The 56583-nt window shown below is 60.8% G+C and carries 45 protein-coding genes and 5 pseudogenes; 21 read left to right on the top strand and 29 right to left on the bottom strand.

Translation table 11 applies throughout. From position 1 onward, the window contains the following. Nucleotides 1–788: 788 nt before the first annotated feature. The gene (locus NKJ90_RS24055) at nt 789–1376 is read left to right on the top strand and encodes an NADPH-dependent FMN reductase (RefSeq protein WP_352487003.1); all 588 of its coding nucleotides are present in this window, start codon (nt 789–791) and stop codon (nt 1374–1376) included. Between the two features lie 143 nt (nt 1377–1519). On the opposite strand, the gene NKJ90_RS24060 is transcribed toward NKJ90_RS24055, so the two are convergent. Together NKJ90_RS24060 and NKJ90_RS24065 are read right to left on the bottom strand one after the other, a co-directional pair. Then, nucleotides 1520–1876 (bottom strand): hypothetical protein, encoded by a 357-nt coding sequence (locus tag NKJ90_RS24060; protein ID WP_352487004.1) that lies wholly within the window; start codon nt 1874–1876, stop codon nt 1520–1522. 109 nt (nt 1877–1985) lie between these two features. Next, entirely contained in the window at nt 1986–2375 is a 390-nt protein-coding gene (locus tag NKJ90_RS24065; protein WP_352487005.1) for a hypothetical protein, read from the bottom strand. 434 nt (nt 2376–2809) lie between these two features. Between NKJ90_RS24065 and NKJ90_RS24070 the strand changes: the two genes are divergently transcribed. Next, nucleotides 2810–3016 (top strand): helix-turn-helix domain-containing protein, encoded by a 207-nt coding sequence (locus tag NKJ90_RS24070; protein ID WP_031260989.1) that lies wholly within the window; start codon nt 2810–2812, stop codon nt 3014–3016. Nucleotides 3017–3323: 307 nt separating this feature from the next. Further along, nucleotides 3324–3563 (top strand): hypothetical protein, encoded by a 240-nt coding sequence (locus NKJ90_RS24075; RefSeq protein ID WP_352487006.1) that lies wholly within the window; start codon nt 3324–3326, stop codon nt 3561–3563. 1565 nt (nt 3564–5128) lie between these two features. Here NKJ90_RS24075 and NKJ90_RS24080 read toward each other — a convergent pair. Genes NKJ90_RS24080 through NKJ90_RS24105 form a run of 6 tightly spaced genes read right to left on the bottom strand, consistent with a single transcriptional unit; the run spans nt 5129 to nt 9957 of the window. Continuing rightward, complete coding sequence (locus tag NKJ90_RS24080) at nt 5129–6310, bottom strand: arabinose transporter (protein ID WP_352487007.1); 1182 nt, start codon at nt 6308–6310, stop codon at nt 5129–5131. 40 nt (nt 6311–6350) lie between these two features. Next, nucleotides 6351–6785 carry a lipocalin-like domain-containing protein gene (locus tag NKJ90_RS24085; RefSeq protein WP_352487009.1) on the bottom strand — a complete coding sequence of 145 codons (435 nt, stop codon included), beginning with the start codon at nt 6783–6785 and terminating at the stop codon, nt 6351–6353. A gap of 57 nt (nt 6786–6842) precedes the next feature. Beyond that, the gene (locus NKJ90_RS24090) at nt 6843–7859 is read right to left on the bottom strand and encodes a zinc-dependent alcohol dehydrogenase family protein (RefSeq protein WP_352487010.1); all 1017 of its coding nucleotides are present in this window, start codon (nt 7857–7859) and stop codon (nt 6843–6845) included. A 25-nt stretch (nt 7860–7884) separates the two neighbouring features. Further along, nucleotides 7885–8280, bottom strand: a complete 396-nt coding sequence (locus NKJ90_RS24095; RefSeq protein ID WP_352487011.1) for a (R)-mandelonitrile lyase — start codon at nt 8278–8280, stop codon at nt 7885–7887. Between the two features lie 19 nt (nt 8281–8299). Continuing rightward, the gene (locus tag NKJ90_RS24100; RefSeq protein ID WP_352487012.1) at nt 8300–8770 is read right to left on the bottom strand and encodes a cyclophilin-like fold protein; all 471 of its coding nucleotides are present in this window, start codon (nt 8768–8770) and stop codon (nt 8300–8302) included. Next, nucleotides 8767–9957, bottom strand: coding sequence for an MFS transporter (locus NKJ90_RS24105; RefSeq protein ID WP_352487013.1), 1191 nt, complete (start codon nt 9955–9957; stop codon nt 8767–8769). Before NKJ90_RS24105 ends, NKJ90_RS24100 begins: the two co-directional genes overlap by 4 nt. Before the next feature lie 151 nt (nt 9958–10108). On the opposite strand from NKJ90_RS24105, the gene NKJ90_RS24110 reads away from it, so the two are divergent. Further along, nucleotides 10109–11002, top strand: coding sequence for a LysR family transcriptional regulator (locus NKJ90_RS24110; protein WP_352487014.1), 894 nt, complete (start codon nt 10109–10111; stop codon nt 11000–11002). A 106-nt stretch (nt 11003–11108) separates the two neighbouring features. On the opposite strand, the pseudogene NKJ90_RS24115 reads toward NKJ90_RS24110, so the two are convergent. From NKJ90_RS24115 to NKJ90_RS24140, 6 genes and pseudogenes are all read right to left on the bottom strand, one after another. Then, nucleotides 11109–11459: pseudogene (locus NKJ90_RS24115) on the bottom strand (Rossmann-fold NAD(P)-binding domain-containing protein); the annotation flags it as partial. Between the two features lie 112 nt (nt 11460–11571). Next, nucleotides 11572–12273: a hypothetical protein gene (locus tag NKJ90_RS24120; protein ID WP_352487015.1), complete on the bottom strand. Its 702-nt coding sequence runs from the start codon at nt 12271–12273 to the stop codon at nt 11572–11574. Nucleotides 12274–12297: 24 nt separating this feature from the next. Continuing rightward, complete coding sequence (locus tag NKJ90_RS24125) at nt 12298–12603, bottom strand: UBP-type zinc finger domain-containing protein (protein WP_352487016.1); 306 nt, start codon at nt 12601–12603, stop codon at nt 12298–12300. Nucleotides 12604–12667: 64 nt separating this feature from the next. Further along, nucleotides 12668–13489, bottom strand: coding sequence for an alpha/beta fold hydrolase (locus NKJ90_RS24130; RefSeq protein ID WP_352487017.1), 822 nt, complete (start codon nt 13487–13489; stop codon nt 12668–12670). Nucleotides 13490–13660: 171 nt separating this feature from the next. Next, nucleotides 13661–14477, bottom strand: a pseudogene (gene istB / locus NKJ90_RS24135) (IS21-like element helper ATPase IstB). Next, nucleotides 14467–14643 (bottom strand): annotated as a pseudogene (locus tag NKJ90_RS24140) (IS21 family transposase); the annotation flags it as partial. The pseudogenes NKJ90_RS24140 and istB, both read right to left, overlap by 11 nt. Between NKJ90_RS24140 and NKJ90_RS24145 the strand changes: the two are divergent. The 3 genes and pseudogenes from NKJ90_RS24145 to NKJ90_RS24155 form a co-directional block, all read left to right on the top strand. Then, nucleotides 14634–14774: pseudogene (locus NKJ90_RS24145) on the top strand (aminoglycoside phosphotransferase); the annotation flags it as partial. The pseudogenes NKJ90_RS24140 and NKJ90_RS24145 sit on opposite strands and share 10 nt — an antisense overlap. Before the next feature lie 193 nt (nt 14775–14967). Continuing rightward, nucleotides 14968–15534, top strand: a complete 567-nt coding sequence (locus NKJ90_RS24150) for a hypothetical protein (RefSeq protein WP_352487056.1) — start codon at nt 14968–14970, stop codon at nt 15532–15534. A gap of 23 nt (nt 15535–15557) precedes the next feature. Further along, nucleotides 15558–16238 (top strand): hypothetical protein, encoded by a 681-nt coding sequence (locus NKJ90_RS24155; RefSeq protein ID WP_352487018.1) that lies wholly within the window; start codon nt 15558–15560, stop codon nt 16236–16238. A 43-nt stretch (nt 16239–16281) separates the two neighbouring features. On the opposite strand, the gene NKJ90_RS24160 is transcribed toward NKJ90_RS24155, so the two are convergent. From NKJ90_RS24160 to NKJ90_RS24175, 4 genes are all read right to left on the bottom strand, one after another. Then, on the bottom strand, nt 16282–17034 hold the full coding sequence (locus NKJ90_RS24160; protein WP_352487019.1) for an AAA family ATPase: 753 nt from the start codon (nt 17032–17034) through the stop codon (nt 16282–16284). Next, complete coding sequence (locus tag NKJ90_RS24165) at nt 17031–18815, bottom strand: hypothetical protein (protein ID WP_352487020.1); 1785 nt, start codon at nt 18813–18815, stop codon at nt 17031–17033. The genes NKJ90_RS24160 and NKJ90_RS24165 overlap by 4 nt, the downstream gene beginning before the upstream one ends. A 586-nt stretch (nt 18816–19401) precedes the next feature. Further along, nucleotides 19402–22872, bottom strand: coding sequence for an ATP-binding protein (locus tag NKJ90_RS24170; protein WP_352487021.1), 3471 nt, complete (start codon nt 22870–22872; stop codon nt 19402–19404). After that, nucleotides 22869–24128, bottom strand: a complete 1260-nt coding sequence (locus NKJ90_RS24175) for a metallophosphoesterase family protein (RefSeq protein WP_352487022.1) — start codon at nt 24126–24128, stop codon at nt 22869–22871. The genes NKJ90_RS24170 and NKJ90_RS24175 overlap by 4 nt, the downstream gene beginning before the upstream one ends. 352 nt (nt 24129–24480) lie before the next feature. Between NKJ90_RS24175 and proA the strand changes: the two genes are divergently transcribed. The 7 genes from proA to NKJ90_RS24210 all read left to right on the top strand — a co-directional run bounded on the left by proA (nt 24481) and on the right by NKJ90_RS24210 (nt 43502). Then, nucleotides 24481–30474: an anti-phage protein ProA gene (proA, locus tag NKJ90_RS24180; RefSeq protein ID WP_352487023.1), complete on the top strand. Its 5994-nt coding sequence runs from the start codon at nt 24481–24483 to the stop codon at nt 30472–30474. 529 nt (nt 30475–31003) lie between these two features. After that, entirely contained in the window at nt 31004–34933 is a 3930-nt protein-coding gene (locus NKJ90_RS24185; RefSeq protein WP_352487024.1) for an AAA family ATPase, read from the top strand. A gap of 274 nt (nt 34934–35207) precedes the next feature. After that, nucleotides 35208–36173: an aminotransferase gene (locus NKJ90_RS24190; RefSeq protein WP_352487025.1), complete on the top strand. Its 966-nt coding sequence runs from the start codon at nt 35208–35210 to the stop codon at nt 36171–36173. Further along, complete coding sequence (locus NKJ90_RS24195) at nt 36166–37875, top strand: DEAD/DEAH box helicase (protein WP_352487026.1); 1710 nt, start codon at nt 36166–36168, stop codon at nt 37873–37875. The genes NKJ90_RS24190 and NKJ90_RS24195 overlap by 8 nt, the downstream gene beginning before the upstream one ends. Nucleotides 37876–37904: 29 nt before the next feature. Then, complete coding sequence (locus NKJ90_RS24200) at nt 37905–39773, top strand: hypothetical protein (RefSeq protein WP_352487027.1); 1869 nt, start codon at nt 37905–37907, stop codon at nt 39771–39773. Between the two features lie 206 nt (nt 39774–39979). Continuing rightward, nucleotides 39980–41116, top strand: a complete 1137-nt coding sequence (locus NKJ90_RS24205; RefSeq protein WP_352487029.1) for a PIN domain-containing protein — start codon at nt 39980–39982, stop codon at nt 41114–41116. A gap of 85 nt (nt 41117–41201) precedes the next feature. Next, a complete protein-coding gene (locus NKJ90_RS24210) occupies nt 41202–43502 on the top strand; it encodes a GmrSD restriction endonuclease domain-containing protein (RefSeq protein WP_352487031.1) in 2301 nt (766 codons plus the stop codon). A 228-nt stretch (nt 43503–43730) separates the two neighbouring features. On the opposite strand, the gene NKJ90_RS24215 is transcribed toward NKJ90_RS24210, so the two are convergent. Next, nucleotides 43731–44879 (bottom strand): helix-turn-helix domain-containing protein, encoded by a 1149-nt coding sequence (locus NKJ90_RS24215; protein WP_352487033.1) that lies wholly within the window; start codon nt 44877–44879, stop codon nt 43731–43733. 1 nt (nt 44880) lies between these two features. Beyond that, entirely contained in the window at nt 44881–45150 is a 270-nt protein-coding gene (locus tag NKJ90_RS24220; RefSeq protein ID WP_352487035.1) for a hypothetical protein, read from the bottom strand. Nucleotides 45151–45359: 209 nt separating this feature from the next. Here NKJ90_RS24220 and NKJ90_RS24225 point away from each other — a divergent pair, with 209 nt between their 5' ends. Genes NKJ90_RS24225 through NKJ90_RS24240 form a run of 4 tightly spaced genes read left to right on the top strand, consistent with a single transcriptional unit; the run spans nt 45360 to nt 48192 of the window. Beyond that, the gene (locus NKJ90_RS24225; RefSeq protein WP_352487037.1) at nt 45360–45863 is read left to right on the top strand and encodes a hypothetical protein; all 504 of its coding nucleotides are present in this window, start codon (nt 45360–45362) and stop codon (nt 45861–45863) included. Next, nucleotides 45856–46356, top strand: coding sequence for a DUF7665 family protein (locus NKJ90_RS24230; protein ID WP_023697864.1), 501 nt, complete (start codon nt 45856–45858; stop codon nt 46354–46356). Before NKJ90_RS24225 ends, NKJ90_RS24230 begins: the two co-directional genes overlap by 8 nt. Nucleotides 46357–46387: 31 nt before the next feature. Next, nucleotides 46388–46834 carry a hypothetical protein gene (locus NKJ90_RS24235; RefSeq protein ID WP_156940789.1) on the top strand — a complete coding sequence of 149 codons (447 nt, stop codon included), beginning with the start codon at nt 46388–46390 and terminating at the stop codon, nt 46832–46834. Further along, entirely contained in the window at nt 46831–48192 is a 1362-nt protein-coding gene (locus NKJ90_RS24240) for a BilD N-terminal domain-containing protein (protein WP_352487039.1), read from the top strand. Before NKJ90_RS24235 ends, NKJ90_RS24240 begins: the two co-directional genes overlap by 4 nt. A gap of 184 nt (nt 48193–48376) precedes the next feature. Here the strand turns inward: NKJ90_RS24240 and NKJ90_RS24245 are convergent, their stop codons facing one another. The 3 genes from NKJ90_RS24245 to NKJ90_RS24255 form a co-directional block, all read right to left on the bottom strand. Then, the gene (locus NKJ90_RS24245) at nt 48377–48985 is read right to left on the bottom strand and encodes an RES family NAD+ phosphorylase (RefSeq protein WP_352487040.1); all 609 of its coding nucleotides are present in this window, start codon (nt 48983–48985) and stop codon (nt 48377–48379) included. After that, complete coding sequence (locus NKJ90_RS24250) at nt 48986–49663, bottom strand: XRE family transcriptional regulator (RefSeq protein WP_352487041.1); 678 nt, start codon at nt 49661–49663, stop codon at nt 48986–48988. Nucleotides 49664–49757: 94 nt separating this feature from the next. Next, complete coding sequence (locus NKJ90_RS24255; RefSeq protein WP_352487043.1) at nt 49758–50888, bottom strand: RHE_PE00001 family protein; 1131 nt, start codon at nt 50886–50888, stop codon at nt 49758–49760. Between the two features lie 229 nt (nt 50889–51117). Between NKJ90_RS24255 and NKJ90_RS24260 the strand changes: the two genes are divergently transcribed. From NKJ90_RS24260 to NKJ90_RS24270, 3 genes are read left to right on the top strand one after another with little or no spacing between them, the layout of a single operon-like run. Beyond that, complete coding sequence (locus NKJ90_RS24260) at nt 51118–51360, top strand: type II toxin-antitoxin system Phd/YefM family antitoxin (RefSeq protein WP_023762657.1); 243 nt, start codon at nt 51118–51120, stop codon at nt 51358–51360. Continuing rightward, the gene (locus NKJ90_RS24265; protein ID WP_502904942.1) at nt 51357–51773 is read left to right on the top strand and encodes a type II toxin-antitoxin system VapC family toxin; all 417 of its coding nucleotides are present in this window, start codon (nt 51357–51359) and stop codon (nt 51771–51773) included. The genes NKJ90_RS24260 and NKJ90_RS24265 overlap by 4 nt, the downstream gene beginning before the upstream one ends. Next, nucleotides 51766–52947, top strand: a complete 1182-nt coding sequence (locus tag NKJ90_RS24270; RefSeq protein WP_352487047.1) for a tyrosine-type recombinase/integrase — start codon at nt 51766–51768, stop codon at nt 52945–52947. Before NKJ90_RS24265 ends, NKJ90_RS24270 begins: the two co-directional genes overlap by 8 nt. A 481-nt stretch (nt 52948–53428) precedes the next feature. On the opposite strand, the pseudogene NKJ90_RS33590 reads toward NKJ90_RS24270, so the two are convergent. The 6 genes and pseudogenes from NKJ90_RS33590 to NKJ90_RS24295 form a co-directional block, all read right to left on the bottom strand. Next, nucleotides 53429–53599 (bottom strand): annotated as a pseudogene (locus tag NKJ90_RS33590) (RES family NAD+ phosphorylase); the annotation flags it as partial. A gap of 239 nt (nt 53600–53838) precedes the next feature. After that, nucleotides 53839–54270 (bottom strand): plasmid maintenance toxin (PemK-like), encoded by a 432-nt coding sequence (locus tag NKJ90_RS24275; protein ID WP_352487049.1) that lies wholly within the window; start codon nt 54268–54270, stop codon nt 53839–53841. After that, complete coding sequence (locus NKJ90_RS24280; RefSeq protein ID WP_023762664.1) at nt 54257–54550, bottom strand: type II toxin-antitoxin system Phd/YefM family antitoxin; 294 nt, start codon at nt 54548–54550, stop codon at nt 54257–54259. The genes NKJ90_RS24275 and NKJ90_RS24280 overlap by 14 nt, the downstream gene beginning before the upstream one ends. A gap of 316 nt (nt 54551–54866) precedes the next feature. Then, the gene (locus NKJ90_RS24285) at nt 54867–55385 is read right to left on the bottom strand and encodes an RES family NAD+ phosphorylase (RefSeq protein WP_352487051.1); all 519 of its coding nucleotides are present in this window, start codon (nt 55383–55385) and stop codon (nt 54867–54869) included. After that, complete coding sequence (locus NKJ90_RS24290) at nt 55382–55771, bottom strand: antitoxin Xre/MbcA/ParS toxin-binding domain-containing protein (RefSeq protein ID WP_352487053.1); 390 nt, start codon at nt 55769–55771, stop codon at nt 55382–55384. Before NKJ90_RS24290 ends, NKJ90_RS24285 begins: the two co-directional genes overlap by 4 nt. Before the next feature lie 242 nt (nt 55772–56013). Further along, nucleotides 56014–56256: a hypothetical protein gene (locus tag NKJ90_RS24295; RefSeq protein ID WP_352487055.1), complete on the bottom strand. Its 243-nt coding sequence runs from the start codon at nt 56254–56256 to the stop codon at nt 56014–56016. Nucleotides 56257–56583 lie beyond the last annotated feature (327 nt).

The raw sequence follows: 56583 nt of genomic DNA on the forward strand, positions 1-56583 counted from the left end.
GACCTGTCGTGGGCGACACGAAGAGGCATTGACTTGTTTGGAGGCAGCCTATCGCCTCAATCCACTGCGCTCTCGCTGGTCCCGTCCTTTGTCCGGCATCGCCCTTTTTTCCCTTCGGCGCTTTGAAGAGGCCCACCCATGCGTTCAAACTGACGCCGGTGCCAACCCCATGGTCGGTCGCGCGGCTCGCGGCGTGCTACGCCCAGCTTGGTCGGACAGCAAAGGCACAGGCAGCCATGGCGGAGGTCCTGCGGCTGCAGCCCAATTTCTCGACGGTCGAATACACGCGCAAGAGCGTTTTCCTTGAACACGCCGACGACCGAGAGCTTCTCCGCGAACCCGTCAGGCCGTCATTTCGCTGCCCTGAGGTCGGTCGATGAAACTGAAGGATATGGCACCAAGAAGCAACGTCAAACCGGGCTTGGCCTGATCGAGACGTAGCCCGACCCCAACGACAAGCGCAATCAGTTGGCCCGCCTGTCCGGAAGGGGTGAAGGGGTCCTCAACTCAATCGTTCATTTCATTGAGGAGGATCAGACCTTCGGACAGCAATACCCTGAGGTCGGTGCCTCCCATCCCGGAATGATCTGGCGGGATGGCGCCAAGCGCAATCGACGCTTGGGGATTGTGCCCGCTAATCCCATTAGTCCCCACCGCTAAAAGGCCGCCACAAGCGGCAGCGCCCATAGGGCTGCAAACATTCGGGAACCGATGTCTGGTGCGTGCGTTCGAGCATGGGGACTGCGCTGTCAGCCGCATACTGGCAGTCTCCCGAGGAGGTATCCCCTATGACCGCGTACAAAGTCGGTTATCTCATTGGCAGCCTTGCCAAGGGCTCACTCAATCGGAAGCTGGCCAAGGCGCTGGTGAATTTAGCGCCGGCCGAGCTCTCGATGACTGAAATCCCATTCAAGGACCTACCGCTCTACAGCTACGACTACGACGCAAATTTTCCTCCGCCGGCAAGGGCCTTCAAGGATGCACTCGCCGGGGTCGAAGCCGTGTTGTTCGTCACACCGGAGTACAACCGCTCTATCCCAGGCGGATTGAAAAACGCGATCGACTGGGCGAGCCGTCCCTACGGTCAGAACTCGTTCACCCGTAAGCCGTCGGCTGTCATCGGCACTTCGCCGGGTTCGATCGGCACCGCGCTGGCGCAGCAAAGCCTTCGCGGCGTTCTTGGCTTCTGCAACTCCCCACAGATGAACTCGATCGAGGCCTACATCCAGTTTAAACCCAGCCTGATCACCGACGAAGGTGAGGTCACCGACCCTACGACCGAGGAGTTCCTGCGCGACTACATGCTGCAATTCCACGGCTTCATTGCAAGGGTCTATACCGCCCTTCCCAGACCGGACCTAACGCCTGTCGAATAGGGGCTTGGCGTCCACAAGTCCCCGACACATGCCGTAGAACCCCGCCACCGTGAGGCAGCGGGCTCGTCGCGCCCCCGCGATTGGAATTCGTTTGGTTGCCGGTTCTTCGACTTTGTTTGGGCACATCCAGCGCAGCCTGATGATCACTTATAGAACCAGCGATCCTGATTAGGCCCAGTAGCGTTGAGGATGAGACCCAATAGCAGACCTAATGCGGCGCCGAGAATGAAGGCGCTCGACACCGTACCCGGATTGTCTTCGACGGCACCGGAAACAGATTGAGCCCCAGTCCGGAGCACCTGGGCTGTACGGCCAGCGCGATCGGCAGCGCGGTCATACCAGCCTGTGGCTTCCTCGATGGCCTCTTCGGCGCGCTCTGCCAGCGTTCGATTGATCTTGTTGATTTCCCGCTTCAGCTGAGCGACCTGCTTCTCCAAGGCTTCCTGAGCTTCGCGCTGGGTCGGTCTCGGTGTCGCGGCTTCGTTTTGGTCGGCGGCCATTTTCAACCTCCCTTGATTGTCATGCTCAACGGCTGGCCGCTGCGTAAGGTTCCTGTCAGCGAAAAAAGCCCGCCACCGTGAGGCAGCGGGCCACCAGTTGCCTTCGCGCTCAACTCAGGCGAGCTGCAAGGCGCCTGATATCTGTGGCGATCGACAGGAACGCCGCGTTCGGATCGCCAAAATCCTCGAGTCCCAATATGTCGCTCACGCGAAGCTTTACCGTCATGCCTTCAAGGGTATGGGCAGGGACCGCGCAAATGCGCTTGCCTATTTCCCATTCCTCGTCGCAAATCGCGTTGAATGCTTCTTCGGCAGCGTCAACCCCGTCTTCGCGGTTGATCTCTTCCCATTTGGCGGTGCGCGCATCCTGCAAGGCCTTGTTCTCAGCTTTCTGTTCTTCGATCTGCTTGGACCATGCGGCGTAGATGGCCGGCCTCTTGTTGTGCGCCATGTCTGCAATCGTCATGGCGTTGAACGCAGTCCTCACGTCTTCCGGCATGTCTCCTTCCACGCCGAAGGTCTCGGCGGGTAGAGCTTTTCGCATCGTCTACCAACCTTCCTGCATACCTTCGCCGCTCTTTCCCGCCGGGTGCGGGCTTGTTCCAGTTCCTTTTCGAGCCGGAACAGCTCGGTGTCTGCGCTTTCGAAGTGCGAATGATTGATCATGTTCATCGGATATTCCTTCTCTCCAGGAAACCCGCCGCTTCTGTCAGTCCAGATGATTCGGCTTTACGTGAGGTTACCGCTGCGATGGAGGCGGCACCGATACCGGCCAGGATGGTGCGGCGGGAAAATCTCCCGATGGCAGCGGGCATAGCTTCGCGGGCCGCCGGAACCTAGGTGAACGGCATTTGGAATTCCCCTTCAGTTGTGATACTTACACTTGTGAAAATAGCACAAGAGCGAAGAGTTGTGAAGCCTGCACAAGTGAGGATGGCTAGAGCCGCTTTGAATTGGTCGTTGGCCGACCTGTCAAAGGCCGCCGGAGTTCATCGCAACACCATCTCAAATTTCGAGACAGGCAAGTATGGCGGTTCGGAGGATGCCTTGGCTGCAATCGAGCGCGCCCTCGAATCTGCCGGCATCGAGTTCATCGCCGAGAATGGCGGCGGCGCCGGGGTGAGGCTGCAGAAGCCCTGAGATCCCGAGGGGAGCCGGCTTGCGCGTGCGCGCCAGTTGCGCGATTGTCCATCGCAGAGATAGGAGGGCTTTTGGCTTTTGATGGCCTCAACGCTGCTATCGCGGCAGTTGCGACGTTCTTTGTGCTTAACAGTGACTACAACCCGTTCGCATCGCCAATGAGCCGAGCTTGCGAAGCAGTCCTAAAGAAACGACTTCACGCGCCAGCCGGCTATAAGCGGGTAGAGACTTCGGAAAGTTCCGAACCCATACCTTTGGAAGACTATTTAAAGGACCGCGACGCCACCACCGAATCAGATCGGGTTCTATGGACCAGGATGTACAGCGACGACTCCGGTCGCAAAAATCCGCCGACAAAGTTCACGCTCTTCATCGCTATGACGGCCCCAACGCCTATGGAACGCCGGTTCGTGGCCTTTCAATGTGCGAACACCGATCCCTCTCAGCCAGCAAAGCCGGCGCAGCATGGTATTCGGTGATTGTCGATAACTTCACGCAGACTGGTTGGTTAAGAGAGCAAATACTCAAGGGCAACGTGCAGAAGTGATTCCGCTCTACATCGCCGCAATCGGTGTCGTGATGCTCGCTGGCGCGGTCTGGCGCTATAGGCAGCGCGACATGCTAGGGATGTCCGTCTGCCTCCTGATGGCAGCGTTCGCGGTTTTGTTGCTGGTGCTTCCGGCGAGGCCCTAACGTCGCTTCGGCTTCGGCGTGATCTCTTCCACCCGGGCGTTCACGCCGTCCTGCACCATTGCCTGCTCAAGCGCGTCCGCTTCGGCCTTGTCCTTGGTCGTCAAGATGGTGCGCCAACGGGGCTCGTCGAACACGCTGACGATATAGGTCGTGGCCCGGCTTGTCGTGACCTATCGGAGCCCGAAGAAGCTCAATATCGCCAACACGATGACAATCGCTCCAACGATCCAAATGATATTGTTCATGATCACTCTCCGGTTTAGGAAGCCCGCGCCTCTCCGAGGCCTGATCTTTGGCAGGCGATGGGGGCACCACTGACGCAAGCTTCAACTTTTAGAAGCCGCTAATGTCCCTTCGATCGAAAGTCGGTTTCCAGGCGCGGTTTCGCTCCCGCTGCAGACCTTCCAGCCCGCCTCGGAGCACCTTTTGTCCGGTGGGACGAGACGGGCTGCGGAAGCTCGAAGGGGGCTTCCCGCTTCAAACTTCAGAAGCCGCCAATTGTTCCATTAGTCTGCCCTAAAATGCCCGCCACCCCGCTACGCCTCAGTCCGCCAATTTAGCTTTCGCTAATAGCTGGTGCGATGACGCCATCTCGTGGGGATTCACAGCCTCCGGGTTTCAATGTATGTTGCTCGGCATGGAACGGGCATTCGATGACATCGCTGCCGCCCTCAGAGAGCCCCGCCAGGACTTGTGGCGCCCTGTCCGCGCCATCGCCATTGATCTTGCCGGCAAGCTGCTGATGGGCGTTGCAATCGGCCTTGGCGTAGGACTTGTGATGGCGATAGCGGGTTAGGATGGCGGCGGCGCCGGTGTGAGGCTCCGGAAATGAAAGCGCCTTTAGAAGGTTGCGCAAAGGCGCGCGTGCATGCGGTATCCGTCGTACTTGATTTCGTGAAGCCAGTTCGGGCCGTCGGGCGCTTCGTCGACGAGACGCGTGAGCTGGGGCTTGATCCATTTCGGCGGATGCGTTTTGTTCGGCTTTGTGGATTCACCGTCTTGCGCGCCAATAGAGATAAAGCGTCGTCATGCGGGCGAGACTACCACATGATAACCGCTGCAGCTTTATCGGAAATCCCGCGTCTTCACCTTTATGCGGTCGATGTGCTCGTAGGGATCTTATCCCGAGTCGGAGACTATGCCGATCAAGCTGTCTAAACCACGGGACTTTCGGTAAAAACGCCGCCGCGGCTCGGCATAGTCAAGGTGTCCGGCGTCGCGAATTTCTCAGTGTGGTCGTATCCCACCCGACGGCCTCTGGGCAGCTAAGCTGGAATAGCGGCCGTTCAGGTGCCCGCCGCACTTCGACGGCAATGGGCCCAATGTCGGCCGTAGAAGTCGATCTTGCCATTGCCCGGAAGCAGACGTCGCCCGGAGCGGGAGCGATCGTGGTTGCGCGACATCTCGAGCACAGACTATCTATCGTGGAGCGTTACGGCGACCCAGCAGCAGGGCGATGCCCAACGCCGGAAGCGTCGCCGTCGCGACGGCGAAGAAGACGAATTTCCGCCCGGCCGATGCCGCGACCCAGCCGAGCGCCGGGCTGCCGAAGCCGAGCGCCACGTCGAGGAAGACAGTGTAAAGTCCCATGGCCAAGCCGCGGCTGCGTGGCGGAAGATGGCTTACGGCCTCGGCACCGAAACCGGGGTAGACCAGCGAGTAGCCAAGGCCAGTCAGGCCCGCTCCGATGGCGGCGAGAACGGGCCCGGGCGCAAGCCAGATCAGCATCAGCCCTGCCGCCTCGACCGCCACGAAGATCACGGCGACGCGCGCGCCCCCCAACCTGTCAGGCAGGTGGCCGAAGCACAGCCTTGCCGCGATCAGCGCCGCGGCATAAGCGGTGAAGGGAAGCCAGACAGGCTGCCAGCCGCGTTCGGCAAAGAGCAGCGCGCCAAAGGACAGGATCGCGCCATAGCCAAGGCTGCTGAAAGCAGCTCCGACGCCGGGAAGCCAGACCGCTTGCGCCACGCTCGTCCATGACTGTCGCGCGGCGCTCGCGGCGAGACTGGTGCCACGCATAGGCAGGATGGCAAGCAGCGTCGCAAGCGGCAGGCCGACCGTCGCGAGTGCGATCGCGGCGAAGCCGCTCGCCACGTAAAGCGCAGATCCGATCGGCGCGCCTAGCGCGAGCGCCGCGAACATCGCCGTGCCCACCAAGGCTATGACCTTTCCGGAGTTCTGTCCGCCCGCAAGGGAAAGGCCCCAGGCGACGCCGCCGGTGATGATGAAGCTCTCAGACGCGCCCAGTACCGCCCGGCCGGCGAAGAGCGCCGATGCGGACGCTACCGGTCGGTCGAGCAATGCCAGCGAGCCGAGGTAAATGAACCCCGCAAGGGCAGCGGCAATGAGGCCGACGATGACGGCCCGCTTGCCGCCGCGCCCATCGGCATAATTTCCGGCTCCAATGCGCGACAGCATCGAGGCGACGAACTGGCTGCCCGTCACCAGCCCGACTGCGAAGGGGCCGAAGCCGAGTTGCTGGTGAAGATGCAGCGGCAGGACGGGTAGCGCCAAGCCGATCAGGAGGAAGCCGGCGAAGACAGCCGCCATGATTGGCACCAGTTCCGCTATCGCGCCATTTCGGTCTGAAGTCCGCGCCATTTGTGGCCACCGATAACACTTTGACAGCCGGCTGTTCCGATCAGTAACGCTCGTAGGTCACGCGCCAGCCCTCGGCCGGATTGTCCGGCGTGAGGACCAGTTTGTTGTCCGAGACTTCGAATTTGCGTTTCATGCTCTTCCCGACAAGGTTGCGGACCAGGGAGGACTCGACCGTGATGACGAAGGTCTTGTCCTGGTCGTTGATGGCGACCGGCCCGTAATAGGCTTCGTAGCCATTCGCCGTGTAAGGCGTGTCCGGCGCCTCAGCGTCGGGGTTCTGGGCCTGCACCGAGAGGGTGCCGGACTCGGTGAAGATGACCTGGCCGGAATATGGCACGGGCTTGAGGTTTCCATCGGCGCCGGCCTCGAGCGACCTCATGCGCCATGCGCCGATGATCGGGGACTCTTGGGAGAAAGCCGGCGTGGCAACCGAAAGCGCAAGCGCCAGGGCGGCTATCTTCAATCTCATCGTCATATGCGTTGTTCCTTTTCTGATTTGTGGGCGCGAACAGGCCGTCCGCCCAATCTTCGCTCACACGGAAAGCATGACCTTGATGGCGCGCCGCTCGTCCATGGCGCGGTAGCCTTCAGCGACCTCGGCCAACGGCAGCTTGAGGTCGAAGACCTTGCCGGGCTTGATCACGCCCTCGAGCACACGGTCCATAAGGTCGGGCAGGAAGCGGCGCACCGGCGCCGGGCCGCCCAACATACGCTTCTGGCCGAAGAATAGTTTTTGGCCGTCGAAGCTCACGCCGTGCGGCACGCCGACATAGCCGATGGTGCCGCCGGGGCGGGAGCAGGCCAGCGCCTGGTCGAAGGATTCCGCCGTGCCGACGCATTCCAGCACGGAGTCCGCGCCAACGCCCTTGGTGAGTTCCTTTATGCGCGCGACGCCTTCCTCGCCACGCTGGGCCACGATATCAGTGGCGCCGAATTCGCGGGCGAGCTTTTGGCGGCTGGCGTGCCGGCTCATGGCGATGATGCGCTCGGCGCCCATCTCCTTGGCCGCAAGCACGCCCATCAGGCCGACCGCACCGTCGCCGACCACCACCACCGTCGATCCTTCTCGGACCTCGGCTGCATCGGCTGCATACCAGCCGGTGCCGAGCACATCGGACACAGCCAGCAGGTCAGGAATGAGTTCGGCCGGCGGCACCTCGGCGGTGGCGACCAGTGTGCCATCTGCCAAGGGCACGCGGGCGTAAGGCGCCTGCGCGCCCGACATGAACTCGCGCTGCACACAGGACGACTGGAAGCCGAAGCGGCAATGCGGGCAAGTATTGTCGGAGAGGCAGAACGAGCCGACGACGAACTGGCCGGGACGGATCGTGCGCACCTCTGCGCCGACCTCGATGACGATGCCACAATATTCGTGGCCCATATGCATCGGGCCGTCGACCGGCTGCAATCCGCGATAGGGCCACAGGTCCGAGCCGCAGATGCAGCTTGCCGACAGCTTGATGATGGCGTCCGTCGGCCGCATGATTTTCGGATCGGCGATTTCCTCGCAGCGGATGTCGCCCGGTTTGTGAAGAATGGTTGCGAGCATTTTGTTTCCTTTCGAGTGGAGAAGGTCAGGCGCCGTAGTCGGCGTCGCTGACATGTTCCAGCCAGTCCACGACCTTGCCGTCTTTGACCTCCTGGACGGCAATGTGGGTCATGGCGGCATGAGGCGCCGCGCCGTGCCAGTGCTTTTCGCCGGGCGCGAACCAGACGACGTCGCCTGGACGGATTTCCTCGACCGGGCCACCCTGGCGCTGCACGCGGCCAGGGCCGGAGACGACGATCAGCGTCTGGCCGAGCGGATGGGTGTGCCAGGCGGTGCGGGCGCCGGGCTCGAAGGTCACCTGTGCGCCTTGGACCCGCCCGGCATCGAAGGGATTGAAGAGCGGATCGATCCGCACCGCTCCGGTGAACCAGTCGGTCGGCCCCTTGCCGGAAGGCTTTGTGCCTGCGCGAAGAATGTCCATGGTGATCTCCTTTGTGTCATCAAGTGCGTTCGATGCGAAGCGAGAACTCGCCGCGAATGTGCAGGGCCTGCTCGCCTTCATCGAAGCGGCCGAGCCTGATCAGCCCGGGATGGCGATAGTCGGCGTAGAACATGGCCAGGTTGCCCCATGGCGTGAAATAGCAGAGGTCGTAGGGCTGCTCGTTGGCGAACGGGCCACTTCCCTTCTCCGTCAGCTTGCGCGGCAGATAGGCGATCTTCTCGTTATGCGAGTAGTCCTCGATCTTGAGATCGAGCGGCAGCATGGAAAAGAAATCGCGCGCCGACGGATTGTCGTAGAGCGTGGCGGTCATGATGCGGCCGTTGAAAATCATCCTGATCTTCATGTCAGTTGGCTCCTGGCTGACTGGGGCTTCGCCTTCTTGGCTGGCGGCTGCGCGAGGCAGGGCCGCCACCGCGAGCGCGGCGCCGAGCAATGTCCTGCGGCTGAGCGGCGCACGCTCGATGGTCATGGCAAAGACCTCCGGGCCATATGCGATGCGGCAAGGGCGGCGAGCGCCGATCCACAGAGCAGCACCGCGGCGAAAGTGAATGCACCCCACCAGCCGACCGTATCGAAGAGCGTGCCGCCGATGGCGGCGCCGCCTGTAATGGCGAGCTGGATGACTGCCACCTGCAGCCCGCCGCCGGCCTCCGCGTCGTCCGGCAACGTGCGGCTGAGCCACGTGCCCCAGCCAACGGGCGCGGCCGTGCCGAAGAAACCCCAGGCAACGAGCAGCAGCGCCGTGGGAACCGGGAAGGCACCGAGGGCGATGAGCGCAGCGGCCAGCGCGGCCATGACCAGCGGGATGACGATGAGGACGCTGAACAGGCGCGTGCGCAAAAGCCGGCCGACGCACCATGTGCCGAGCACCCCGGCCAGCCCCATCGCCAGCAGGATCGCCGAAAGCGCGGCGATGTCGAGCCGGGTGACGCTCTCGAGGAAGGGCCGCAGATAGGTAAAGAGCGCGAACTGGCCCATGAACAGCATCATGATTGACGCCATGCCGATGGCGATAGGAAGACGGCCGAGTAGCGCCAGCGGATTGCCTGGACGCTGCCTCTGGCGCGGGGGCAGCGCCGGCAGGCTTGTCCACTGCCAGGCCAACGCCAGGAGCCCAAATGGCACGACGAGGAAAAAAGCGCCGCGCCAGCCGACATAGGCGCCAAGAAAACTGCCCAGCGGCGCGGCGATGGTGGCCGCAATGGCATTGCCGGCGTTTAGCATGGCGAGACCCTTCGGAACCATGTCTTGCGGCACGAGGCCCATGACGATCGCGGTCGACATCGACCAGAACCCGCCGATCGCGATGCCGAGCAGCGCCCGGCCGACCATGAGAAACGCGTAGTTCGGCGCGAAGGTGACAGCCAACCCGGACACGATGAGGAGAAGGGTGAAGCCGGTCACGACCAGCCGGCGGTCGATCCGGCGCGTGAGGCCGGCGACCAACAGGCTGGTCACGACGGCGAAAGCGCCCGAAATCGAGATCGCCTGTCCCGTGCGGCCCTCGGTTATGCCGAGATCGGCCGCGAGCGGCGACAGCAGGCTGACCGGCATGAATTCCGACGCGATGAGCACGAAAACACACAGCGCCATCGACAACACGGCGCCCCATGCGACGCGGTCTTCGACAAGCCTTGTATCGTAGGTCGTTTCCATAATTGGCATCCTCGCAAGGCGACTGGGGCGGATCAGCCGCCCATCCCCATCGCCATGCCGGAAGATATTGCAGAGGGACCCATTCTATTAGACTGAGTAATTCGCATGGACTTATCTGCTTGTGATATAAATGTCAGTCGGGAGGTGCCCTATGCAGCGCGATGGCATGAAGGATCTGCTCTGGTTCGTGGCGGTCGCGCGGGAGCGCAGCTTCACCAAGGCGGCGGCCAAGCTCGGAACCTCGCAGTCGACCCTGAGTTCGACAATCAAGGAGCTTGAAGCTCGTCTCGGCGTCCGCCTGCTGACGCGTACGACGCGGAGCGTCGCTCCGACCGAGGCCGGCGAGCGACTTTTCCAATCGCTTGTTCCCCGCTTCGAGGAAATCGAAGCCGACCTTGCAAGCCTGGTGGCCTTTCGCGACAAGCCCTCCGGAATGGTCCGTATCACGCTGTCCGACCATGCGCTCCAGACGACCGTCTGGCCGAAGCTGCAGCCCTTGCTCGGCGACTATCCTGACGTGCGCGTCGAACTCTACAGCGACAACGGCATGAAGAACATTGTGGAGGAGCGCTTCGACGCAGGCGTACGGCTTGGTGAGAGCATCGACAGGGATATGATCGCAGTGCGGATCGGGCCGGATTGGCGGCTCGTGGCCGTGGCTTCGCCGGAGTACTTTTCCCGCCATCCGGTTCCGACCGCACCCCAGGATCTGGTCGATCATGACTGCATCAATATGCGGCAGGCGACGTTCGGCGGATTATATGCCTGGGAATTCGCCAGGGATGGCCGCGACCTTCGTGTACGGGTGGAAGGCCAACTCACCTTCAATTCGTCCCTTCCCATGATCGAGGCTGCGATAAGCGGTTTCGGGATCGCCTATGTCCCGGAAAACCTCGTCAGCCACCACATCGCCAAGGGATGCCTTAGGCTCGTGCTTGACGACTGGAGTCCGCCATTTGCGGGCTATCACCTTTACTACCCGAGCAGGCGACAACTCTCGCCTGCGATGTCGGTGATCGTTGAGGCGCTCCGCCATCGCATCTGACCTCAAGACTGTGCCTATGGATCATGAAGCTGACATTGGTAGATGGTAGGAGGCGATCGATTGCGCTCATAAATATCTGCGACAATGGCAGTGCTGGACGCGACGGTCAGCTGTCGAAGGCCAGTGAGCTGGATAGCTCCTCATGGGCGTCGACCTGTTGCTGCAGCAGAGCGAGTTTCTGCCTGACCATGCCAAGAGCATCGGCGCCAGCGATGAACCGACGGGGCAGATCCGGCTTGTCGACCAGAGTGATCAACGCCTGCGCGAGCTTGGCCGGGTCGCCGACTTGCTGACCGTTCGCGGCTTTCCAGCCAGTTATCTGCTGGGCGCGACGTTCGCTGTAGTCGCTAACGGAAGACGGAGCATATTGAGTGGATTCGTCCGTCAGCAGCTCTGTGCGGAAAAACCCGGGGTTCACGATCATCGTTTCAATGCCGAACGGCGCCACCTCGGCTTGCCCACCAGATGCAGCTTTTTCACCCGCGGCCACCACATTGGGCAGCGATGCGTGCTGCATGCCAGCCTCATATCGCCGACCATCGACACGGACGTCGTCTATGACACAGCCATCATCGGTGCTGGTCCCTCGGGACTGGCGGCGGCGGTCTATGGCCGATGCAATGCGCCAGCGCAGCATCGTCCGGACAGCGCAGCGTGCTGCCGTCAGCGCAGACCACCAGCGGCAGAGTGGCCCCGCCGGGCTGCATCTGCGCAACGAAGGCCCGAGCCCTCTCGTCAACTGATACGTCCAGCACGACATGGGGAAAGCCATTGCGGGCCAGAAAGCCACGCAGGCGCACCATGTCCGGACTATTGGGAACACCGATGAGGATCGGTCCCCCGCTGCCGGCGTCGATCAGCGCAGCCCGCCGAAGCATGAACGCACGCATCACCATTTCGCCAATATCGGCCGAACCGATCACCAGCGCCCGCACCTGCGCCGCCGTCAATAGCACCGCCCGACACCCCTGCGCACCGGCGCGGCCGCCGGCCAGCGTCGGCTGCCCCGTCAGCTGGTTGATTTCCCCGCTGAACTGCCCGGGGCCAAGCGTCTGGATCAGGCGCTCATCGTCGAGGCCCGCATGCGAAAAAATGTCCATCGTGCCGGCGACGATGAACCAGGCAGGCGCGTCTGTCGCGCCCACTGCATAGGCCAGGGCACCTGGCGTCAATGTTGCCGGGGCACCGCCGCTCCGCCGCTCGACCACAGCGAGTTGATCAGCCGTCAGGGTGGGAAAGCGTCGATCCTCAGTGGTCTCGCTGGTAGCCATGGCCCAAACCCTCTTGGCAATAATTCAGTAGTAGCGGGGGATTGGCCCCAGCTGCGGCGTGTGGGAAGGCAGATCGATCATCATCTCGTCGACATAGCACCAGCCCCAGCCCTCGGGCGGGTCATAGCCTTCGATGATCGGGTGACCGGTATGGTGGAAATGGGCGGTGGCATGGCGTCCGAGCGACTGATCGCAGCAACCGACATGGCCGCAGGTGCGACAGATGCGCAGGTGCAGCCAGCGCTGCCCGGTCCTAAGACACTCCTCGCAGCCGCGGCTACCGGGCGTCACCTCGCGTAAGGTCTGTACATGCGTGCAATGGCTGGACATGGGAGTCTCTCCTGGGGCCGAAAGAAAGTGGGCCACACAGCGGCTGCGTGGCCCCGGGCGCTGATCAGGCCCTGATGAAGGCGAGCACGTCAGCATTGAATTTTTCGGCCTCGGTTTCGGCCAGACCATGCGGCGCGCCGGGATAGATCTTGAGCTCGGCGCCTTTGACGATCTTGGCCGTCTTGAGGCCGGCCGCTGCAATCGGCACGATCTGGTCAGCATCGCCGTGCACGACCAGCGTGGGCTTGTCGATCTTCTTGAGGTCCTCGGTGTAGTCGACCTCGGAGAATTCGCGGATGCAGTCATACTCGGCCTTGATGCTGCCCTGCATGCCCAGCCGCCAGAAGGTGTCGCGCAGACCCTGGTTGACCTTGGCGTCTTCCTTGTTGAAGCCGTAGAACGGCATCGACAGGTCCTTGAAGAACTGCGATCGGTTGGTGGCCGTTCCCTTGCGGAGTCCGTCGAACGCCTCAATCGGCGTACCCTCGGGATTGGCTTCGGTCTTGAGCATCAAGGGCGGCACGGCACCAACCAGCACCATCTTGTCGACCCGTGCCGTGCCGTGCCGGCCAACGTAATGGGCGATCTCGCCGCCGCCGGTCGAGTGCCCGACCATGATCATGTCCTTGAGATCGAGCGCCTCGATCAGCTCGGCCAGATCGTCGGCATACTGGTCCATGTTGTTGCCGGCCCATGGCTGGCCCGATTTGCCGTGGCCGCGGCGGTCATGGGCGATCACGCGGTAGCCCTGCGAAGCAAAGAACAGCATTTGCGGCGCCCACGCGTCGCCGGCCAGCGGCCAGCCATGCGAGAACAGGATCGGCTGACCCGTGCCCCAGTCGGTGTAGGAAATTGCCGTGCCGTCGGTGACCTGAAAAATGCTCATTTTGCTCTCCACTGTCGCGAACCCGCCGGTGCGGCCGGTTGATAGGGAGAGCATCGGCCAGACGATGATTTGGCACCATTCTACGAGTGGTTCGTGGCATCATACTTGTGTATGCCTGTTGATTTCCGCCGAGAAGTGACCCTGGCTTTCCACTGAGAAGTGACCCGCCTTTTAATTGTGTTCTTGGTCAAATGTGGTGGTCAAGGGTCTGGGTTTCTCCTTCGGTTTTGGCGGCGCATGGGCCGAGCTGTTCTTGAAGCGGAAGCTGTCGTTTCCGGTCTCGAGGATGTGGCAATGATGGGTGAGCCGGTCGAGCAGCGCCGTCGTCATCATCTTGGCATCGCTGAAGACGCTGGCCCATTCACTGAAGCTGAGATTGGTGGTGATGACCACGCTGGTATGCTCGTAAAGCCTGCTGAGCAGGTGGAAGAGCAAGGCGCCGCCTGAGGCACTGAACGGCAGGTAGCCGAGCTCATCGAGGATGACCAGATCACAGTGAGCCAGGCGGCCGGCAATCTGGCCAGCTCGCCCCTGCATTTTCTCCTGCTCGAGCGCATTGACCAGCTCGACGGTCGAGAAGAAGCGGACGCGTTTCTGATGATGCTCGATGGCCTGCACCCCCGATGGCGGTGGCGACATGGGTCTTGCCGGTACCAGGGCCACCGACCAGAACGATGTTATTGGCTTCCTTGAGGAAGTCGCAGCGATGAAGCTGGCGCACCAGGGCCTCATTGATCTCGCTGCTGGAGAAGTCGAAGGCATTGAGGTCGCGAAAGGCCGGGAAGCGAGCGGTCTTGAGCTGGTAGGCTGTCGATCGAACCTCACGCTCCGCCGTCTCGGCCTTGAGCAGTTGCGACAGGATCGGGATGGCAGCCTCGAAGGCCGGAGCACCTTGCTCGGTCAACTCGCCTACGGCCTGGGCCATGCCGTGCATCTTGAGGCTCTTGAGCATGATGATGATCGCGCCGGCGGCGGGGTTATGACGCATGGCGGGCCTCCGAGGCTTTGCGCAGGGCGTCATAGCGCTCGACATTGGCCTTTGGCTCATTGGTCAGCATCAGGGCTTGGGGCGCATCGATGGTCGGCGGCGTGATGGCTTTGCCGTCAACCAGGCGGTGCAGCAGGTTCAACACGTGCGTCTTGGTTGGGACACCTGGAGCGGCTCACTGGCGGAGTCGCCAATGAGGGTTGGAGCGTGCAAGTCGGTGGGTGGTTTGCAGTCGCCCGCGTTGGCACGCGGAGCGACGCTGATCTGGCTTTGGAGACCGGGCTCCTCCAGCACCTCGGAGGATCGATCCCGCGCTTGTCCACTGTCCCGGGACTGAGGACGAGACTCGAGGACTGCGGTTGCTAGCGGCATGCCGAGCGGTTGCCGTGGAAACGGTCGACCAGCGCCGAGACCACCAGTTGCAGCTGTGATCGTTGACACTAAGTGTGTACGATGATTAGGTGTCCTCTGTCCGAGGACAGAGGACATGATGAAGAGCCAGGATGTTGTCGTTCTGCTCAAGCTGGCGAGCTTGGAGGACTGCTCAAAGGATACCGGTGACGAATCTACGCCGCTCGGGCTAGCCGCGGGCGAGGATCCCTATTCTGTGCGCGGACTCGAGGCAGCCCTCGGAATCAGCAAGACGGAGATCGGCGCTTCGCTCAAGCGCAGCATTGCGGCGGGCCTCGCGATCAAGGACAGGAAGACAGACCGGCCTAAAGCGAGCCGGCGCCATCTCCGCGAGTTCATTGTCCACGGTGTGAAATTCGTCTTTCCGGCGAAACCAGGCGCCATGCAGCGCGGGTTGCCGACGGCATTCGCGGCCCCCGTGCTACGTGAATCCCTGCACAGCGCTGGCAGTCTCATCTTCGTTTGGCCCTACGCGCATGCAAAAGAAATGGGTCAGTCGGTCGACCCGCTGTTCAAAAGCGTGCCGGAGGCCTGCGAGAAAGACAGGCGGCTCTACGCCTATCTGGCCCTCATCGACGCGATCCGCGTCGGCAATCAACGCGAAAGCAAGCTCGCCGCCGACCTGCTCGTACAGAGGCTGGGATGACCGTCCAAGGTCAGTTGAAGGGCATGTTGAAGGCCGTCGCCGAGGCACTCGGCGAGGAGTTGCGCGCGCGCCTGGTCTTCGTCGGCGGCTGCACGACCGCGCTCTACATTACTGACCCCATCGTTCTCGAAGGGGTGAGAGCGACCGATGATGTCGACCTTATCGTCGATCTCGCTGGTTTAGCAGAATGGGTCGAGCTGACGGAGCGTTTGCGCGCATGCGGCTTCACCGAGGCGGCTGACGATTCCGTCATCTGCCGTATGAAACTCGGCGAGCTCAAGGTCGACTTCATGCCGGATGACGAGGCGATCCTCGGGTTCAGCAATCGCTGGTACGCAAAGGGGATCGCGACGTCCGTACCAGAACAGCTGGAGGAGGCGCTCGAGATCCGGCGCCTCACGCCGCAGCTGTTTGTCGCGACCAAGTTGGAGGCATACCGCGGACGCGGCCAAGGCGATCTCATCGCCAGCCGCGATGCCGAGGACATTCTGCTTTTGGTCGACGGGCGGGAGGAGATCGTCGAGGAAATCGCAAACGGCGAGCCGGAGATCCGGGCCTACATAGCCGAACAGGTTACCATGCTGCTCGCTGATCCAAACTTCGACCATTTCCTGGAGGGAAACATTCGCGGACCAGTGGGCCGCACCGACATCGTCTACGACCGGCTGGTCGCGATCAGCACGCTGGATCTGGATATGCGCTGACAATTCCACTGTGCCGTTCAGAATTATCTGTCGCTGTCCGGAATTAAGCCGGGCTTCGGAGGTCGTATCGGCGCTCGTGCAGAAGCTTGAGCGCATCGCTGCCGCACGACATGACACGAAGCGTGGTCTCGATCCGAGAAAGACGAATGCTGCCAACGCCATTGGTAACGGCAGCGCAGTTCTGGAGGAGGTGGCAAAGCGCGCGAAGGGAGGTGTTCTCACCGTAGATAACAATCGCTTCGTAGGCGTCGGCTCCATCAACGTTGTGTTCGGCGCCGATCCTCACGCAATCCTCCCGCGTCGGCTGCCCGATCTCGAAACGCATGCCGATACGGCTTTCGATCTGATCCATAGCGTGGACATCACGCCTAGTGCCCGCTAACCGAAGAGTGTTGCCAGCGAGCAGTAAAGCGAAGCCGCAGCGCTCCTGAAGATGCAGCAGTTCCCGCAAAACAGTGGGTGTGAAGTTCTGATATTCGTCCACCAGCAACGGACGCGTCGGGCCGTATCGGGCGCCCAAAAAGTTCATGCAATCCTTCGCAAGATCGTATGTGTGCTTGCTGTCCTTTTGGACGCCGTAGGCGTCGTGCAGCATCAGGAACATCGGCCTGATAGCCTTGGTATGCTGCGCAACTTCGCAATAGGCAGCTCCGCTTTGGGCGGCTATCCAGGTGAGCGCTACGGTCTTTCCGAGTCCAGCTTTTCCGACGGCAAGCACCGGATATCGCATCTTGATCGCCGTATCGAAGGCAGCCCGCACGGTGAGCGTAGCGCGGGTTTCAACGAATGTCGTCATCCGACGATCCTCTTCACCAAGTCCATCTGAGCGGCTATGCGCTCGTCCTGTTCGCGTCGACGCTCTTCGGAGATCAAAGGCTTCTTCGGCATCACGATCCGCGCCGGCCGCTCAGACGGGTCGAACAACATTTTGCCCGTTGCCTGATTGGGGATGATGTCAGGTTGATCCTGACCAAGCGCTATCAGCCGAGCTGCAACATCGATTTTCGGGACTGAGCGAACCATCTCCGCAATCGCATCGCGATGCGCCTTTGCTCGTGCAGCCGTGCTTTGGGCGCCACGATGATCAAGTGGATGAAGTGCGACATCGGGGGTTGCGATCCCGAGCCTATTACCCTTCATGTCTAGCACGAGCAGCTCGGCCGGCGCATGATAGACGGGCTCGCAGACCAGCACCTTATCTTGCTTGTACTGCCACAACTCTTCGCAGGTCCAGCGACGTCCACGGAGTTTGATCGCGCCCTGGATCACCGTTCGCTCAACACGGCGCGATACGGCCGCGCGGACCTCGTCCCGGCTCATGGTAATCGCTGACCAACCGGCGGCCACTTGCTTTTGAAAGGTGGTGTTGGGCGAAAGCCCCTTGAGACCGCTCTGCTTTCCCATAGGGACGCTGTGATAGGCCTTCAGGAGACCGAAGAACGCCGGAACGAAATCTTCGAAGGTGCCGTATGGCGCAACCGTTCGGCCGATCGCCTCCTGGCGCTTGTTCATGCGGTTGCCGGCAATCCAGCCCGGTAACGTGCTCAAATAGCGGGACTCGAAGTCCCCGAACCAGCGTTCGATTGGCTTTGCTGGGGCGTTGTAGGACAAGGCGTTGATAACTCGCATCGAGCGACCCGGCCCATGGAACCCGGGCACCGTCAGTGTCATGGCGTCGTCCAGGTACGTCGCGAACCCGTATTCCTTGCCGTTATCGATGTAGAGGGCTTCAGGCAGGCCAAAGGCGGGGTGCTCCACCATGGCCGCAAATACTTCGATCACATCGCGGTTGTTGACGCCGCCCCGCGTGTCGAATGCGATCAAGTCACACCAGACGCGGCCAGTCGCCCAATCAAGGAACCCGATCAGCTTCGCAGTACAAATCGAGCCGTCCGCCCGCGTCAGGTGGATATCGATGGGGTGCACGTCTCCGACGACCAACTCCATCGGGCGCATGCCTTCGATGGAGCGCCGCCCGCGCGGGCGGCTGTCCTCGTAGGCTTTGCGGTTCGTTCGAAACTGGTGGACCTTCCGATAATGCAGCTCTTCCGAAACGAGCGTCCACGGGATCGAACAGGCTTGCTCAAAACTCGCTGGATCACTGGGGCGGAACCCCCATGACCTGGTGGTCGCTACCAGGAAGTTGCGGGCCAAGACCTTGACGTGTCCCCAAGCTGCGCCGGCCGCCAGAAGGCCTCGGATTTCCTGCTTCAGGTCTTCTGCAATCCTGGCCTTGGTGACAGGGTCAAAGGGTACCAAAGCATCCCACTGCCGGCTGATGACGACGCGTTTCTTGCCTTTATCCGCTCGGTGGCGCCGGCCTCGCCTAGCAATCGGCTTCGGACGGTTTTGAACCGATATTTCAACGGGCGTTAAACGGAGCTGCAACTCGAGTGGGAGGGAAGTCGAGTTGACGAGATACTGCTTGCCCGCGTTGCCGCCCTTACCCCGGACAACGCGCACCTCCAGCGAGTGCCCTCGCCAGTTGCCACGCTGGCAGGCCTTCCAAACTGCCTGCCGGGAGATTCCTGCCAACTGGGCGATCACCGTGAGTGGCACAAACTCATTGATCGTCATCGTGCTTGGTCCTCAGCGGCAGCGGAGACCATCGTGTACCAGCTGGAATTATATCTGGCGTGACACGCTCAACATCGCCACGCAGCCTGGAATAAGCCCCTTGGGAGCCGTGACCCGGTTTACCAATCCTGTCCATCCCGGGTTTACAAATCCATTGTCGACCGTGAGCGGGTTGACCAACAAGGGCGGCTATATCTGCGCAAATCCAATCACTTAATGCCAATCCAGAATAAACTGACATCGAGGCCATTGGCAAACTTAGTCTTATGATCGAAAACCCCTACCCGTAGCCAGAAAAATCTCCTATTTTCAGTCGCATAGGCCACCCACGGCGGCCCCAAAATGCCGGACTGGTAAACCCCGTGAAATGCCAAATAATTCCGGACATCACATCAGTTTGCCTGACTTTCGGAGCACAAATCATGAACATGCGTTGGGCCAGGTTTTCAGCTTGTCACCTTGAGGCGCCAACTTCCGATGATGTGGTGCACGCATGGAAGGTCCATTGCGATCACCTACGACATGGGGATTGGACGCCTGGATTGATCCCGAGGCGATCATTTGCACCAACGGAAAACGAGCACAACTATCCGAGCTCATGGATCGTCACGCTGGGAATGACTGCCTTGGCGATCTCGCACAGGTGTTGGTGATGCGTGAGGTAGATAACCTGACCGGCACATGCCATCTCACCAAACAATTTGAAGACCTCCTCGGATCGGACGTGGTCGAAGGTCTCCATTATATCGTCGGCGATAAAGGGCACGGAGGGTCTAAGCCGCGCAAACTCGTAGTAGCCAGCGAGCCTCAGGGCTAGGTACAGCTGAAACTGAGCGCCCTTCGACAGCGCGTCGGCAACCTTGGAATGCCCGTCGCGTTGCATGGCAATTAGGACTTCGCCGCCTTTCACCGGCTGGGTCGCCAAGCCCGCGTACTGACCGCGTGTGATAAGCGCGAAGGCATCAGATGCCCGGACCATCATCCCGGAGCGATGCTGCTCGCGATACACTCTCAGAGCGTTTGCCGCGGACATTACTCCCAGTTTCAGCTCGATATACCGAACCGCCCTCTCCTCGATTTCAAGAAGCACGGTGCGACGCTCGGCATCTATTCGGGCAACCGCGCTGTCGCCGCCAATGGCGTCCAGCTTGTCGGCCGCACGGGTCCGCCGGATAAGCTGTTGCTGTATCAGTTCATCGAGATCGCCAAGCCGCCGCTCGCTTTCGGCCTTCTCGATCGCAAGCCCATGCAAGTCAAGACCATCCAGGATCGAATGGGCTTGTTTGGCACCGTCTGCCGTGAGCTCAGCCGACAGCTGTTCTTCAAGGTTGGTCAAGGCGGCACGCAAGCGGTCCCTTTCCCTAAGCAATTCATCGCGCTCTACGACTTCGGACAGGGTGGCCACGCTAAAGGCGGTCAACACATCCTGCTTGCTTCGCTCGTGCATCGCGACCTCCAAATCGAGCGCGTCACGAACATCCTCCAAGCGCTGCTGGTCAACGAGCAGGGTCGCCTTTGTCTCGCGGGCACGATCGGCGCGCTCCAGGCGCTCGGCAAGCCTGATGGCCAACTGTTCCGGGTCAGCCTTGTCCGCCGGCTCACCTATTTGTCTTGCGACAGCAGTAACCTCCTCGATGAGCGTGCCCCTGTCCGTTTCCATCTTCGCAATACGCAACCGCATCGCGTCGCGATCCTGGATGGCCTTTGACAGCTCCACCAACTGATCGAGGACGCCGCCGACGCCAGGCGCGGAAATTCCGCTTTCCAACCAAGTGCCCTTAAGGGCTGCGGTAACATCGGCTACCCAATCCTCCTCACGGCTTTCCGCCACCTCCAGGGCGCGGCGCCTGATTGCAAGATCTTCCTCCCTAGCGCTCACCGTTTTGATCGCCTCGGCGCGTTCCGCATCGACCTTGGCTTGCCTGTCGATGAACCGTTCAGCAACGGCCACCATGGCCTCCAGGCTCTCATTCGCTTCCGGCTGTATCCCGACGCTTTCCAGGGCCGCTCTCACCTCGAGGCGTATCAGGGCCCCATCGTCAGTTGCCCGCTCAAACTTCTTGCGCGCGACCAAGATTTCGTCCCAGGCCGCGAGCGCATCGGCGCGGGCGGAGCTACGCTCCTCGATCAGCCCAATCAAAAGCTCAGGCGAGGTTTCCTGGCATGTCCCAAGCAAGTCTCTCGCTGCGGCGGTGATTTCTGAGAGTGCCGCTTTCGCGCTCGAGGCGAGCTGCCCCAGTTGATCAACCGTGCGCGCGATGCCGGTGACGCCTTCGGCGAGGCTTCGCATCGTTGTTCGGATTTCAGCGAGCTCGCGCGCGTGGACCAGACGGGTTGCTGCAGCATCATCGTCACGAGCCAACGCCACCTCGAAAATGTCCGCCGTCTCCGCGATCAGCCTGTCGCGATGGCCCTTCCAAGCCTCGTCCCGCTTCTGCCGCATGGCCATTGCGGTTTCATCATCCGCCACATCGACCGAGGACCGGATGGCCTCCAAATGTGCCAACTGCGAGGCATGCGTTTGCTCTTGCTCCGTCAGACGTTCGGAAAGGACTGCTCTGTTCCTCTCATGCTCTGCCGAAAGTGTCTTCCAGGCCGCGATTTGTCTGGCGCTTGGAACTGACATCGCTGAGAGATCTTCCGCGTCCCCCGTCCACGGCTGGAGACGCCGGATTGCTGTCCGCCAACGAATTTGACTCGAGTCTTCCGCCTCACGCGCCGCCTTTATCTCGCTCAGATGCCCACTTGCTCTCGTCTTTGACACTGCTGCCGTCAGCCTCGCCCTGGCAGGTTCAGGCACAGCGCGTTCTTCACCGATCCGGTGCCGCGCCGTGTGAAGCGCATCCAGGGCTGCCGCGGCCTCATCGCGGGCAACACGCACGCTGGTGGTTATTCCGGATCGCTGTTCGACCATATTGCGAACGGTCCCCACAATGGCGGCGGGCAGGAGAAGCGAAGCTGGCTCCGGTTCTGTGGATTTTCCCAAGGCGGCAAGGCAATTCGCGACGGCGTTGTCGAGGATTTGAAGCTCGGTCCTGCGGGTGGGCAGATCCAGGCCCGCAGAAACATATCGCGCCTTGCGATCGGCCAGTCCGCGAACCTGTTCTGAGATTGCGAGGATCGCCTCGTCCACGGTGATCGCCGCGATCTTCGCCCTTAGCCTCTCCATTTCGTCGTCGTTTGCCAGTTGGCGCGTTCGCAGGCTGGCGTCCTGATCGATCATTTCGGCGACACTCCCCGTCCAGGTCCGGGGCGGCGAAGGCAGGTCAGGCAATTCGGCAAGCCGAGCGGCCTTCCGCTGGATATCGGCCGCAAGGGGAGCCGCGCGCAGATACTTCGCGATTGTCTCCAGGCGAGCCGACAGCACCGATCGTTCAGCTATGCTGCGATCGTATTTTTCCGCGGCCTCGACACGGTCCGCCTCCAATGTCTCGAAGGTGGAGGCCAACGTGTCGATTTCATCCTTGCGCGACTTCAGTTCGGCAAACCGCTTCTTGAGCAGCGCAAGTTCGGTTCCGTGTGCCTGTTTGCGATAGAGAGAGTCTGCCTCCGCCTCGAGCGCGCTCAGGATGTCACTGGCGTGCCCCAGTCCGGCGCTGGCCGCGAAAAGCAGCTTGCCGAGGTCTCCGCGCGATTCCAGAATCGACTTTCCGCCTGCTTCCAGCGTCTCGTCATTCAGTGAGAACATGGTGCTGTAGGCCTGGCGCGACAGGCCTGCCAGATGTGCCGATATCGCGACTTCACTGGCCGGTTGGCCCGTTGCATCGTGCAGCGAGTTGCTGCGCTGTTTCGTGCGCGAAAAGGTCTGTTCTTCGCCGGCGAGTTCGAGCACGCCGCCAACGCGCATGGCGCTATACTCATGCAGGAAGTTGTAGCGGCTGCGTTCCTCAATGCCGAACAGTAGGTCCAAATAACCGGAAAGTGCTGTCGATTTTCCAGCCTCGTTCAAGCCGAACACAATGTGCAAATCGGGTCCGGACTCCGGCTTTGGCCCGAAGTCGAGCGCCTTGTCGGTAAACTTCCCGTAGCGAATGAGGTCGAGGCGCCGCAGTCTCATTGCTGCCCGCCTGCCTTGAGGCGGGCCGTGACCAGATCGGCGCCGCGGGCGAGAGCACCGTCGAGGAACACGTCCAGTGCGGCTTCGTCCTTTCCGGCAAAGTCGCGCGCGTCTGGCGGTAGATCCGCGATGGCTTTCAAAACCAGGGCTTTGGCTTCCGCTCGAAAAGCTTCCGACTTGGCAAAGGCGAGCATTGATTGCGCGAGCTCCAGCACCGGATCGGCAGCGCTGTCGGATGTATCACTGTTGGGCGGTGATAGATCGAGCTCGAGCTTTTCGATCCACGCATCACCCACCTGTTCGGCTGCTTGTTCAGCCTCGCCGAGCAGCAGATCCCTGTCGCGGATTATTTTCCAGGACAGAGGCGACGTACCGGTCAGACCGAGGCGGACCACAGCATGGCGGGATCGAACGGAGGCCCGGGTTTGCTCGAGTGCGGACCGGATCCGTCCGACGGCCTCGGGCCATTCCAGCGTCCCGGTCAGATTAACATTCATCCGCTGGAATTGCGCGACGCTGGTCAGCCTCTCCTCGATCGCGACGGTCCGGTCATCGCTTATCGTTACCAGGGTGACGGATTTCTCTCCTGCCTCATTGATATCCCTACCTTGCGGCATTCCCGGCATCACCACCGTGCGCGCGCCGGGATGGACTTTGCGAACATGAATGTGGCCCAGCGCCCAATAGTCGAAACCATGGCCGTGCAAATCGGCAACGCTGCAAGGGGCGTAGACGTCATGTCCGGGCGATCCGGCCAGACTGGTGTGCATGATGCCGATATTGACCACTCCTTCGCGCGGAGCCGTGTATTTGGGCAGCAGGCTCTCCGGTGCCTTTGGGTTTGCGAAGCTCAAGCCATGGACCATGACGTCCAGGCCTCCGGCTGATTGCAGCACCGGTTGGGCACGGCCACCAAAGAGCGTCACAGTGTCGGGAAACACGAGCTGCTTCGTAATCCGCGACATGGCGTCGTGGTTTCCACGGATCATGAAGACCCTGACACCGGCCTGGTGGAGACGGGTGATCTGCATGGCCAGGAAGCGTGCCGTCTTCATCGACGTCTGATCACCGTCGTAAAGATCGCCGGCAATGACGAGGGCATCGACCCGCTCCGCAAGGCAAAGGTCGACGATGGAGACAAAGGCCTGACGGCTGGCGTCTCCCACCAGTTCGGCAAGATCGGGGTTTCGCATCGCCAGCGAGCGCAGCGGCGAGTCGAGATGAATGTCGGCCGTATGGATGAAGCGAAATGCCATTGGGCTATCTCCGGCCCGAACGAAGGGACGTGGTTCGACGCGAATTTCTCGGCACTCGGTCCCAGCGGTTCGAACTTAGGGTACTTTTCATTCAGGCGCTTGCTAGGCCGGCTTCGCCGCCTCTCGCAACCGGTTAGCAAAGCCCAGCCGCTTTCGGCAACTCTCTTTCATGGTTTGGAATGTGGCGACAGGGCCTCGATAGGGTTCGCCGGGAAACGCTGCGATCCGCTTCCCAGTCATCTGTACATCCAAACCATCAAGCTGACAAAAGGGCTTCTTGTTCTGATCTGACATCCAAAAGCACGACAAGAGGGAAAAAAGCCGCTAGTCTCTCAAGGGGGGTACTGCATCAATGGAATCAGCCGATAGTTCTCAGTACGCAACAATTGACAGTGCCGCATCCGATATTTCTGCTGCGCCATCCATCGTTGCCGATGTCGCTTCCAGCTTCACATATGCATCCTATCAGAACGCGATACCGGTCATTCGTTCGATACGAATTGAAAACAACTCGGCCGCTCATTTTGAACACTGCCGTCTTGAGTTGACATCTTCACCGTCGTTCCTGAGACCGAAGACGTGGACAGTCGATCGGCTCATCCCTGGCGACAGGCTTCCGCTGAGCGACCGCAAAGTCGAGCTGGATGCTGCTTATCTCGCCGGCCTGAACGAGGCCGAACGCGGAGAGATTACGCTTCGCCTGTCATCAGCGGGAAACGTTCTCGATGAAAGACGCCTGACAGTCAGACTGCTCGCGCGCGACGAATGGGGTGGCGTTGCGGATATGGCTCAATTGCTGCCAGCATTCGCCATGCCAAATGATCCGGGTGTGGCGCAGATCCTGCGGGCCGCGGCGGAACGACTTGTAGCGCATGGTCACCCGAGTGGCCTGGACGGATATCAATCCCAGAGTCCCCAACGGGCATACATGCTGACCGCGGCCATCTATTCGGCGATCGCCGGGATGGGATTGCACTATGCGGAGCCGCCGGCCAGCTTCGAGAGCCGAGGCCAGAAGATCAGGCGCCCAACGACGATTGCGCAGGAGCGTCTTGCGACCTGCCTTGACACCACGCTTCTGTTTGCCGCGGCCCTGGAGGCTGCCGGCTTGCACCCGGGTATCTTGATGTTCGAGGGGCATGCGGCGGCCGGCGTCTGGCTGACCAAGAGAACCTTTGCCAATGCCATTGAGACGGATCAGATGGAGGTCCGCAAAGCATTGGCGTCCCGCGAATTCATTGCTTTCGAGACAACTGGCGTCACACATCGACCTGCGCTCACACTTGACGGCGCGCAAAGTGCGTTGAGCAACCGTCTAGCGGAAGACCAGGCGCACGCCTTCGTCGCGGCTATAGACGTTCGCCGCTCTCGCAGCGGCGGCATAACGCCGCTCGCCTCACACGAGCCGATCCGCCGCAACGCCGTCGAGGATGATGTGGATGTCGCCGCCGTTCTGCCACTTCCTCCAGCGCCATCGATTGGCGAATTGCCGGCCGAGGCTATCGAAGTAAAGCCAACCAATGCCGCCGGCCGTATCGACCGCTGGCAGAAGAAGCTCCTCGACCTGACGCTGCGAAACCGGCTCCTCAATCTCCCGGATTCGAAGAAGACCATTCCGTTTCTGTGCACTGACGTGGCCTATCTGGAGGATCGGCTCGCAAATGGTGTCGCTATCCGTCTCATATCGCTCCCCGAGCAGAACCCCTTGGGCGAACGAGACGAGGTGCTTTATCGCGACGTCCACGGGCGCGACCTTCAGCGCGGTTTCGCGGCCGAGGCGCTGCTCAGGGACGAGCTGCCGTCGACCCTGGACGCCCGCCAGCTGGACGCCAGGCTGATCGATCTGCATCGGCAGGTCCGCAACGATTTCGCCGAGGGAGGGGCAAATACCCTGTTCCTCGCGGTGGGCTTTCTGCGTTGGAAAAAGAAGCCGGACGATGACCGCAGCTATCGGGCACCACTGCTTCTCGTGCCAGTACGGCTTGAGCGCCGCAGTGCGACGTCGCGCTTCACGATCCGCTTCCATGAAGACGAACCCCGTTTCAACGCAACGCTTCTCCAGTTCCTGGAGCGGGACTTTGATTTGCGCCTTCCACAGTTTGGAGGCGATCTGCCGCTGGACGACAATGGCATTGATGTGCCGCGGGTACTCACCATGATGCGGCAGGCGGTGCGTGACGTTCCCGGAATGGAGGTCATCGACGAAACCGCGCTATCAACCTTTTCCTTCGCGAAGTTTCTCATGTGGAAGGATCTGGTCGAGCGGACCGAGGCGCTGCGCCAAAACAGGGTCGTGCGCCACCTCATCGACACACCGGAGCAGGCCTTTCAGGCCGCGGATGGACAGTCGCCATTTCGCGAGGAGCGTGACCTCGACCGCGCCTATGCGCCATCGAGCATCATAAGCCTTCTGCCTTTGGATTCATCGCAGACGGCCGCCAGTCTCGCGGCTGCCGAGGGCCATGACTTCGTCATCGTGGGTCCCCCAGGAACGGGCAAGAGCCAGACCATCGCCAACATGATCGCCAACTGCCTGGGTGTAGGGAAGACCGTCCTTTTCGTGGCCGAGAAGACGGCGGCTCTCGACGTCGTCTATCGCCGGCTGCGGGAACATGGCCTGGGAAATCACTGTATCGAGCTGCATTCGAACAAGGCCGACCGCAAGCATTTTCTCGGGCAGCTGAAATCTTCCTGGGAACATGGCGGTCGAACCGACGCGTCCGAATGGGTCGCCATCAACGAGCGGCTTCGGGTGAGGCGCGATGAATTGAATGCCTACGTCGAGGCGCTTCACAAACGCTACTCAAATGGCTGGACGCCCTATCTGGCATTGGGGATAGCCCTTAGATCGGTAGATGAGCCTGCGCCTGTGCTCACATGGCAGGCGCGCGATGCGCACGACGCGCAAACACTCTTCGATCTGGAAGAGCTAGCCGCAGAAGTCGGCCTTGTCTTTGCATCCGTCGACCGTGAGCCGGCACTAGACCTGATCGATGTTGGCGAGTGGAGCATCGGTTGGCAAGAAAACCTGATTTCCGCAGCGAAATCACTTCAGACTGCAATCGAACTTTTGACGAGCTCGATCGGCGATTACCTCGCCAGTCTGGGCCTCGGCGCCAAAGAGCCGGTGTCGGGCGCCGTACTCGAGAGCCTTGCAAGCTTGGCGGAGGTCCTGAGCCAAAGCCGAGGTCGCGACATCTCGATTGCGTTCGACCGGGACTTCGCTCAGTGCAGGCCCGCGCTCGTTGATTTGGGACGTTCGATCGAAACCTATCGCGAAGCTGAGCGAGGCCTTGCCACTACCTATGGCATTGCCCAGCTCCGTGAGCTGGATTGCGATGGTCTGGACCGTCAATGGCGCGAAGCGAAGACATCGTTCTGGCCGAACTCCATGCTTGGTGGGCGCAAGGTCCAGAAGCTTCTGCAGGGCTATGTTGAACTTGGCACGGCGGACCCCGGCAGGGACCTGCCGCTGTTGCAGCGGATGAAGCAGGCTCTCTCCGCCATCGACCGGAGCCCGTTGGCTGGGAAGCCGCTGCGGGTCGATGGCCTTGCGACGGATGCAAAGGCGGTTGCGGAAATCCTCGATCTCGCCCAACAACTTCGCGGCGCCCTGCGTATTCCCGGATGCTCTCAAGAGGAAATACGATCCGTTCTGCGTTCTGTCGCGCCGAGCCTTCGGGGCACGCTGGAAAATGACAGGGTACGTCAAGCGGGGGACCGGTTTCTCGCGGCTACGAAAAGCCTCGAGGTCGCCCGTCGGGTGTTCGGTGAGATTGCTGGGCGGGACGTTCCCGACAGCGCCGATGGCACAAGTCTCGCCGCGCTCAACATGAAGCTCGGTGCTCTGATAGGCGCGCGAAATCTGCTGCGCGACTGGTCGGCCTGGTGTCGAGCCAGGAGCAGGGCAATCAGCCACAACCTTGCCCCTCTGGTCGAGCAGATCGAGATGGGAGCCATCCGCCCCGAACACGTGCGCTCGGCGTTTCGCATTGGCTATGCCCGATGGTGGCTCCCGAAGGTCCTTGATGATGATCTTGTCTTGCGAAATTTTCGCAGGTTTCAGCACGAGAACGCTATCAAGGAGTTCCGTGAGATCGACGATCTCGCGCGGTCGCATGCCGCGCAGCGCGTCATCAGTTCAATCGCACATGGCCTGCCGGCGGTTCAAGGTGTTTCGCGCAACTCGGAACTGGGACTGCTGCGACATCAGATGGAGCTTCAGCGGCCCAACCAGTCGATCCGAGATATGATCGGCAAGATGCCGGAATGCTTTTCCAAGCTTGCGCCCTGCATGTTGATGTCGCCGCTCTCCATTGCCCAGTATCTTCCCCCCAACCAGGCTCTGTTTGACGTGGTGATCTTCGACGAGGCATCGCAGATCACCACATGGGACGCGGTCGGCGCCATTGCCAGGGCGCGTCAGACCATTATCGTGGGCGATCCCAAGCAGCTGCCGCCGACCAATTTCTTCGGACGCAACGAGGACGAAGACGAAATCGCCGACCACGAGAAAGACTTGGAGAGCATTCTGGACGAGGCGAGGGCGTCCGGTATTCCGGTGCGCGATCTGAGGTGGCATTACCGCAGCCGAAGCGAATCCTTGATCGCCTTCTCGAACCATCACTACTATCAGAACCGGCTGGTGACGTTTCCTTCTCCAGCGGTCGAGGACCGCGCGGTGCGCCTGCGAAAGGTGCCGAACGGCATTTATGACCGTGGCAAGAGCCGCACGAACCGCATCGAGGCGGAGGCTGTGGCGGCTGAGGCGGTCGCGCGGCTGAAGAGCTGGCTAAAACTCCCCGAGAATAGCCGTCCGACGCTCGGCGTCATCACCTTCAATGCCCAGCAACAGTCCCTGATCCTGGATCTGTTCGATGCCGCGCGCCGCGATCATCCTGAACTCGAATGGTTCTTCGCCGAAGATCGCGTCGAGCCAACGATCGTCAAGAATCTGGAGAACGTGCAGGGCGACGAAAGGGATGTCATCCTGTTTTCGATCACATTCTGGAAGGATGCCTCCGGAAAGTCACCGCCGATGGATTTCGGGGCCCTGAACCGTGACGGAGGCGAGCGGCGTCTCAATGTCGCCGTGACCCGAGCCCGTCAGGAACTCATCGTCTTTTCCGGGTTCACGGCAGACCAGATCGACCCGGCGAGAAGCAAGGCGCTCGGCGTTCAGCATCTGAAGACATTCCTCGACTATGCTGAGAGAGGCGCGATCGCGCTGCCGGCCCAGGACATCGGATCTGTCGGAGGTTTCGATTCTCCCTTCGAGGAAGCCGTGGCCACGCAGTTGGAACGACGGGGATGGATTGTGGTCCCGCAGGTCGGAATTTCCGGCTTCCGCATCGATCTCGCGATCCGGAACCCGGATTTGGCTGGCGCCTACCTGGCTGGGGTGGAATGCGACGGTGCGACCTATCACCGGTCGTCAACGGCAAGGGATCGCGACAAGGTTCGCGAACAAGTGCTGAAGGGGCTGGGCTGGAACATCCTGCGCGTCTGGTCAACGGACTGGTGGTTCGACGCCAACGGATGTGCCGAACAGTTGCACACCAGCTTGGAAACCCTACTGGAAGAGGGCCGGGCGAAACGTGCGGCCGAAGAACCGGAGACCGAGGCTCACTGGGATATGGGGCGCCAGGTCAACCCGACCGAGGAGATCGCCGAGGACCACCAGACGCCAATCGAGGAGCTTCCATCGCCGCCGACGGTGGCGGTGACTGAACTCGTATCGGTGAATATTCCGGCAGCTTCGAGCCCCGCTGAGACGACCGCACCACCACCGATAACGGGCCCAATTATTGCCGACAGCACCGCGGACAGGCGGTATCGGTTGGCCGATCTCAGTGGCCTGCGGGCAGACCCCGATCAGTTCTTCGAATTTGGCTATCGCGCGACGCTGCTTGGCATGATTGAAACCGTCGTCGACACTGAAAGTCCATTGCGAACAGACGTCCTCGCCCAACGGATTGCTCGGGCCCATGGTTGGCTCCGCACGGGCGGACGCATCCGCGAGAGGATTGATCTTCATTTGCGGGATCTGGACAGGACACAAGAGTCGAGCGGCGAGTTCATTTGGAAGAAGGGCAAGGTCTTGGACCCGATGCCATATCGTCTACCCGTCAATGAGGAGGCCCGGCGTTCGATTGCCGAGATACCGTTGGCGGAACTAGCCTCGGTGGTGATCGACAATGCGGAACTGCTGGACATGCCCGATCCTGCACGCGATATGGCGCGACTCCTTGGGGTCGAACGGCTTGCGGCGGTCTCACGGACGCGCCTGGACGAAGCAATCGCTAGGGCCAGGCATCATATCGCGACGACCCAATCTGGATCGTGATGGCTTGCTTACGGTCGAAAGAAGGCGAAGATCGAATGTCCGGAACGCGCCTTCAAGCTGACAAGGTGTATCGGCGAAAGGCTAAAACCGGCCGCAAGCCCCTGCCCCTTGTCCATTCCGGAAAACTGTCGAGCGTTTCAGCGTCGAGCGCGTGGGAGTCACCTCGCGAGTTGTACGGGGGAATCTTGATCACCTTCCGCGAAGCTAGCGCCGATCTTTTGATCGACGTCGCCGTCGTGCCGCATTGTTTAAAGTTGAAGGCAACTAACCGAGGGGAATGCATGCTACTACGGTCAGGGTGAGATTGTAGTGGAGCGCCTTGCGAACCAGCGCTGCTTCTCACGACTGTTTCCAAAAGCCCCACGCTGGCCGGAACCGACAAGAAGCGGACTGGCGCAAAAAGGACTCGCTTAACTGCAAAGTTGTTGGCAGGCGCCCCCTCGAAGGCAAAATTTTCTGATACCGGACAATTATTTCGCTAGTGTCACACACTCTCTCTACCTCAACACCATTGGTGAAGGCGTCTCCGGTGCAAGAAGGGTCAGACGAAAACATCGACGGGCTAAATGCTCGTGCGCTGCATTTGCACACAATAGACTCGTTAGTTGCCGATTTGATTACAGGCGTCCCAGTTCTCATTGAAGGCGCGCGCAGATTTTCTTTGCCTGATACTGCAACGCGTAGCGCGTTGGGATGGTATCAAAATCGTGGCCCGGCGACCTGGAGTGCTGATGTCCGCTCCCTGCATGCGGAAGAACTCGTGGACGCGATTTCCCAACCGCCACCTGCCGTGAAGGCCTTGCCCTCGCGGCCCGCGAACGCGAACAATCGGCGCCTTCGGCTGAAGAGGGTTGAGGCCCACCGGTTCGCCGGCCTGCATAAGTTTGGGACACCGGATGCGGCTCCGGAGAATTATGTCCATGAGTTCTGGTCCCCAATCACGCTCTTCGAAGGGCGGAACGGATCCGGCAAAACCTCCCTGCTCAATTCGGTCATCTGGACCCTCACCGGTCAGATGCTTCGGCCGCAGCGCGAGCCGGAAAACCCGGAGGACTTTGATTGCTGGATAGGCAATGCGGAGGACGAGCGGACAACGCACAAATTGTCCTCACTGACACCCATGCCACTCCTGGACGAGTACCGGCCAGACAAGGACTGGGTTCTCGCAGATACATGGGTTGAACTGACCTTCGTTGATGACGGCGGCGTGGAGCTTCCCCCAATCCGCCGAAGCATAACGCGCTCGCTTCAGGGCAAGCTGAAGGAGTTGCCACCCGATCTATCCGCGCTTGGGGTCGATCCTATCGCACTTCGCATCGGCACCGTCATGCCAGCCCTACTCCCGCTCATTCGGTTGGGATCCGAGTCAGAATTGGGGCGCGCAGTGTCAGAGCTTACAGGGTTATCTGCGCTGGTGGACCTTGCCGCACATACGCGCCGCGCGAAAACCAAAATTGACAAAGACCTCGTTAAGGCTAAGCGCAGCGAACGCGATAAGGCGGACGCCGACTACAACGTTGCCAAAGGCGACCTCGAAAAAATCTTGCGGACCCATGCTGGGCTTGAGCCGCCGATGGCGGTGCCAGTCCCGTCGGACGACAAGGCCATTGAGGAAAAGGTTAAGACCATCAAGGCGCACTTCGACGACGCAAAGGCATCGGCGTTTGAGTCCGCGAAAGAGATCCTTGGCGGGCGTTTCGATCCCGCCGATCCAAAACTGCGTTCCGACCTCGAAGATAACATCGGTCGCGCGCTCGAGCGTTTCAGCCAGCCCCAAACATTGAAGTCGATCGCGCGACTCGCCGACCTCCGCAAACTGACCCCGGACCAGCTCGGCGGTGCCGAAGACAAGCTGACTGCCATTCTGACGGAAGCGCGTACCCTCCAGGAACTGGCGCAAAATCCATCAAGCGCAGCACGAACGCGCTTGTATGCGCGGATCAAGGCCTGGATGACGGATCATCCGGACCCAGCACGCGACCAAGACCGGTGCGTCGTGTGTGGTGGCGATCATTCACATGCCGTCGACCCTGTGACGGGTCAGCCGGTCAAACAACACCTAGCCGGGGCTGCTTCCAATGCTAACCTCTTGTCGCAAACCCTTGCCCATTGGGCGGCAAATGCCCATGGTAATATGTTGCGCTCGTTACCCGAGGCGCTTCGCGCTGAGTTGACTACGGACTTGCCGTCAAATCCGTGCGACCTTCTGAGAAAAGCGCTCGTTGAAGAGGCTTTTTCGTTCGCACCGTTTTCGGGCATTCTTGGCGAGTTGAAGTCCCCCACGGCCTTGAGCCTCGATGGCGTATTCGAGAATCGCGCGGAATTGGATGGTCCCACCGCCATCGCTTTGCCAGCAGGGTGTAGCGACCTTCAACTGGCCTTGGAGCGGCTTGACCGGGCAATCCGCTTTGCCCGTTGGCGCCAGAACAACGATGCATTGGCAAAGGACGTCCTCACCCGCGTACTCGGGCGCAAGCCCAAGGAAGGAGAGCCTGCAGAGAAGCTAACCCTTACCGGGAAGCTGTTGGAACTTCAAAACATCGTCAAAGCAGCCGAGCCGATATCGGACGCGTTAACCCAGTGTGCACGGCTCTCGAAGCACTTGGCGACGCGTCGGGCAGCTGAAATCCGGCTTGCCAATTACGCGACGGCAAGCACGGCGCTCAGCCAACTCGCTGATTTGGGAGCACTGGCTGACAGGCAAGTCGACCAGCTTCGCAAAATCCTTCGAACTGACGCCGCCGCATGGCGGCATCTGATCTATCTCGGCGCTTTTCCCGATACGGCTCACCAACTCGTCGATACCGACATGGGCCGCAAAGGCGAATTGGAACTCGTCGTCCAAGCAGGAGGTGTCGCGGCTCCAGCCCAACATGTCACGAACGCGTCGGCCCTAAGGGCGAGTTTGGTCGCATTCTTTTTCGCTTTCTGGCAGCACGTGCTGAAGGAGCGTGGCGGTCTGACCACTCTCGTGCTTGACGATCCCCAGGAGCTGCTTGACGACGAAAACCGGGAACGGCTGGCGGCCGCACTCGGAAACTTGGCGAGCGGGGGGGCCCAGGTCATCGTTACGTCCTATGATCCCCGCTTCAGCAGCCGAGTTGCCAAAATCCAGCTTTCGGGCGGAATTGAGCATCTTGCGGTGCATCCCGCGACACGGCTGCAGCCCCGCGTCAGGACGATCGTACCCCATTCCGTCCTGCTTGATCGCAAGAAGCGCTTTGATGCCGACCCAAATGAAGAAGAGCCCGCACGCGAGTTCGCCGATGGATGTCGCGTATTCCTCGAGGCGCAGCTTGGGGACATGTTCGAGGATCCGGCCCATTCATCCTGGGCGAAGGCTACGCCGAATCCCACGCTCGCCGATTTGGTGCAGCGGATGCGCCCATTGGCGCGTGCCGGATCGGTCGGGATGTTTGGCGCAGGCATTTTCAGGCGTTTCACTGAACACCCCGCGTTGGGTGACAATTCCCCGGTGTTGGCCTTGATGAACAAGGCCCATCACGGACGTCGCCTAGACATCACTGCTGGAGAGGTCGCGTTATGCGCTAGCCAATTGGTCGATCTGATCAAACTTGCCGAGGACATGCGTGAAGAATGCTATCGCTGGCGCCGGCGGGACGCCCCAGAAGCGAAGCAGAAGCTTGAGGCGCCAGCTGCGATCGACTTTACTTCGCTTTCCACACCGCAGGTCATCATCTGTCCTGACTTGGCGGCCTTTACCCGGCACCGGGCGGCTACGGGAACTCAGGACGAACCAGAGATTCTGGATTCGCGCGCTCTTGAGGGCTGCGTCGCATACTATCTCAGGCGGGCCAACTTCGGGTTCGCGGCACCCGCTGGCAGTCTTGCGATCGTTAAGTCCATCGCAGCACCAAGCGCGGACCGGCGGCTTGTGATCGCTCGTCACGGCAAGGATATTTTTGCGCGCCGGCTGGTTCGCAGTGCAAATGGCGGATTAATCGGCCTTACTGCCGAGACGCCGGACCCGCGCATCCGCAATCCTAAAACCGTCTTTCTACCCGAGGATGAAACGGCAATTCACCAAGTTGTCGGGATCATTTTCGACCACAGGGTGCGCGTCGATCATGGCCCAGAAGAGGCCGTAGCTGTTGACGTCAACAGAGAGTTACAGCGGATCGCAGTCGCCTTCCGCGTGGTCGATGAAAGTGCGGTGCCGCTCGCACTGGACAAGCAAGTCGTCCTTGGAGGGGATCACATCGAACTCGATACCCTCGGGCATCATCAGGACGCCCTCGTTGCCCTTTTCCTGGATGACGGATCAAGCATTTTCAAGCGGGTGGGGTCGGCACTTCCTGGCGACCTTTCCCATCTCAGGCTGTTCGAGAGCATAGGCGGGATGGGATCGTCTCAGGTCCTTTCTGTTGGAAAGGCGGGATGCGGGGTTCCATCGGTCGTTGGCGCTCGGAAAATCGTCGGCGTGCTTTACAACGTCTAGCGATGTGACGCGCAAACCAAGTCGATCGCGACCAAAAGCGGCGAGTCCCGCTTTGCGCCTCGTCTCGGCCGTTGCCGAAGGCGTAGCGAAATGCCAAAAACTGATGTTGCGGGTAAACATCCAAGACGTCGCGGTCGTGCCGATTTGTGCCTATCGAAGAAGAAACTCCAACGGCTGCCAGTATCCAGATTTTCTTGTATAACGGGATAGTGCAGTAGCGTAACTCTAGTGCTTTGCTTAAATTGCAAAAAAACGTCATATAAGAACAGGCCTTATGCATACCGCACCTCCTCCCAAAAAAGCGCTTAATGCTTGGCTGAGCGAATATCCGAGCGAGTTCGGAAACTACGGTCACTTGCTTCTTGAAGAGAGGCAGCCGTCAGACGCCAAACTCCAAAGAGATTTTGTCCCTTATTTTGAATCGGCCCATCTGGACGCGAGGGGATGCTTTCACAAGCTCGCTCGCATCAACCTCCATCCGGACGCGAGCGATGCCGGCTGCGACGCCCAATATCCTGCGTCACTGCCTTTGACCGCTCGTAAAGGTCTCTTCGGCGAGGTGATGTCGGGGATGATGTCGGAGACCTACGACTTCGTTGGCAAGCACGAATACCTGATCCCCGTCTTCCTCTTCCGTAATCATGAGGACGCAGGTCAATATATCTACACTCTCAGCCGAGACCCGACCCGCACACGCGAGGTCCTTGGGCGCAAAGGCGACGATTTCATCGCGATTGTGGTCGATGAAGAAGACAACGTCACGCGCTTCATTGCGGGCGAGGCCAAGTGGCGCGGGATTTGGTCCCCATCGGTCGTGAACACCGTCATGCTCGGCGAGAAGATTGACGATCCGGCTGACAAGACCAAGAGAATCCACAACGGCAAGGGTGTTTGGTATGAGGTCAATCGGGCGCTTCCCGTGCCGCTCGGCCTGGAGCAACTCCACGCCATCCTGGAGGAATGCGAGCCCGATAAGTTCGCCAAGGTTATTGCCTCGCTCGATCGCATCCTTGCGCGGCGCAATCCCGATCCCGTCGAGCGCACCGATATGATCCTTCTCGCCGGCGGCCCCGCCGCCAGCCGAAGCCCCGGTCAGGCGCTCCTCCCCTGGGAGACTGTGCCGGATGAGTATAAGGCTGGCCGCGACCTTCAAGTAGTCGAATTGCTCATCGCGGACGGCGACGGTTTGATCAACGCGATCTATGCAGGCCTCTGGGCAGAGGAGGCTGCTCTTGCCTGAGTTCGATCAGGACCGGCTCGACCTTGCCCGCGCCATCCAGAACGACCTTGCTCAGGAAAGGACGCTCAGTGCTTTGCAGGCGAGATCATTTGTCCGGTGCCTGCAAACGGATTGGGATGTTGAGACAATTCAATGGAGCGAGAACGATTCCAACACGATCCTCCAGCAGGCGCGGTTCCTGATCCGCGCTGGCAAGGTGCTTTCGACCGTCGGCGAGGGAAGTCCCGAGGAAGCGACACTCGCGTTCCGAAGGGCCGGCGAGTTGCTGGAATGGCTCGCACGAGCGAGAGACAAGATCGGCGAAGAAATTCCGACCGCTTTGTTTGCTGCTGGTTGCTACCAGCTTGGTGGCCTGCCGGCGATGGCCTCGGGACTGCTTCGTCAAGTCGTCCCAGACGACCGGGGATCGCGGCTCTTTGCCGATTTTCTGAAGGCCGATTTCGACGCCGTGCTCCGCCGCGTTGCGGGGTTCTGGAACGATAACCGCGACCTAACGCTGCGAGGCGTTGACGAGAAGTTCTTCGGTGAAGGTACCGAAGAAAGCGTCACATGGTTCGGCACCATCGAGCTTGTTCGCTGTATCGGCCTTGCAGCGCAGACATTGCGGCGGGGCGATACCGCAAGGTTCTCGGTTGCACTCGATCGTTTGCGAGATGTCGAGCGCCTTCTCGTTCGAACCTCGCCCGATGATGTTGCGCTGCTCGCGTTCTTTCTGCGCTCTGCCTGCGAACGGTTCGGCACGTCCACGATCTACGAACCCTTGCGGCAACTGGGCTTGCTCAATCCCGAAAGACTGCTGGATGTAAACCAGTTTGCAAGGCGGCAGTATGCTCGTGGTCGGGGCATTCTATGGCAGTCGCAAAAGCAGGGTATAGAACGGCTCCTCAACAACTCGTCCTTCGCCCTTTGCACGCCGACGGGCTCGGGCAAAACGCTTGTCGCCAATCTAGCGATCCTCAAGGAGCTGCTAATCCTGCGAGACGATCAGGAGGGCCTTGCACCGCTTGGGCTCTATATCGTGCCATCGCGCGCACTTGCGGGCGAAGTCGAAGCGAAACTCACTGGCGAGCTGAGTCGCGACTTCGTGGTGACTGGGCTCTACGGCGGTTCCGACTGGGGAATCACCGATGCATGGCTGACGTCCGACTCACCGACTGTTCTCATCGCGACGGTTGAGAAGGCCGATGCCCTCATGCGCTATCTGGGCCCGATGCTGCTAGCGCGCCTCAAATTACTCATCGTAGATGAGGCCCATCAGGTCGTTCTTGAAGACAATGAGCGCGAGCGCAATGCCCTTGCCGAACATATGAATCGGGCGATCCGGCTCGAAAGCTTTATCTCTCGCCTGCTGCTGCGCAAACCGAACATCGTCCGCATTGCGCTGACTGCAGTTGCAGGGGGCGCGGCTGCACCCGTTGCCCGCTGGATAGAATCTGATCCCGACGCGCAGCCGGTCGGGTCGAACTATCGCAGTACTCGCCAGGCTATCGGCGTGCTCGAGGTGAGCAAGGGATCGCCCCGCATCGAGTTGCACCGGGTCAACGACCATCGGCTCGGCGTGCGGGGCCGCGGTGACGTTTATATTCCGCTTAAGATTGATCCAATGCCGGAGCCGCTTTCAGGCATCCGCAATAGCATTTTACGCAGAATAGCATTCTGTGGACGGCGCTGCACCTCGCAGGTGACGACCGTCGCATCCTAATCTCGATCTCGCAGCGTCCCGCACAGACGATGGGCTGGTACGCCGAGGCGTTCGATTTGGCGGGTTGGGAGGACATCCCGACTTTCGTCCCTCCTTCAGAGGGCGATGATGCGGCGCTCTTTGCCGACGCGCGCACGGTCTGCATCGATTATTGCGGCGAGAACTCCCACGAACTCCGCCTTCTTGACCGCGGCATTGCAACCAATCATGGCCAGATGCCGCAGCGGCTACGGCGGCTGATGGTAGCTCTCATCGACCGCTCCATCTGCCCGATCACTGTCGCAACAGCAACTCTCACCGAAGGCGTCAACCTGCCCTTCGACATGATTTTCCTTCCCGTCCTGAAGCGAACTATATTTGACGTCGCGACGCAAACCCCGACCGAGTATCCGATGTCGGCGGCGGAGTTCCGCAATCTCTCAGGCCGGGCCGGCCGGCCTGGCGCCGCGAAAGGAATGGAAGGGCTTACGCTCGTCGCTCTTCCGATAGCACCATCCACGACAGCTGCAGGGCAACTTGGCACGCATCGAAGGCAAGTGCGCGAACGGCGCAATGAGTACGACAGCCTCATCGCAAGACTGAGGGCGGACGCCGCGGGCGATGGAAATACAAAAAGTCCGCTTGCTGTCTTGCTCCGCGCTATTCGGCAACAGGCTCTGCGTCTGCCTGGTGTCAACGACAACGAAGATTTCCTTCGCTGGCTGGAAGTGACTGCGCCTGCGACCGTTTCAGCCGATGCCGGCCAGGCGCGCGCGACGCCTGCGGCGCGGCTTGCCGATCGACTCGACGAACTCGACACGATGATCCTGGCGTCCGTCGAGGAGACTGAGGCCATAAGTGCGGTCACAGCAACCCCGGCCAATAGCGAGGCAATGCTCGTGCAACTTTGGCAAAAAACATTCACGCAAGCCGCGCTAGCGACCGAAGAATGGATGGAGAAGGCCTTTATCAAGCGAGGGCGGGGGATGGTGGAGACGATCTATCCTGATGCGGGAGAGCGAAAGCGTCTCTACGACTACGGCTACGCCCCCCACGTCGGCAGACGCTTCGATCTGGTCGCACGGACCATTCTCGAGCAGCTACAGCAGACTGTAGACTACGGCACGATGCGCCCACAAGCGCGCCTTGCGGTCTTTATCGCGCTCGGGGAAGCGGTTGCCGATGATGGTGGTTATGGCTTTTCTATCCGCGACACAGAAATGGGCCGCACTCTTTACGCCAACTGGCACGAAGTGCTCAGCTGGTGGATGGCGGTGCCGGGCGCTGCAGGGCCCGAGCCGAAAGATCTTCGCGCCTGGCAGATTTTCACCTCGGACAATTTCGAATTTCGCCTGGGCGTTGCAATCGGCGCTGTTGTTGCGCGGGCGTGGTCGCAAGGCACCGATGATCCGTTCGATACACCTACGATCGACACTTGGAAGGATGTCACCGGACTTCCATGGTACGCATTTTGGGCAAAAGAGCTGCTGCGCTGGGGAACGCTCGATCCGTTTGTCGCCTTTGCGCTCTCGCTCGGCATCGCGAAATCGCGGCCTGAAGCTGAAGGCATGCGCGGGCAATATCTCGCATGGCTTGAAGAAGTGATCGAAGATCCGAGCGGCGAGGACCAGATCGATCCGAGCAAATTACTGGCATGGTCTATGGCTCGGAGGCCCCCCGAAGCCGCTGCAGCGAGGCGTACGCCGATCACGGCCGACCTCGCCGGGACTGATGGCCGGGCGAGGCGCTATGCGGTCATTCCCGTGCGCTCCGAAAGGCGCATCCGCTGGCTCGATGCATCGGGCTTCAGGCTCGCGGTTTCGGCAATCCCCAAGGACTTCCCGACCGGGTTCAGGCAGCCCAACGACTATGATCTTCTCATCGAGAACGGCGAAGTGTCTGTGGTTAGGACCTTTTAGCAACTAATCGAGCGGGACTTGCCGATGCGAGCCGGCCCAATTGCTCGCACAATATAGGCTACTGTCCGATTGCAATCTGCTACTCGACTAAGCCGCGTGGCGCTCATCTGTGAAACGCACGCTGCATCGCGGCTCACAAGACTGACGCCCTTACCATCCTGGCCTCAACTTGGGACGCCATGAAGGCAAAACCCGAAGGAAAATAGATGCCCGTTTTCGATGAAGAAGTGATCAAGGATGATATCGTCCATGGACGCATTGGCGCGATCTCGTTGGACACGACGGCATTCGACAGACACGCGTGCAACCTGGACGCAAAGGCCTTCGAAGGTTTGGAGCAATTCAAGGCGACTAACGTCGCGTTTCTGTTGTCGGAAGTGATCATTGGCGAGGTGAAAGCCCACATCAACAAGGCGGCCTCGGACTCTAAGCAAAAACTTATAAATGCAATCCGCGAGAGTTCGAAAGGTTGGCGGCGCTCCATCGACAAACAAGCCATTTTGAATATGACGGGATTAATCCAGGAACCGGCCGCCTTTGCAAGTGAGTTCTACGGCCAGTTTGCCGAGCTCAAGGCGGTCCAGGTGGTGCCACTCAATGGGAACGTCGATGTCTCGGCTTTGATTGGCCGATATTTCTGTTCAACGCCACCCTTCGGAGAAACCGCAAATAAGAAGTCAGAGTTTCCCGACGCCCTGACCGTGATGAGCTTGCATTCTTGGGCGGCGGTCCACAACACGAAAGTCTTGGTCGTTAGCAATGACCGGGGATGGCAGGCCTTTGCCGATGAATCTGAGAGACTGATATGCGTGAAAGATCTGAGCACGGCTCTGGACCTCTTTAGCCCTCACGTCGCGCACGAGATTGCCAGCCAAGTCCTGCTGCTGCTCCAAAACGGCCAAGCTCCAGCGATGTATGAGGCTATCGAAGGCGAAATGGATTGGTATTTCGAATCTTCACCACCCGAAATCGAAGGCGATGCAACCCACGAATATGAGATCGAAAAGGTGGACGCCGTCCCACAGCATTGGAGCGTTGCGGATCCAGCCGAGCTGAAGGTTCTGAATTCGGACAACGAATTCATCACGATATCGATCAACGTCTCGGCTCAGATCAATATCTCGGTTTCGGTCCGCTTTTTTGCCCCTGACTATGCCGATAGAGACTACGTCGACCTGGGTGTCCATACAGTCGAGCAAGAAGACGCACTTGTCTTTCCAGTGACAGTCAAATTTAATCGCAACTTCAACGGCGAACCAGTCGTGGATTCCGTCGAGGTGCAGTCCTTTCCATACACAAGCCGCTTCTACACACTCGATCCAGATTGGGATTATGAGGAATAGCAGCTGGCTCAACACTCGTCGAAACCTGCTGCAGGCTTTTCGCACACGCAGCTAGAGGTCATACGGATTCTTGGACTATAGCTGATTGAAGATCGTCGCTGCTGATTCCATGCAGCTCGACAAGGTAATGGGGGTGATGGTGGCGCTGTTTAAGACAAGCAATTATCCGTTAGTGGCGCTGATCGAGGATATCGACCTCGGCAAGATCGGCCTGCCCGAATTGCAGCGCCCGTTTGTCTGGCCGAACGTCAACGTCCGTGATCTGTTCGATTCGCTCTATCGGGGCTACCCAGCAGGCTTCCTGCTGTTCTGGGAAACGGGCGTCGACGGTGGGTTGAAGGGAATCGGCACCAAGAACGCCCAAGCCGCCCCGAAGCTGGCGATCGTGGATGGCCAGCAGCGGCTGACCTCGCTCTATGCGGTGGTCAAGGGCGTCGAGGTGTTGCGCGCCAACTTCAAGAAGGAACGCATCCAGATTGCCTTCAATCCCTTGTCCGGCCGCTTCGATGTCGCTGACGCCGCGATCCGCAAAGACAAGGCATTCATCCCGGATATCTCGATCCTATGGCAATCGGATTTCAAGCCGAGCGCCTATCGCAAGGAATTCCTGAAGCGGCTTCGTGACGTTCGGGAGATATCCGACGACGAAGCCGAAAAGATCGAGGAAGCGATCGATCACCTTCGCAACCTTGTGCAATACAGCTTTGTCGCACTGACCCTTTCCTCCACCGTTGACGAGGAAACGATCGCAGAAGTGTTTGTGCGGATTAACGGCAAGGGCAAGGCGCTCAATCAGGCCGATTTCATAATGACGCTGATGTCAGTGTTCTGGGACGAAGGGCGCGCCGAGCTGGAAGCCTTCGCACTGGCCGCGACGCGACCCTCGGATGGGCAGGCGTCCCCGTTCAATCACTTCATCAAGCCTTCACCCGATCAGATGATCCGCGCCACTGTCGGCCTGTCGCTCAAGCGCGCTCGCCTGGAGAATGTCTATAGTGCCCTGCGGGGGCGTGACGCCAAGACAGGGCTCGACGATCCCCAACGTCGCGACGCCCAGTTCGCCCTAATGCGCGATGGCCAGAAGGCGGCGCTCAACCTCGCCAACTGGCACCACTTCATGGATGCGCTGAAGCTCGCGGGCTATCGCAGCGAGAAGATGATCAGCTCGGGGACGACGATCATCTTCAGCTACGTCCTCTATCTCATAGGACTGCGCGACTATGGCGTCGATCGTGTGCTGATGCGCCAGACCATCGCCGAATTCTTCTTCATGGCGACGCTGACGGGGCGATACACCAACTCGCCCGAGACACGGTTCGAGAGCGATTTGTCGCTGATCCGTGATCTGCCCGATGGCGCGGCGTTTCTGGCGCGGTTGCGTGAACTCTGCACGACGACCCTGACAGGCGATTACTGGACGATCACCCTGCCAAGCCAACTCGCCACATCGGCGTCCCGCAGTCCGTCGCTGTTCGCCTATCAGGCCGCGCTGATCAAGCTGGACGCTAATGTGCTTTATAGCCCTCTTAAGATCTCCGCGATGGTCGATCCGGCAGTGAAGGGCACCAAGGCTGCGCTCGAACAGCACCACCTTTTCCCGCGCGGCTATCTGGAAGAGACGGGTATCGTCGATCTGAAACAAATCAATCAGATTGCCAATTTCGCCGCCGTCGAATGGCCCGCGAACATTAAGATCGGCAAGAAGCCGCCTGCAGATTATGTGCCGCCGCTCGATCACGCTATGAGTGGCGAAGAGCGTGACCGTCTCTATGGCTGGCACGCCCTGCCGCCTTTGTGGTGGGAATTGCCCTACCACGAATTTCTGGTGCAGCGCAGGGTTCGGATGGCCGATGTGATCCGTCAGGCCTGGGAGTTGCTGACCGTCGGGTCCTCGCCCATCAGCACTGTCGCTCCGGTCGCCATCGCTGATCTGATTACGGGCGGCGAAACGGGCGCGGTGGAATTCAAGTCGACGCTGCGGATGAATCTCCATACCGGGCAAGTCGATGACAAGATTCAAATATCCGCGCTTAAAACGATCGCGGGATTCCTGAATGCCAAGGGAGGGACGCTGTTGATCGGCGTCTCCGACAATGGGGAAATCTTGGGTCTTCATGCCGATGGATTCCAGTCTGAGGATAAGCTCGGCCTGCACCTCGTCAACTTGGTCAAGGATCGGATTGGTGAGGTCTTCCTGCCCTACATTCACCCCCATTTTCAGGATGAAAATGGCGCACGGGTTCTAGCAATCCGTTGTGAGAAGGGGCCGAAAGCGGCTTTTCTCAAGGACGGCAATTTGCAACGGTTTTTCGTGCGCGGTGGCAATGCGACGACGGAATTGTCCGGCGCATCGGTGACGGACTACGCAAAACAGCGGTTCGGCTGAACGAACAGTCATGCTGCTGTGGCGTGATCCTAGTCATCATCACTATCGTCTGTGGCCCGCCATAAATCACCGATTGCCGGGAATGCACCTTCCAAGTCATAGCGCTTACTGGCAGAAACGCCACTTCGGGCCCAATGTCAGAAGTTGACCCAACGTTGCCGCTTCCCGTTAGCCGACATCCCAAGCGAACCCGCTGCAGTCGTGGTTGTGCCATTAGGACATCGTGGCTTAGCCCCGCATAAGCGCGGTCTTCACCTCACCCCGACCGATCAACTTGGAAAAGCGGCGATAGTCCGAATGCTCGAACCGCCAGCGGCCGGCGGAGATCGCAGGATGCACGCCAGCTTTCTGAGCCGCTTCCAACACCTCCTCCGTGCTGCTGTCCTTGTCGATCCGCTTCCATATGGCAGGAGGTATAAGAGCGTTCCGTGCAAACGAGTCCGCCTCCGCTTCTATGGCTTCCGAACTCGCCACATCCAAATCGTCCAGAATGACCTGCCGATCAGAGCTCAAGTGGCAAACCACGTGAGAAAACTCATGCAACAGCGTAAACCAGAAATTGTCCAAGCGATCGTGGCGAAGGGTCAGCGCTATCACTGGAACACCGTCTCCCCGGCACATCGCAGCACCGTCGAGGAATGTTCCTGGCATATGTTCCAATACAACTAATATTATTCCAATTCGATGTAGCTCAGAAAAAATACGATCGTTCCAGTCAGGAAATATGCTTATCTGTGCAAGTTGTCTGGCAATTTTTTCCGGATCACTTATATCCCTCTTCTTGATTTTGATTTTTTCAGCGCGCATCAATACGGTCGCACACCACGCTTCTAGCGCAGCCAAATCCGTCTTGGCATTGGTACGTTCAGTCCTGGTCTTGCGCAACATGGCGACCGCAGGGGTAGAAGCTTTCGAACGCGATAAGAAGCCAGCGAGATTCTCTTTCGGTTTCATCACGCCAAGCTTCCGGAGCTTCCCCTCCGCCGCCATCGAGGTGCTCGAGGCACCCGTCGCAGGCTCGTGCTTGAACGAGCCGATCAGCGAAGCAACTGGAATGCCCAAGTGCTGGTGCAGTGCTCTGATCTGATCAACCGTTGGCTGTCGCTGGCCGTTGAGTATTTCGGATACTCGAGATTTGCTTCCGAGATATGCGAACAGATCGCGTTGTGACAGTCCTGTCTGTGCCATGCGAAACTTGATCGCCTGAGCAGGCGTGGCTGCCTCGACGGGATGCTGTGATCGCTCCCATCGTTCGATGACGGCTTGCAGCACTTCGAGCTCGTCGCGATCCTTTGGGCTCTTACGCCCGAACAGCGCCGCGGCACGTTTGAGTGCCGATTGGTGGTCCTCATGCGTACGTATAGGTCGAACCGTCATGTCACCTTGCTCCCTGTGTTGCCCGTAGCGCGTGCCCCATAGTCGCGCCCGCATATTCAATGAGAACCATCTGCGCCTCGCAGTCAGCGAGCAGATCGATCCGATAGCCACCGTCGAGTAGGATTCGGACCTTGATGCCGTCGATGACGGCTGACGGGTAGAACTCAGCGATTTGATCCATCGAGCGCCAGGACCCTGCCTCGAGCTCGGCAACCAGTGCCGGTACGGCTCCATCGAGGCCGTCCCGGGCACGACGCGCAAGTTCGTGCAACCTCGAAATCCCCATCAGCCTCATGGCAATCGCGGCTCCATCGCAAAAAAGGTTCCCAAATGTGGGACGACTGTTGCACTCGACGTCGTGCCGTGCCATATCAGAATCAACGTTCCCAGAAGTGGGAATAACACGCAGAAGTGTCGGGACCAAGGGATTTTGCTCCGCCCTTCCCGTGCAAGGATTCCGGGGCGCTGCGGAGAATTGCAATGACTACCAACAACGAAGGTGGCTCTGACGATCGCCACAGGGTCCGTGTCGAACTTGAGTTCGAGGACTTGCAGGAGCACTTGGACCTCGAAATTGAAGCCGGTGATCTGGATGCCATCCTGCGTGCCGCTCATGGCAAGCCGGGTTTCGAAAAAGCCCATTTGTTCGAGCGCGACAACGAGGAGACGTTGACGGGCATCGGCGATCGCCGCGCCATCTCGATCCTGGTTCACCGGTGCCGCCGTGTAGCCGTTCAGGTCAACTACGACGGCGACACCAAGAGCCGGGAGTTCTCGCCAGCGGTCACCATCCTGCGCGTTCTGCAGTGGGCGGTCAGCAAGCGTGGCTTCAACCTTGACGACAATACCGCGGCGAAGGCCAATCTGATGCTGCCGGACGCCGATCAGCCCCTGCCCAAGGACGCGATGCTCGGCATCTACATCAAGCACCCCGGCTGCTCGCTGACGCTAGACCTGACCCTCAAGGACTTCACCAATGGCTGAGGTCGAGATCACGCCTGCACAGAAGACCCTGATCAACCAGTTGAACTCGGTTCGTTTCCTCGTGGGCGTCGACGAGGGCCGTTGGGAGATTCTCGCGGTTGCCTGGCCCTACCTCGTCGTGCGCATCCGGGTCATGACTGGTCAGGCCGAGATCTTCACCCACGACTTTCGTCTTGAGTGCACGGGTTTCCCTGATCCTGGCCCTTATGTCGAGCGTTGGACCTATGCGGACGATCCGCAACACGGCACTCGCCCCGCAGCACCCAGTGCAGGCGCCCCGGGCTTCGTCGAAGCGCTCAAAGCCTGGGGCGACGGCAACAGCGACGGCGGCATTTACCGCGCCTGGAACCGCGGCGCGGCCCAGCACAATGACTGGTGGCGGAAGCGTCCCGACGAAGCCTGGCACCGGAACCGGGCAATCACCTTCATCATGGAGCAGCTCTATGCCCTCGTTTCTGAACAGGCTCTTTGGCTGGCTGCTAGGGCGGCCTAAGCCCCGCATTGTCTGCGAAGAGGCCGTATGGTTGGCGGGAGCTTCGGAACTGAAGCTCCGGACGCTTGGCGGGAGACGAGAAAGCGGCGCCTTCCTCATCGGCGAGACCCGCGACAAGGGACCCAAGATCATCCGTGCGTTCGTCTACTACGACGATCTCGATCCGCACGCCCTCGATAGCGGTATCGTCCATTTCGACGGCAATAAGCTGCCGCGCCTGTGGCAGATCTGCCGCGAGCGTCGATACCGCGTCGTCGCGGACGTGCACGTCCACCCATTTCACTATGGGCAAAGTGCTTCCGACCAGGCGGACCCGGTCATGCCACGCGGTGGTCACTTCGCGTTTATTCTTCCCGATTTCGCTGCCGGTTCGGTGATCCCCGGCGGCATTGGCCAGTATGAGTATTTGGGTAACGGCAAGTGGGTCGACCACTCCCATGCCGCTGCATCGCTGCTCGAGCTCAGGAGGCCGAAATGATCCCCGATCTCCGCCGCTCGCGCATCGCCAAGGTAATCACCGATGCCGCGGGTAGCGAGCGCGACTTCGACCAGGCGGCGGCCGCGCTGGATGCCGTGCACGTTGCCGTAGTTACCAACAGTGGCGGGATCGCCTCCGCCGCGGCACAGGCCGCTGTAGTCACCGCTCTCAACACCGCCGTGAAGAGCTTCGGCAAGGCCACGCTTGTCTGCCCGCACGATATTGCCCTCGAGGCCAGGCTGGCCCTCGGGAACGATCTCTTTGCGGTCGCAGACGCTTGCGGAGCCCAGGTCTCCGCGTTGCTGCCGTCGAGCGTGACGCACATTGTTGCAGTCGGCGACTCCCCTGCAGCCGGGGCCTTCGTGCGATGCTGGTGGGACGGCTGGAGCGCTGGTGTGATCCCCGGCTGGGATGACGATCCTTGCGGCAAATTCGGCAACCCATTGGCGGGGGTATTTGCTGGAGCGCTCGCCGTGCGCGAGGTTTTTGCTAACGCGATTGGGCGCCGTCATTCAGTCAATCGCCGTTCCGTGATCTCGCTCTGGCAGCCTTGGTCGCAGGGAGGCGAACCCGAGCAGCCGCCGACGGCACTCATACTTCCCCGCTCGCTTTGGCTGGTGGGACTGGGGCATGTCGGTCAGGGCTTCTTGTGGAGCCTAGCCTTTCTTCCCGCCGCGGGTACGCATGCAATCCTTCAGGACGATCAGACTGTCGGCGAAGAAAACGTCGGCACGGGCCTCGTGACGCAGTTGCTCGACTTCGAGAAGGAGAACAAGAAGACCCGGGTGGCTGCGCGGTGGCTTGAAGCCGCAGGATGGACCACCTCGTTGCTTGAGCGCCGGAACTATGGCGATTTGCAACCGACGAACAATGACCCACCGGTGGTACTAACCAGCCTTGATGAGCCAACGGCGCGGCTGGCGATCGCCAAAGCGGGCCACAGCTTCATGATCGATGCCGGTGTCGGGCACGGCGCCTTCGACTTCGAGATCGGCCAGATTCGAGTGGTGCCAAAGGGGGCCGACACCGAAGGGCTATGGGCTCATGCCGCGAAACCCAAGAACATCGACGTCATCCTTGAAACGCCCGCCTATCGCGAGCACGCGAGGAAATATGACGGCTGCGGCACCTTTAGCCTTGCCGAGGCCAGCGCCGCCGTGCCGTTCGTTGGGGCAGCCGTCGGTGCTTTGACCATTGTGCAGCTGCTGCGCATCGCATCTATGTGTTCGACCCCCAGGATCATGCAGGTCGAGCTCAACGCCCCGGAGACGGTCAGCGCCGGCACGATGAACCCAACCGCCGCCCAAGGGCTTGGCGGGATCGAGCTCCGATGGGAGATAGGCAGAGCGTCGAACTAGGCAGACGACCTCGCTGCGCGATCTAAACGAGGCTCTCGTCCGTGGCACCGTAAGCGGGCATCCCCCGGCGCTGAGGCAATAGGCAAATTTGCGGCCCCACACCGGTCGTTGCGTTGCTCCGGCTTAGTGGACGTTTCTGGCACTACAGCGTCTTTGACAAGCGATACGGATACGAGATAAATCTTCACACCAATCCCACCCGGAAATCTTCCAGAACCTGAGCCAGCCCTGGCGCGCCGAGAAGGGTCACAACACGCTTCGCCTGAAGCTTCGGTACCGCGCGATCGTAAATGGCAAGATTGGTCGCCTCATTGAGGCGCGAGGGATAGATGATCCCGTCGGGCTCAGATGGGTGCTCGTGAAACGCCAGTGACCACCGGCGTGCCAGGTTCTGGCGCTGTGCCCGAACGACGTCGGTCGGCACACCCATCCGAACGGCATTGTCGCCTCTGAGGTCGACCAGGCGCAGGTCTGCTGTGGTCGAGATCTCCGCAAAGTGCCGCTGCGTCAGTTCAGTCTCATCGACCGGAAGATCATCAACAAGCCCTTCGCGGCGGTCGCGGAGTACCGCCTCGAGGAAACAGACCTTCAGGGAGTCGCCGAGGTAAAGAACGCCAAACCGGTTGGCGTAAAGACGGCGTCGAGGATCGCTGAACCGGCTCGGCGACTTCCCCCACCCCAACGGATCGGGATAGGTGCTCCAGTAGATCCGGCCAAATGTCCGTCCCGGCGATATGGTCTCGATTTCGAGCTTTGCGCGCGCGAAATCGAGTGGAGGTGGAACGCCGGGCATTCAGTCGAAATCGCCCCTGGCCAGGCCTTCCGCCGCGGCCAACACCAAGGTGTCATCGCCTTGCTGAAGGGCTCGAAGGCCGCTCCGGCCATCGAGGGCGCCATGGCGCGACACCAGAAACCGATAGACCGCCCAGGCGCTGTTGCCGAGCGTCTCGTGGAGCGCCGGCAATGTCCCGAACGGTCGGCCGTCCCTGTCGAGTTGCCAGACAGGAAAGCGGAATCCGCGCTTGGCGCCATCGATCCCGAGCACCTGCCCGCTTTGCCGCCTGGCGTTGACCGTCACGCGCGACGTGCCAAGCAGCTTGGCAAAGGCATCCGCGCTCAACATGTCCTCGCCGGCGACAATTTCGGCGACACGCTTGCGGCCACGCGCGCGCGCTCCGGCAAGCGCCGCCTCGAGTTCGGCATCGGGCTTGCCCGTGTCCTCGACGGGAAAGGTATCGACCGGTTGCTCCTCGACCGGCGTGATCGTCTGCGCATCGGCCGCCGGATCGACCTCTACCCGGAACGATACGCGGTGGCCGATCTTGCGGCTGCGTGCGATCGCTTCCTGATAGCGTTCGAGCAACACCTTCTTGAAATCGGCCTGTGCCGGAAGCTTTGTGGTGAAGCTCAGGGCGGCGACTCCTGTATGGGATGCGGTCCCGCTATGATTGCTGCGTTTTGGAGCGGCCATGGTGACAACCTCCTGCTGTCACCAATATATGGTTGCAGGTCGCAAGTTCGTCAAGTTCGATAATTTCGTAAAGTTAGTAGCGAATGGCTGCGGACTAAACAATTCCCCAGGCGCGAAACCTTCCCCTCCCCGTCATCTCGCGCAGACCGAGCTCGCCGATCAGGTTGAGCGCCCCCTGCTTTGTCACCTTTAGCCGCTCCTGGATCATGCCGGTGGAGACGAGCGGCCGGGACAGCACCAGCTCGACCAGGCCGGGGAGTTTCGAGCTGGCGCGGCGTTCGCGCAGCCGCCGCTCCATCTGGCTTTTTGCCAGCACGAGACGGTCATGTTCCTTCAGGCCAGCCACTGCTGCGTCGTGAATGGCATCGAGCAAGGCGAGCAGCCGATCGCCGCGACTGCGCGCCCGCCTCCGCTCCCGCGGAATGTTCTTCGCGCCGAGATGCAGGCAAGCGAGATGGTGGGCGGCGAGCCCTTCCTGCCGCAGCAGTGCAGCCACGAGCAGCGGCCCGAGCCATGTGGCATGCTGCAGCACCTCGATGTCCGACCAGGCTTCGAGCAGGACCGCAGCGCGCAGGATGACTGGTTGCCCCCGCGTTTCCGCGAGCACAGCCTGCCATTCGGCCAGCCGTTCTTCTTCATTCCAGTCGAGGTCGTAGATCAGGCCGTTTTGCGGCTCCGGCCGGTCGTCCGGGCGCGCCGCTTTCACCCGCGCGTCGGCGCCGCTCAGAAGCTTTGACGAGCGCGCCAGGACGGCATCGATCTCGGCAAATTCTTCGGCCAGCAGATCGGCCTCGGCGTCATCGCGATCGGCGGCTTCCACAGAGGCAGTTGCAGCCCCCTCCCCGTCCCGGCTTTTTTGGCCCGCCGCCGGCATGGCGCCGCCGCGACCGGTCAGCGCCAAAAAACCGTCGCGGCTGAGCGCCCAATCCGGTTTTTGCGCAAAAATCCGCCGGCGGGTTCGCAGCACCGCGTGCGCCCGGGTGAGTTCGTGGGTCGGGGTGCGGATGTCCATGTGGGCGTCGTGCAGCACGAGGTCCTCGAGGTGGACGAGTTCGCCCTCGAGCCAGAGCGCGGAAACCGCGTCGGCAAAATGCTGGCGCTCGACAAAGCCGTCGCGCACCGGCGAACGGGCGACCCGCTCGTCGAGGCGGACCAAAACCTCGGTCGCGCGGGCAACCGGCCCGATCAGGGTTTCCAGGGGCAGTTTGTCGAGCGTGTAAGCCATTGTTTTCATGATGGCTGATTCGCATTGGTCAAGCTAGTGAGGGTCTCACTGGACTTACATCGTCTTTCTTCAGGGACAAACATCACTATCGATAATGACCTCTTATCGATAGTGACAAGACCAAGTCTTGACCAACCGCCGAAAATCGCGCTAGCGTCGTCCAAATTGCCGATCGTCGTACCGTTCCACGCTCCGCTCGACGAGAGCGCTATGCCCCCAGGAGAAACCCATGACCATCACCGTCAAGGTCGGAGAGGCCAAGACGCACCTGTCCGACCTGCTGGCCAAGGTGGAAGCCGGCGAGGAGGTCATCATTTCGCGCGGCAACGATCCGATCGCCAAACTGAGCCGAATCCCCAAGACCAACGACCTTGGCGCCCTGATCGAGGAAGTCCGCGCCGCGCGGGCCCGGGCCCAGCCGGTCACCGCCGAGGAGATTCTGGCCTGGAAGCATGAAGGCCATCGCTTCTGATGGTGTTCGTCCTTGACACGTCCGTTGCCGCCGCCTGGCTGCTTCCGGAGGAGCACAGCGAGGCGGCCGAAGCGCTGATTGGCGCTTTGACCGCACAAGGCCCGGTGCCGTCGCTGTTCTGGCACGAGGCGCGCAGCATCGTCCTGATGGCCGAACGCCGCGGCCGCATTGCCGCGGGCGAGGCGATCGCGGCGATGGGCCGGCTGCGTCGCCTGCCGCTCGAGGACGCGGGAACGGGCGGGGACGGGCCTGTCTTGGCGCTGGCGGCACGCCATGGGCTGAGCGCCTATGATGCCGCCTATCTGTCACTGGCCATGGAGCGGACGCTTCCGCTCGCCACACTGGAGCGCAAGCTGGTCGCGGCGGCACGGGCCGAAGGCGTCGAGATCCTCGGTCCTCTCGCCAATGGCTGAAGCCGCGGCCCCACCCTTCGGCGTAGCGAAGCCCGCCGGCGTCGGGCGGCGGGCCGAAGCGCTCGACGCCCTGGACTCGGTCCTGCCCTTCGACCGCCGCGATGTTCTGGCCGGACTGCTGACCGACGACGACGTCGCAACCCTGCGTCACCTGGCCAAGCAAGGCATCGGCGCAAATTCCTTGCGCGCACTCGCCTCCGACCTCGGCTATCTCGAGGCCTGGTCGCTCGCCGCCACCGGACTATCGCTGCCCTGGCCGGCGCCCGAGGCGCTGCTGATCAAATTCGTGGCGCATCATCTGTGGGATCCCGCAAAGCGCGAAACCGACCCAACACACGGCATGCCCGAGGACGTAGCCACCGCGCTGAAGTCGGCCGAGCTGCTGCGCGTCGACGCTCCGCACGCCCCCAGCACCGTGCGCCGGCGGCTGTCGAGCTGGTCGACGCTGACCAAATGGCGCGGTATGAGGGGAAAGTTCAATGGGCCGGGGCTGCAGAGTGCCATCAAACTGGCGGTGCGCGCCAGCGCCCGCCCGCGCGGCCGCAAGAGCAAGAAGGCTGTGACCGCCGACATTTTGGCCGCCCTCCTGAAGGCTTGCGCCGGCGACCGGCTCGTCGACTTGCGCGACCGCGCCCTCCTCATCACCGCCTTTGCCTCCGGCGGCCGCCGCCGCAGCGAGATTGCTGCTCTGCGCGTCGAACAGCTGGTCGAGGAAGATCCGGTGCCGGCCGACCCCAAGGATCCCGACGCCGAAACGCTCCCGTGCCTGTCGATCCGGCTTGGCCGGACGAAGACGACACAAGCCGACAGCGACGCTTACGTGCTGCTGGTTGGCCGGCCGGTAACGGTGCTGCGGTTGTGGATGGAGCGCGCCGGCATCACTGAAGGCGCCGTGTTTCGCGGCATCGACCGTTGGGGCAACCTCGATAAGCGGGCGTTGACGCCGCAGGCGGTCAATCTGATCCTGAAGCGCCGCGTCGCCGAGGCCGAGCTTGACCCGCAAGCCTTCTCCGCCCACGGCCTGCGCTCCGGCTACCTCACCGAAACCGCTCGCCGCGGCATTCCGCTGCCTGAAGCCATGCAGCAGTCGCAGCATCGCTCGGTGCAGCAGGCGTCGAACTATTACAACGATGCCGAACGCACGCTCGGGCGGGCAGCGCGGATAATCGTCTGAGGCCTCGTTCTTAAAGAAACTCGGGCCATCGGCAAGCGCGAGGTGTTGCCGAGCACATCATTTTCGATATCGACCAGCGGCCAGCGCGGGCCGGGGCCGGTTGCCTCGTCCCTTCGACCAAGCTCTCGCAGCACCTGACCTGCCGTCACTCACCACACCAGCCACTCATGGCGATCCTGGGCGATCCGTTCGATGTGCGCAAAGTTGCGGAAGTCCTCCGGTGAAGTCGATGTTCTGCGTCAAAGCGGCATCGTCGCAAACACCTTGCCGGGCCATGGATTCCTGATCTCTGGCTCGAAGAGGTTGGGCCGAACGCGAACGATCCTGGGCGCCCGTCCAGGAGAAGGGTTCCAGAAGAACGACACAGCTGCCGTTGATTTCCTGGCCTGATGGCATGATCTGGTCGCCCTCGGTGCGTCCCCGGCCTTGGATTGGCGCTGACGATTGAAGCCGAAAAACGCCCCTGCCTTGCGCGAGTGCTTCATCGCCAGGACAGCTGGTCCTTCGGCAGCCGGCCGCTTGGGTCGAACACAGCTATCTTGTGCGGAAGATGCGGACCCCAGTGCCAAAGCACCAGGTTGCGATCTTCCGTCTCGGCACCGGAAGCAAAGCTCGGCACCAGCCACGATGAAGTCAATCTCGCCCAGGCCCTCGAACGCGAATTTCTGAAACCTGGTCCCGTCGCCGTCATATACGGCAGGACCCGTGCTGAAGCTCAGTTGGCTCTTGGACACGAAGCTGCAGCGCGAGATCGGCGGTGGCGCGATCGGTTCCGCGTCGACCTCACCAAAGGCTCTGAAGATCCCTCCCCGCGAAACCCGCCTGGAAGACGCCTTGATGGAGACTGCCCCTGCCCTGACGCCGCCCGGCATGCCGCACCGCCAGCCGGCGTTACGCCGTGCGCGGCGTGCTCGTGTGCGCCCGGCCTGTCGCAATGGCGACAAACTGGCGCTTGACCGCGGCAAACAACGCTGGCGGCAGCGGCCCATAATAGCCGCTCTCTGTCTCCAGCGGCCGGATGTCAGGCCCCGGCCAGGCGAACCGGTTGCTTTCCGTCAAAACGATCCACGACCGCTCGCCGTCAAGCCGCAAGCGCAGCTTGACCGCAGCCGGAATCTCAATGGCATCATCGGGATCGGACGGCGGCGTGTGGGGGATCGGCAGGACCCGGACGACCGGCGAGCCGTCCTCCTGCATGGCGACCAGCGCCAGCACCAGGCAAGGCCGGTCCTTGTCGCCTTCTTCACGGCCCTCGCGGTGTTGCCAATGCCAGAGGTAGGAATAACGGAAGACGTGGCCGATCTTGATTTCAGCCGGCAGCATCTTTTGCCGTCAGGCCCTTTGACCCGGAGAGCTCGTCGTTGAGATGGTCAAGACCCGGCTCCATTTCCGAGGCTTCGACCGCGGCGACTTCGTCCGCGCTGAGCTCCGCTGTCAGCTCGACCCGGCGGTCGCGCTTCAACAGCCGGACAAAATCCTCGTAGGCCAGCAGCACAGTGCGCGGGCGGCCGTTCTTGGTGATGATGACCGGGTCGCGGACGGCGGCATCCTGATAGGCGCCAAAATTTTTCGAGACGGCGGCGGCGGTGACGGTGGTGGTCATTGGCGAACTCCTTCTTCCGGAATATACGGGGTTTGCGGGCTTTCCGCAAGTTCGGGGCGCCAACGCTGTTCGGGGCGCCAACGCCAGACGGAAACGCCCGTGAAAGAGCAGCTTCCCAAGACCAAGACGTGCCGAGGGGCTCGATGCGCTTGAGACGGTGCTGCCGTTCGATCGGCGCCAGTTTTTGGCCGGTCTGCTGACCGACGAACGACGATACGCGACCTGGCGAGGGAAGGGATGCCCTCGATGCGTCGCCCCGGCCTTGGATTGGCGCTGACGATCGAAGCCGAAAACGCCCCTGCCCTTCGCGAGTGCTTCATCGCCAGGACAGCTGGTCCTTCGGCAGCCGGCCACTCGGGTCGAATACAGTTACCTTGTGCGGAAGATGCGGACCCCAGTCCCAAAGCACCAGGTTGCGATCTTCCGTCTCGGCACCGGGAGCAAAACTCGGCACCAGAATGCCGGCGATGCCTTGCGGCCGCAGGCGGTCATGGATGGACCATGACGCCGGGCGATCGCCATCGCCGAGAGCCGTCGCCCAGGCGCAGGCCATGTCCTCGAGCGTGACGGAGAATTCTTCCCTCGCCTGCCCTGTCGTCAGGTCCGCAATGTCGTCGCAATCGACTTCGTAGGAACACAGCACGCATGGATCGATCCGATGCGCGAAACCCTGGTTGGCTTCCTTGACCGCTGTCATGACGGTCAGCGCCAGATAAAGCGCCGGCACACCCTTGGGATTGAATCGTGCACCCCGGATCGCCGCTCCATCACCGGAAGTCGGCTTGAATGCCCAACGTGGATCGTGCGCTCTGTAGCAGGTTCCGGCAAACCTCACGCAAAGCCGCCAACGGCCATGTGATCGAGGTAGTCACGCACCGCAGCGGCCTTTCCATCCTTCACGAGCGCTTCGGCCGTGCGTCCGCCGAATGCCGGAAGCGGCTGGGCCCGATACCAGGCCATCGCCTGTTCCTTGCCGCCCGCCCAATCCATCACGCGGCTGATGATCTCGAGCATTTCCCGCAGACGTCCCTGTGTCCTTACCGTCCGGCTGCGCTCCGACCGATAGAGGGTCTCGCGAGCAAGACCGGCGGTCTGAGCCAGCTGGCCCTTGGACATGCCAAAACCGTCCGCGACCTGCTCGATCGCGATCTTCCCGTTGCGGTCCATATAGGACAAGACGAGAGGTTCATTCTGCACGAGTAACTTCGGTGCCTGGCCCATAGCAGCTCATTCACCACATAAATTGTCATATTTTATGTGCAGAAGATATGGCATTTCTCGATCGCTTTCAAGTCCGGAGCCGAACCAGCTTGAGCGCCTGCATGAGTGGACACCAAGGGGAGGTGCTCAACGGACGGAGTCGTAGTCGGGAAACGGCTCAAGCCCGAAGGCCTGGCCTCGTCGCAGAACCAGTCATTGTGACCTGGATCCGAGAAACTTCGTCGCTGCTGCGGGGACCCTCGTCAGTTCAAAGTCCGCGACTGACGCTCGACATCTCCGAGCCGCTTATACGCCATCCATGCATCGGCGGCGACGGCGCTGCCGGCTCGCGCCAGCCAAGCCGCGCGATCGGCCTCATCAAGTGAGTTCCACCACACCATCCCGGCGGTTTCATCGGATGTCGGCTCTCGGTCGTCTTCGTTCTTCATGTCCTCGATCCTCGCATACGGTGTTCTTGCCGACAAGCGCTGCAGCCACAGATCCATCACCATATCCGCGGATTAAAGCCTAAGCCTCCTCAGCAAATCCCGGTACCACTCATGCGGTCATCCTCACTGTCGCGCCATTAGCCTTGAGCGCCGCCACAAGCATGGGCGGTATGGAAATTCCCTGCTGTTGCTTTTTTGGCCAGCACACGCAGATAGCCGCCGGCAATGCTGATCTGGATCCCCTGCGATGGCCATCAAAGCCTTGGTTGTAGTCGACACAAAGCCCTCCCCGTCACGTCCCAAACAGCCGCCGGTCCCAATAGACGGGTTGGTGCAGACTTGTCTGGATCCTCGAAAACTCCGGATGCGCCGGATTGATCAGCA

Origin of the sequence: Mesorhizobium sp. M0051 (assembly GCF_040323235.1) — a bacterium.
In the GTDB taxonomy this organism is placed as follows: Bacteria; Pseudomonadota; Alphaproteobacteria; order Rhizobiales; family Rhizobiaceae; genus Mesorhizobium.

Bases quoted from the DNA above. Each gene is read 5' to 3' on its own strand.
- NKJ90_RS24130 (WP_352487017.1), bottom strand. From the start codon at position 13,489: ATGAGCATTTTTCAGGTCACCGACGGCACGGCAATTTCCTACACCGAC.
- NKJ90_RS24275 (WP_352487049.1), bottom strand. From the start codon at position 54,270: ATGCTGCCGGCTGAAATCAAGATCGGCCACGTCTTCCGTTATTCCTAC.
- NKJ90_RS24060 (WP_352487004.1), bottom strand. From the start codon at position 1,876: ATGGCCGCCGACCAAAACGAAGCCGCGACACCGAGACCGACCCAGCGC.
- NKJ90_RS24225 (WP_352487037.1), top strand. From the start codon at position 45,360: ATGACTACCAACAACGAAGGTGGCTCTGACGATCGCCACAGGGTCCGT.
- NKJ90_RS24125 (WP_352487016.1), bottom strand. From the start codon at position 12,603: ATGTCCAGCCATTGCACGCATGTACAGACCTTACGCGAGGTGACGCCC.
- NKJ90_RS24095 (WP_352487011.1), bottom strand. From the start codon at position 8,280: ATGGACATTCTTCGCGCAGGCACAAAGCCTTCCGGCAAGGGGCCGACC.
- NKJ90_RS24085 (WP_352487009.1), bottom strand. From the start codon at position 6,785: ATGACGATGAGATTGAAGATAGCCGCCCTGGCGCTTGCGCTTTCGGTT.
- NKJ90_RS24190 (WP_352487025.1), top strand. From the start codon at position 35,208: ATGCATACCGCACCTCCTCCCAAAAAAGCGCTTAATGCTTGGCTGAGC.
- NKJ90_RS24100 (WP_352487012.1), bottom strand. From the start codon at position 8,770: ATGACCATCGAGCGTGCGCCGCTCAGCCGCAGGACATTGCTCGGCGCC.
- NKJ90_RS24080 (WP_352487007.1), bottom strand. From the start codon at position 6,310: ATGGCGCGGACTTCAGACCGAAATGGCGCGATAGCGGAACTGGTGCCA.
- NKJ90_RS24240 (WP_352487039.1), top strand. From the start codon at position 46,831: ATGATCCCCGATCTCCGCCGCTCGCGCATCGCCAAGGTAATCACCGAT.
- NKJ90_RS24230 (WP_023697864.1), top strand. From the start codon at position 45,856: ATGGCTGAGGTCGAGATCACGCCTGCACAGAAGACCCTGATCAACCAG.
- NKJ90_RS24065 (WP_352487005.1), bottom strand. From the start codon at position 2,375: ATGCCGGAAGACGTGAGGACTGCGTTCAACGCCATGACGATTGCAGAC.
- NKJ90_RS24070 (WP_031260989.1), top strand. From the start codon at position 2,810: ATGGCTAGAGCCGCTTTGAATTGGTCGTTGGCCGACCTGTCAAAGGCC.
- NKJ90_RS24155 (WP_352487018.1), top strand. From the start codon at position 15,558: ATGTTGAAGGCCGTCGCCGAGGCACTCGGCGAGGAGTTGCGCGCGCGC.
- NKJ90_RS24280 (WP_023762664.1), bottom strand. From the start codon at position 54,550: ATGACCACCACCGTCACCGCCGCCGCCGTCTCGAAAAATTTTGGCGCC.
- NKJ90_RS24110 (WP_352487014.1), top strand. From the start codon at position 10,109: ATGCAGCGCGATGGCATGAAGGATCTGCTCTGGTTCGTGGCGGTCGCG.
- NKJ90_RS24165 (WP_352487020.1), bottom strand. From the start codon at position 18,815: ATGACGATCAATGAGTTTGTGCCACTCACGGTGATCGCCCAGTTGGCA.
- NKJ90_RS24055 (WP_352487003.1), top strand. From the start codon at position 789: ATGACCGCGTACAAAGTCGGTTATCTCATTGGCAGCCTTGCCAAGGGC.
- NKJ90_RS24215 (WP_352487033.1), bottom strand. From the start codon at position 44,879: ATGACGGTTCGACCTATACGTACGCATGAGGACCACCAATCGGCACTC.
- NKJ90_RS24255 (WP_352487043.1), bottom strand. From the start codon at position 50,888: ATGGCTTACACGCTCGACAAACTGCCCCTGGAAACCCTGATCGGGCCG.
- NKJ90_RS24175 (WP_352487022.1), bottom strand. From the start codon at position 24,128: ATGGCATTTCGCTTCATCCATACGGCCGACATTCATCTCGACTCGCCG.
- NKJ90_RS24290 (WP_352487053.1), bottom strand. From the start codon at position 55,771: ATGGGCCAGGCACCGAAGTTACTCGTGCAGAATGAACCTCTCGTCTTG.
- NKJ90_RS24205 (WP_352487029.1), top strand. From the start codon at position 39,980: ATGCCCGTTTTCGATGAAGAAGTGATCAAGGATGATATCGTCCATGGA.
- NKJ90_RS24150 (WP_352487056.1), top strand. From the start codon at position 14,968: ATGAAGAGCCAGGATGTTGTCGTTCTGCTCAAGCTGGCGAGCTTGGAG.
- NKJ90_RS24160 (WP_352487019.1), bottom strand. From the start codon at position 17,034: ATGACGACATTCGTTGAAACCCGCGCTACGCTCACCGTGCGGGCTGCC.
- proA (WP_352487023.1), top strand. From the start codon at position 24,481: ATGGAATCAGCCGATAGTTCTCAGTACGCAACAATTGACAGTGCCGCA.
- NKJ90_RS24245 (WP_352487040.1), bottom strand. From the start codon at position 48,985: ATGCCCGGCGTTCCACCTCCACTCGATTTCGCGCGCGCAAAGCTCGAA.
- NKJ90_RS24105 (WP_352487013.1), bottom strand. From the start codon at position 9,957: ATGGAAACGACCTACGATACAAGGCTTGTCGAAGACCGCGTCGCATGG.
- NKJ90_RS24260 (WP_023762657.1), top strand. From the start codon at position 51,118: ATGACCATCACCGTCAAGGTCGGAGAGGCCAAGACGCACCTGTCCGAC.
- NKJ90_RS24120 (WP_352487015.1), bottom strand. From the start codon at position 12,273: ATGGCTACCAGCGAGACCACTGAGGATCGACGCTTTCCCACCCTGACG.
- NKJ90_RS24075 (WP_352487006.1), top strand. From the start codon at position 3,324: ATGGACCAGGATGTACAGCGACGACTCCGGTCGCAAAAATCCGCCGAC.
- NKJ90_RS24295 (WP_352487055.1), bottom strand. From the start codon at position 56,256: ATGGATCTGTGGCTGCAGCGCTTGTCGGCAAGAACACCGTATGCGAGG.
- NKJ90_RS24090 (WP_352487010.1), bottom strand. From the start codon at position 7,859: ATGCTCGCAACCATTCTTCACAAACCGGGCGACATCCGCTGCGAGGAA.
- NKJ90_RS24170 (WP_352487021.1), bottom strand. From the start codon at position 22,872: ATGAGACTGCGGCGCCTCGACCTCATTCGCTACGGGAAGTTTACCGAC.
- NKJ90_RS24270 (WP_352487047.1), top strand. From the start codon at position 51,766: ATGGCTGAAGCCGCGGCCCCACCCTTCGGCGTAGCGAAGCCCGCCGGC.
- NKJ90_RS24200 (WP_352487027.1), top strand. From the start codon at position 37,905: ATGGGCTGGTACGCCGAGGCGTTCGATTTGGCGGGTTGGGAGGACATC.
- NKJ90_RS24250 (WP_352487041.1), bottom strand. From the start codon at position 49,663: ATGGCCGCTCCAAAACGCAGCAATCATAGCGGGACCGCATCCCATACA.